At 67.5% G+C, this 57,671-nt stretch carries 51 protein-coding genes (1 of these 51 running past the window's edge); 26 read left to right on the plus strand and 25 right to left on the minus strand.

Annotated features, from left to right (window positions below; all coding sequences use genetic code 11):
• Positions 1–304: 304 nt before the first annotated feature.
• Positions 305–1,078, minus strand: a complete 774-nt coding sequence (locus ACWF4Z_RS29690; RefSeq protein WP_452246460.1) for a class I SAM-dependent methyltransferase — start codon at positions 1,076–1,078, stop codon at positions 305–307.
• Positions 1,075–2,208 carry an aminotransferase class V-fold PLP-dependent enzyme gene (locus tag ACWF4Z_RS29695; protein ID WP_452246461.1) on the minus strand — a complete coding sequence of 378 codons (1,134 nt, stop codon included), beginning with the start codon at positions 2,206–2,208 and terminating at the stop codon, positions 1,075–1,077. The genes ACWF4Z_RS29690 and ACWF4Z_RS29695 overlap by 4 nt, the downstream gene beginning before the upstream one ends.
• Positions 2,209–2,234: 26 nt before the next feature.
• Here ACWF4Z_RS29695 and ACWF4Z_RS29700 point away from each other — a divergent pair, with 26 nt between their 5' ends.
• Positions 2,235–2,987, plus strand: coding sequence for a glycerophosphodiester phosphodiesterase (locus ACWF4Z_RS29700; protein ID WP_452246462.1), 753 nt, complete (start codon positions 2,235–2,237; stop codon positions 2,985–2,987).
• A gap of 71 nt (positions 2,988–3,058) precedes the next feature.
• Complete coding sequence (locus ACWF4Z_RS29705) at positions 3,059–4,432, plus strand: MFS transporter (protein ID WP_452246463.1); 1,374 nt, start codon at positions 3,059–3,061, stop codon at positions 4,430–4,432.
• A gap of 50 nt (positions 4,433–4,482) precedes the next feature.
• Here the strand turns inward: ACWF4Z_RS29705 and ACWF4Z_RS29710 are convergent, their stop codons facing one another.
• Genes ACWF4Z_RS29710 through ACWF4Z_RS29725 form a run of 4 tightly spaced genes read right to left on the minus strand, consistent with a single transcriptional unit; the run spans position 4,483 to position 8,354 of the window.
• The gene (locus ACWF4Z_RS29710) at positions 4,483–5,040 is read right to left on the minus strand and encodes a hypothetical protein (protein ID WP_452246464.1); all 558 of its coding nucleotides are present in this window, start codon (positions 5,038–5,040) and stop codon (positions 4,483–4,485) included.
• 14 nt (positions 5,041–5,054) lie between these two features.
• Positions 5,055–6,284 carry an ABC transporter permease gene (locus ACWF4Z_RS29715; protein ID WP_452246465.1) on the minus strand — a complete coding sequence of 410 codons (1,230 nt, stop codon included), beginning with the start codon at positions 6,282–6,284 and terminating at the stop codon, positions 5,055–5,057.
• Positions 6,284–6,976 carry an ABC transporter ATP-binding protein gene (locus ACWF4Z_RS29720; RefSeq protein WP_452246466.1) on the minus strand — a complete coding sequence of 231 codons (693 nt, stop codon included), beginning with the start codon at positions 6,974–6,976 and terminating at the stop codon, positions 6,284–6,286. The genes ACWF4Z_RS29715 and ACWF4Z_RS29720 overlap by 1 nt, the downstream gene beginning before the upstream one ends.
• The gene (locus tag ACWF4Z_RS29725; protein WP_452246467.1) at positions 6,966–8,354 is read right to left on the minus strand and encodes an efflux RND transporter periplasmic adaptor subunit; all 1,389 of its coding nucleotides are present in this window, start codon (positions 8,352–8,354) and stop codon (positions 6,966–6,968) included. The genes ACWF4Z_RS29720 and ACWF4Z_RS29725 overlap by 11 nt, the downstream gene beginning before the upstream one ends.
• A 246-nt stretch (positions 8,355–8,600) precedes the next feature.
• Between ACWF4Z_RS29725 and ACWF4Z_RS29730 the strand changes: the two genes are divergently transcribed.
• From ACWF4Z_RS29730 to ACWF4Z_RS29740, 3 genes are all read left to right on the plus strand, one after another.
• Complete coding sequence (locus tag ACWF4Z_RS29730; RefSeq protein ID WP_130448290.1) at positions 8,601–8,972, plus strand: RNA polymerase-binding protein RbpA; 372 nt, start codon at positions 8,601–8,603, stop codon at positions 8,970–8,972.
• A 92-nt stretch (positions 8,973–9,064) separates the two neighbouring features.
• On the plus strand, positions 9,065–9,637 hold the full coding sequence (locus ACWF4Z_RS29735; RefSeq protein WP_452246468.1) for a TetR/AcrR family transcriptional regulator: 573 nt from the start codon (positions 9,065–9,067) through the stop codon (positions 9,635–9,637).
• Positions 9,634–10,797: a GDSL-type esterase/lipase family protein gene (locus ACWF4Z_RS29740; RefSeq protein WP_452246469.1), complete on the plus strand. Its 1,164-nt coding sequence runs from the start codon at positions 9,634–9,636 to the stop codon at positions 10,795–10,797. The genes ACWF4Z_RS29735 and ACWF4Z_RS29740 overlap by 4 nt, the downstream gene beginning before the upstream one ends.
• Here the strand turns inward: ACWF4Z_RS29740 and ACWF4Z_RS29745 are convergent.
• Both ACWF4Z_RS29745 and ACWF4Z_RS29750 read right to left on the minus strand, forming a co-directional pair.
• Positions 10,787–13,078 carry an FUSC family protein gene (locus ACWF4Z_RS29745; RefSeq protein WP_452246470.1) on the minus strand — a complete coding sequence of 764 codons (2,292 nt, stop codon included), beginning with the start codon at positions 13,076–13,078 and terminating at the stop codon, positions 10,787–10,789. The two genes, ACWF4Z_RS29740 and ACWF4Z_RS29745, sit on opposite strands and share 11 nt — an antisense overlap.
• Positions 13,079–13,124: 46 nt before the next feature.
• Positions 13,125–14,030, minus strand: a complete 906-nt coding sequence (locus tag ACWF4Z_RS29750) for a quinone oxidoreductase family protein (protein ID WP_452246471.1) — start codon at positions 14,028–14,030, stop codon at positions 13,125–13,127.
• A gap of 238 nt (positions 14,031–14,268) precedes the next feature.
• On the opposite strand from ACWF4Z_RS29750, the gene ACWF4Z_RS29755 reads away from it, so the two are divergent.
• From ACWF4Z_RS29755 to ACWF4Z_RS29765, 3 genes are all read left to right on the plus strand, one after another.
• The gene (locus tag ACWF4Z_RS29755) at positions 14,269–14,835 is read left to right on the plus strand and encodes a Uma2 family endonuclease (protein ID WP_452246472.1); all 567 of its coding nucleotides are present in this window, start codon (positions 14,269–14,271) and stop codon (positions 14,833–14,835) included.
• 153 nt (positions 14,836–14,988) lie between these two features.
• Positions 14,989–15,522, plus strand: a complete 534-nt coding sequence (locus tag ACWF4Z_RS29760) for an EF-hand domain-containing protein (RefSeq protein WP_452246473.1) — start codon at positions 14,989–14,991, stop codon at positions 15,520–15,522.
• Between the two features lie 93 nt (positions 15,523–15,615).
• The gene (locus ACWF4Z_RS29765; RefSeq protein ID WP_452246474.1) at positions 15,616–16,185 is read left to right on the plus strand and encodes a hypothetical protein; all 570 of its coding nucleotides are present in this window, start codon (positions 15,616–15,618) and stop codon (positions 16,183–16,185) included.
• 2 nt (positions 16,186–16,187) lie between these two features.
• On the opposite strand, the gene ACWF4Z_RS29770 is transcribed toward ACWF4Z_RS29765, so the two are convergent.
• Positions 16,188–17,537, minus strand: coding sequence for a ferredoxin reductase family protein (locus ACWF4Z_RS29770; protein WP_452246475.1), 1,350 nt, complete (start codon positions 17,535–17,537; stop codon positions 16,188–16,190).
• 278 nt (positions 17,538–17,815) lie between these two features.
• Between ACWF4Z_RS29770 and ACWF4Z_RS29775 the strand changes: the two genes are divergently transcribed.
• The gene (locus tag ACWF4Z_RS29775) at positions 17,816–18,655 is read left to right on the plus strand and encodes a CAP domain-containing protein (protein WP_452246476.1); all 840 of its coding nucleotides are present in this window, start codon (positions 17,816–17,818) and stop codon (positions 18,653–18,655) included.
• A gap of 429 nt (positions 18,656–19,084) precedes the next feature.
• Here ACWF4Z_RS29775 and ACWF4Z_RS29780 read toward each other — a convergent pair whose 3' ends face one another.
• The 9 genes from ACWF4Z_RS29780 to ACWF4Z_RS29820 form a co-directional block, all read right to left on the minus strand.
• Positions 19,085–20,056, minus strand: coding sequence for an MBL fold metallo-hydrolase (locus tag ACWF4Z_RS29780; protein ID WP_452246477.1), 972 nt, complete (start codon positions 20,054–20,056; stop codon positions 19,085–19,087).
• Positions 20,053–20,910, minus strand: a complete 858-nt coding sequence (locus tag ACWF4Z_RS29785) for an alpha/beta fold hydrolase (protein ID WP_452246478.1) — start codon at positions 20,908–20,910, stop codon at positions 20,053–20,055. The genes ACWF4Z_RS29780 and ACWF4Z_RS29785 overlap by 4 nt, the downstream gene beginning before the upstream one ends.
• 157 nt (positions 20,911–21,067) lie before the next feature.
• The gene (locus tag ACWF4Z_RS29790) at positions 21,068–21,742 is read right to left on the minus strand and encodes a hypothetical protein (protein ID WP_452246479.1); all 675 of its coding nucleotides are present in this window, start codon (positions 21,740–21,742) and stop codon (positions 21,068–21,070) included.
• Positions 21,735–22,247 carry a hypothetical protein gene (locus ACWF4Z_RS29795; protein ID WP_452246480.1) on the minus strand — a complete coding sequence of 171 codons (513 nt, stop codon included), beginning with the start codon at positions 22,245–22,247 and terminating at the stop codon, positions 21,735–21,737. Before ACWF4Z_RS29795 ends, ACWF4Z_RS29790 begins: the two co-directional genes overlap by 8 nt.
• A 54-nt stretch (positions 22,248–22,301) precedes the next feature.
• Positions 22,302–22,778 (minus strand): FxsA family protein, encoded by a 477-nt coding sequence (locus ACWF4Z_RS29800; RefSeq protein WP_452246481.1) that lies wholly within the window; start codon positions 22,776–22,778, stop codon positions 22,302–22,304.
• A 73-nt stretch (positions 22,779–22,851) separates the two neighbouring features.
• Complete coding sequence (gene lnt, locus ACWF4Z_RS29805; RefSeq protein WP_452246482.1) at positions 22,852–24,420, minus strand: apolipoprotein N-acyltransferase; 1,569 nt, start codon at positions 24,418–24,420, stop codon at positions 22,852–22,854.
• A 691-nt stretch (positions 24,421–25,111) separates the two neighbouring features.
• Positions 25,112–25,570 (minus strand): RloB family protein, encoded by a 459-nt coding sequence (locus ACWF4Z_RS29810; protein ID WP_452246483.1) that lies wholly within the window; start codon positions 25,568–25,570, stop codon positions 25,112–25,114.
• A complete protein-coding gene (locus tag ACWF4Z_RS29815) occupies positions 25,567–26,907 on the minus strand; it encodes an AAA family ATPase (protein WP_452246484.1) in 1,341 nt (446 codons plus the stop codon). Before ACWF4Z_RS29815 ends, ACWF4Z_RS29810 begins: the two co-directional genes overlap by 4 nt.
• 106 nt (positions 26,908–27,013) lie before the next feature.
• Positions 27,014–28,597, minus strand: coding sequence for an amidohydrolase (locus ACWF4Z_RS29820; RefSeq protein ID WP_452246485.1), 1,584 nt, complete (start codon positions 28,595–28,597; stop codon positions 27,014–27,016).
• Positions 28,598–28,850: 253 nt separating this feature from the next.
• Here ACWF4Z_RS29820 and ACWF4Z_RS29825 point away from each other — a divergent pair, with 253 nt between their 5' ends.
• The 5 genes from ACWF4Z_RS29825 to ACWF4Z_RS29845 all read left to right on the plus strand — a co-directional run bounded on the left by ACWF4Z_RS29825 (position 28,851) and on the right by ACWF4Z_RS29845 (position 34,940).
• A complete protein-coding gene (locus ACWF4Z_RS29825) occupies positions 28,851–30,323 on the plus strand; it encodes a KamA family radical SAM protein (RefSeq protein WP_452246486.1) in 1,473 nt (490 codons plus the stop codon).
• A 184-nt stretch (positions 30,324–30,507) separates the two neighbouring features.
• Complete coding sequence (locus ACWF4Z_RS29830) at positions 30,508–32,175, plus strand: hypothetical protein (RefSeq protein WP_452246487.1); 1,668 nt, start codon at positions 30,508–30,510, stop codon at positions 32,173–32,175.
• A 50-nt stretch (positions 32,176–32,225) separates the two neighbouring features.
• Complete coding sequence (locus ACWF4Z_RS29835) at positions 32,226–32,768, plus strand: MOSC domain-containing protein (protein WP_452246488.1); 543 nt, start codon at positions 32,226–32,228, stop codon at positions 32,766–32,768.
• Between the two features lie 85 nt (positions 32,769–32,853).
• The gene (locus tag ACWF4Z_RS29840) at positions 32,854–33,531 is read left to right on the plus strand and encodes a response regulator transcription factor (protein ID WP_452246489.1); all 678 of its coding nucleotides are present in this window, start codon (positions 32,854–32,856) and stop codon (positions 33,529–33,531) included.
• Positions 33,528–34,940: a HAMP domain-containing sensor histidine kinase gene (locus ACWF4Z_RS29845; protein ID WP_452246490.1), complete on the plus strand. Its 1,413-nt coding sequence runs from the start codon at positions 33,528–33,530 to the stop codon at positions 34,938–34,940. Before ACWF4Z_RS29840 ends, ACWF4Z_RS29845 begins: the two co-directional genes overlap by 4 nt.
• 1 nt (position 34,941) lies before the next feature.
• On the opposite strand, the gene ACWF4Z_RS29850 is transcribed toward ACWF4Z_RS29845, so the two are convergent.
• From ACWF4Z_RS29850 to ACWF4Z_RS29860, 3 genes are read right to left on the minus strand one after another with little or no spacing between them, the layout of a single operon-like run.
• Entirely contained in the window at positions 34,942–35,151 is a 210-nt protein-coding gene (locus ACWF4Z_RS29850) for a hypothetical protein (RefSeq protein WP_452246491.1), read from the minus strand.
• A 35-nt stretch (positions 35,152–35,186) separates the two neighbouring features.
• Positions 35,187–36,572, minus strand: coding sequence for a ferredoxin reductase family protein (locus ACWF4Z_RS29855; RefSeq protein WP_452246492.1), 1,386 nt, complete (start codon positions 36,570–36,572; stop codon positions 35,187–35,189).
• Between the two features lie 44 nt (positions 36,573–36,616).
• Positions 36,617–37,057 carry an Lrp/AsnC family transcriptional regulator gene (locus ACWF4Z_RS29860; protein WP_452246493.1) on the minus strand — a complete coding sequence of 147 codons (441 nt, stop codon included), beginning with the start codon at positions 37,055–37,057 and terminating at the stop codon, positions 36,617–36,619.
• 71 nt (positions 37,058–37,128) lie between these two features.
• On the opposite strand from ACWF4Z_RS29860, the gene ACWF4Z_RS29865 reads away from it, so the two are divergent.
• A complete protein-coding gene (locus ACWF4Z_RS29865) occupies positions 37,129–38,049 on the plus strand; it encodes a 5'-3' exonuclease (protein WP_452246587.1) in 921 nt (306 codons plus the stop codon).
• Positions 38,046–39,242 (plus strand): M20 metallopeptidase family protein, encoded by a 1,197-nt coding sequence (locus ACWF4Z_RS29870; RefSeq protein WP_452246494.1) that lies wholly within the window; start codon positions 38,046–38,048, stop codon positions 39,240–39,242. The genes ACWF4Z_RS29865 and ACWF4Z_RS29870 overlap by 4 nt, the downstream gene beginning before the upstream one ends.
• Positions 39,243–39,248: 6 nt before the next feature.
• Here the strand turns inward: ACWF4Z_RS29870 and ACWF4Z_RS29875 are convergent, their stop codons facing one another.
• The 4 genes from ACWF4Z_RS29875 to ACWF4Z_RS29890 form a co-directional block, all read right to left on the minus strand.
• On the minus strand, positions 39,249–40,112 hold the full coding sequence (locus ACWF4Z_RS29875; RefSeq protein WP_452246495.1) for a nucleoside hydrolase: 864 nt from the start codon (positions 40,110–40,112) through the stop codon (positions 39,249–39,251).
• 95 nt (positions 40,113–40,207) lie between these two features.
• Positions 40,208–42,262: an ABC transporter ATP-binding protein gene (locus tag ACWF4Z_RS29880; RefSeq protein ID WP_452246496.1), complete on the minus strand. Its 2,055-nt coding sequence runs from the start codon at positions 42,260–42,262 to the stop codon at positions 40,208–40,210.
• Positions 42,263–42,335: 73 nt separating this feature from the next.
• A complete protein-coding gene (locus tag ACWF4Z_RS29885; RefSeq protein ID WP_452246497.1) occupies positions 42,336–44,069 on the minus strand; it encodes an ABC transporter ATP-binding protein in 1,734 nt (577 codons plus the stop codon).
• Positions 44,063–44,767 (minus strand): TetR/AcrR family transcriptional regulator, encoded by a 705-nt coding sequence (locus ACWF4Z_RS29890; protein ID WP_452246498.1) that lies wholly within the window; start codon positions 44,765–44,767, stop codon positions 44,063–44,065. Before ACWF4Z_RS29890 ends, ACWF4Z_RS29885 begins: the two co-directional genes overlap by 7 nt.
• A 225-nt stretch (positions 44,768–44,992) precedes the next feature.
• On the opposite strand from ACWF4Z_RS29890, the gene ACWF4Z_RS29895 reads away from it, so the two are divergent.
• From ACWF4Z_RS29895 to ACWF4Z_RS29940, 10 genes are all read left to right on the plus strand, one after another.
• Positions 44,993–46,873, plus strand: a complete 1,881-nt coding sequence (locus ACWF4Z_RS29895) for an ABC transporter ATP-binding protein (protein WP_452246588.1) — start codon at positions 44,993–44,995, stop codon at positions 46,871–46,873.
• A 180-nt stretch (positions 46,874–47,053) separates the two neighbouring features.
• Positions 47,054–49,885 carry an SNF2-related protein gene (locus ACWF4Z_RS29900; protein ID WP_452246499.1) on the plus strand — a complete coding sequence of 944 codons (2,832 nt, stop codon included), beginning with the start codon at positions 47,054–47,056 and terminating at the stop codon, positions 49,883–49,885.
• Positions 49,882–51,069, plus strand: coding sequence for an SWIM zinc finger family protein (locus ACWF4Z_RS29905; RefSeq protein WP_452246500.1), 1,188 nt, complete (start codon positions 49,882–49,884; stop codon positions 51,067–51,069). The genes ACWF4Z_RS29900 and ACWF4Z_RS29905 overlap by 4 nt, the downstream gene beginning before the upstream one ends.
• Before the next feature lie 161 nt (positions 51,070–51,230).
• Positions 51,231–51,452 carry a hypothetical protein gene (locus ACWF4Z_RS29910; RefSeq protein ID WP_452246501.1) on the plus strand — a complete coding sequence of 74 codons (222 nt, stop codon included), beginning with the start codon at positions 51,231–51,233 and terminating at the stop codon, positions 51,450–51,452.
• A 178-nt stretch (positions 51,453–51,630) separates the two neighbouring features.
• Positions 51,631–53,322, plus strand: a complete 1,692-nt coding sequence (locus tag ACWF4Z_RS29915; protein WP_452246502.1) for an ABC transporter substrate-binding protein — start codon at positions 51,631–51,633, stop codon at positions 53,320–53,322.
• A gap of 172 nt (positions 53,323–53,494) precedes the next feature.
• Positions 53,495–54,448: an ABC transporter permease gene (locus tag ACWF4Z_RS29920; RefSeq protein ID WP_452246503.1), complete on the plus strand. Its 954-nt coding sequence runs from the start codon at positions 53,495–53,497 to the stop codon at positions 54,446–54,448.
• The gene (locus tag ACWF4Z_RS29925; protein ID WP_452246504.1) at positions 54,448–55,329 is read left to right on the plus strand and encodes an ABC transporter permease; all 882 of its coding nucleotides are present in this window, start codon (positions 54,448–54,450) and stop codon (positions 55,327–55,329) included. Before ACWF4Z_RS29920 ends, ACWF4Z_RS29925 begins: the two co-directional genes overlap by 1 nt.
• Entirely contained in the window at positions 55,326–56,303 is a 978-nt protein-coding gene (locus ACWF4Z_RS29930) for an ABC transporter ATP-binding protein (protein ID WP_452246505.1), read from the plus strand. Before ACWF4Z_RS29925 ends, ACWF4Z_RS29930 begins: the two co-directional genes overlap by 4 nt.
• Positions 56,303–57,283: an ABC transporter ATP-binding protein gene (locus ACWF4Z_RS29935; RefSeq protein WP_452246506.1), complete on the plus strand. Its 981-nt coding sequence runs from the start codon at positions 56,303–56,305 to the stop codon at positions 57,281–57,283. Before ACWF4Z_RS29930 ends, ACWF4Z_RS29935 begins: the two co-directional genes overlap by 1 nt.
• Positions 57,280–57,671 carry the 5' portion of a gamma-glutamyltransferase family protein gene (locus ACWF4Z_RS29940; protein WP_452246507.1) on the plus strand. The gene runs 1,363 nt beyond the window's last position, so 392 of the gene's 1,755 nt are visible here — the first part of the coding sequence; it begins with the start codon at positions 57,280–57,282; its stop codon lies off the right edge, out of view. The genes ACWF4Z_RS29935 and ACWF4Z_RS29940 overlap by 4 nt, the downstream gene beginning before the upstream one ends.

A 57,671-nucleotide genomic window follows, 5' to 3' on the forward strand; every position in this document is an offset into this window, starting at 1 on the left:
CGCGGCGGTGTGGGTCAAGGGTCGAAGATCGCGCAGCGACGCCGAAGGCGCCCTTGACGCACACCACCGCGACTGGCACGATCACGCAGCCCGGAGACCGCGACACCACATCCCCGTCGCAGGGCCCGGCCACACCACAGTCGTTCTGCGCACACCAGCTAAGCGGCGGATCCACCACCCGCGCCCCCGCCGAAGGCGGCAACAAGGCAGCCCCCGCGGAGCGGTCTCCGGTTGGGCACCGCGGAGCGGTGTGCTGTTGGGTACCGCGGAGCGGTGTGCGGTTGGGCCGACTTCCTCACTGGTGTTACTCGGGTTTGCGGAGGAGTAGGGCTGCTTGGGCGGGGTCTTTTTCTGCGGGGAAGGCGGTTCGGGTCAGGGCTGCTACTTCGGTGAAGCCGGTGGTGGTTAGGAGGGTGGTTATGTCGGCTAGCTCGAAGGAGTGGACTTCTAGGTTGAGGTCGTGGCCGTAGGCGTGGGTCAAGGGGCGGATGCCGCCGCCTACTTTGAAGCCGTGGAGTAGGTGGCCGCCTGGGCGGAGGACTCTGAAGAGTTCTGCGAAGGCGGCGGGGAGGTCTTCGCGGGGAGTGTGGACCAGGGAGTACCACGCCAGGGCGCCGGCTAGTTCGCCGTCCTTCAGGTTGAGGTTGAAGAGGGAGCCGACCTCGAAGCGCAACCCCGGATACTCGCGCCGTGCGATCTCGATCATTCCCGGGGTGAGATCGATGCCGAAGACATCCAGACCGCGCTCAGCCAGGTGGGCCGTGATCCGGCCGGTCCCACACCCCAGGTCACCGATCGGGCCGTCAACACCGCCATCACCACCACGACCGCCGTCACCACGACCGCCGTCACCACGACCATCACCACCACGACCATCACCACCACGACCGCCGTCAACAGGACCGCCGTCACCACGACCATCGTCACCACGACCATCACCACCACGACCGCTGGGTCGGACGAGGCGTGTGAAGTAGTCGAGGGCGCCTAGTTCGAAAGGGTCTGCCTGGTGGTAGTTCTTGAGGATTGCGTGGTAGTCGGCGGCCGCGGTGTTGTACGAGCCTTGGATGTCGTTCATGCGAGCACAGTAGGCAGCCGCTCCGACAGTTTTTCGTAGTCCTGCAGCGAGTTGTACGCGTGCGCCGACAACCGGATGAACCCACGCCCGTCGAAGCCGGTCAGCGTGATTTCGGCCTTCAGATCCCGGGACACGCGTTCCTTGAGCGCCTCGGCTGCGGTCAGGTCGACCGTCGACGGGAGCTCGACCAACCGCATGGTCGGCGCCGGGTTGGCGACTGCCACGACGCCGGTGCCGAGGGCCTTCGCCACCAGCGAAGCCCCTTCGTCCAGCATCGCGCCGAGCTGCGTCCGTCGTACCGGCCACTCCAGCTCGGCGAGCACGCGCAGGGACTCCGGCGCCGCGATCCACGGCGCGTAGTCGTAGGTGCCTTGCATGTCGAACCGCTCCGGCATCCGCTCGTCGTACTCCGACCACGACACGATCAGCGGGAGGGCCGCCGTACGCCACCGCTCCGCCACGACCAGACCGGCCGTCCCACGCGGCGACGCCGGCCACTTGTGGAAGTTGCCGGTCCAGAAGTCGACGCCGTCGTCAACCGGCGCATCGATCAACCCAGGCGTATGGGCACCGTCGACAACGAACGCGACGCCACGCGAGCGACACACCTCAGCCAACGCGGCGGTCGGGAACACCATCGTCGTTCCCGACGTAATCTGATCGACCACGAGCACGGAGGCACCGTCCAGCTGAGCCGTGAGCAGAGCGACCACGGTCGCGTCATCGGCCTCCAGCGGTACGTCGACCACCAGGACCTCGCCCCCACGCAAACGGGCGAACCGCTCAGCCGCATATCGCACAGCACCATAGGCGTGGTTGGTCAGCACGATCCGGCTGCCGGCCGGGATCGGCAGCGTCGCCAGCGCAACCGTCACCCCGGCACTCGCGTTCGGGACGAGCGCGAACCCGGCCGGGTCGGTCTGCAGGTACGACGCCAGCTCCAGCCGGCTCGTGGTCAGCCGGCCGACGACCGAGCGGAACCACGCCATCGGGTTCGCGTCGGTCTCGGCGCGCAGGGCCGCCAAGAGGTCTAGAGTCCGTCGCGGCACCGCGCCGTACGAACCGTGGTTGAGGTGCAGGACCGAGGGGTCGAGAGCCCACAGGTCGGGGCGGGGGGCGAGTGGAGTCACCAGCCAAACGGTACATACTTCGGTTCGTGTACCCCTACCTCGACCACGACGGGCCGATCGCGATGGCTCATCGGGGCGGCGCACTGAACCCGGACAACATCGGCTACGAGAACTCGATGCACGCGTTCCAGAACGCGGTGGATCTCGGCTACCGCTACCTGGAGACCGACCTGCACGCCACCAGCGATGGCGTCGTGATTGCCTTCCACGACGACAAGCTGGACCGTGTCACCGACCGGACCGGGGTGATCGCCGAGCTGCCGTGGTCCGAGGTCAGCAAGGCCAAGATCAACGGCCACGAACCGATCCCCCGCCTGGACGAGCTGCTCGAGCACTTCCCGACCATCAAGTTCAACCTCGACATCAAGGCGGACAACGGCCTCACGCCGGCCGCCGGCGTACTGCGGGCCGCGAACGCGATCGACCGGATCTGCGTCTCGTCGTTCTCCCAATCGCGCGTCCGCAAGATCCGCAAGGAGCTCGGCCCCCGACTGTGCACCGGGTACGGCGAGTGGGAGATCGCGCTGATCAGATTCCTCGCCATCGCGATCCCGTCGCCAGGCGGCTGCCTGCAGATCCCCGAGCGCTACGGAGCTCTGCGAGTCCTCACGCCGGGCCTGATCGAACGAGCCCACGCCCGCGGCAAGCAGGTCCACGTCTGGACGGTCGACGATCCGGATGCGATCCGACGGATGCTCGACTCGGGTGTCGACGGCCTGATCACCGACCGGACCGACATCCTCCGCGACGTACTGATCGAAAGAGGTCAGTGGAGTTGAAGCGTCTGCGCTGTTGAAGTGTTATGGGCCGATCCGCCGAAGAGTCCCCCTGACCTGACACACTTCCGCGCATGGGACTTCTCACCGCCCCGGCCGCGGTCGACAAGCGCGAGTTCTGGGGGTTCGGCTTCTACGACTGGGCCAACTCCGCCTACGGCACCACGGTCGGCACGGTGCTCTTCGCGCCGTACCTGACCTCGATCGCGGAGAAGGCGGCCTGCGGGTTCGTCGGTACGACGGACGACCCCTGCCGGACCAACCTGCACGTCCTCGGCCTCGGCATCTCCCCGGGCTCACTCGCCTTCTACGTCGTCACGGTCGCGACGCTCGTGTCCGCCCTGTTCCTGCCGGTGGTGGGTGCGATCGCGGACCGGATGGCACGGAAGAAGCTGCTGATGTGCGGCTTCGCGTGGGCCGGCTCGCTGGCCGCGTGCTGCATGGTGTTCGTCGCCGGGGACCGGTGGCAGCTCGGTGCGCTCCTGCTGTTTCTCGGCAACCTGTGCCTGGGGTCGTCGCTGGTCGTGTACGACTCGATCCTGATCGACATCGCCGGGCCGGACGAGCGCGACGACGTCTCGTCGCGGGCGTGGGCGCTGGGGTATCTCGGCGGTTTCGCGCTGCTCGCGGTGAACCTGGCGGTGGTGACCGCCCACGATGCGCTCGGGATGAGCCAGGGCACCGCGGTCCGGTTGAGTCTGCTGAGTGCGGGGATCTGGTGGGCCGGCTTCACCTTCGTCCCGTTCGTGCGGCTGCGCAACCGCACGCCGGTGAACGTCGTACCGGTGCGCAGCGGCAACCTGATCCGGCAGAGCTTCGGTCAGCTGGGGGCGACGCTGCGGCACCTGCGGACGTTCCCGATGACCTTGCTGTTCCTGGTCGCCTACCTGTTCTTCAACGACGGGATTCAGACCGTGATCTCGGTCTCGTCGACGTACGGCGACAAGCAACTCGGGTTCCAGACGCAGGTACTGATCGCGACGATCCTGATGGTCCAGCTGGTCGCGTTCTTCGGGGCGCTGGCGTTCGGGCGGGTGGCCAAGCGGTACGGGTCGAAGCGGACGATCATGGGTGGCCTGGTGGTGTGGGTGCTGATCGTGATCGCCGGATTCCTGCTCCCGGCCAAGCAGATCGCGCCGTTCCTGGCGATGGGTGTCGCGATCGGCCTCGTCCTCGGCGGGACCCAGGCGCTGTCGCGATCGGCGTTCAGCCAGCTGATCCCGAAGGGCCGCGAGGCCGAGTACTTCTCGCTCTACCAGGCCGGTGAACGCGGCACCTCGTGGCTCGGCACCCTGGTCTTCGGCCTGGTCCACCAGATCACCGGTTCGTACCGACCGGCGATCGTGGCCCTCGGCATCTTCTTCGTCATCGGCCTGGTCCTGCTGTCCCGCGTCGACATGCGCCGAGGCATCACCGAGGCCGGCAACACCCAACCCGTCATCGTGTAAACGTGCGCCCGGCCGGGGTGCGGACCGGGCGCACGGCTCAGGAGAGTGACTCAGCGGGTCGGCGTAGCGCCCGGACGGGCGGGGAATCCGGCGTTGCCCTGACGGACGGTGGTGGCGGTGATCGCGCCATCGGCGCTCTGGCCGGTGACGACGACCTGCTCACCCGCCTTCAGGTCGGCGGACGTGCCCTGCTTCGTGATGTCGTACGTCGTAGTCCCGGTCAGCTTGACCGTGACATTGCCGTCCTGGGTCTTCACGACCAGCTCCGAACCGCTCGACGACACGACGGTGCCGATCGTGGCCGCACCGCCCGCGCCACCGGTCCCCTGGCCTTGCCCCTGACCCTGACCTTGGTAGCCGCCGCGGAATCCGCCGTACCCACCGGCAGCGCCGGCTCCACGACCGGCCTGCTGCGGCGTCGTCGTACTGTCCGAGGCGAAGGCAGCGTGGATTCCGGCGCCGCCGGCCAGGCCGATGGCCAGTACGACGATGCCGGCCAGGATCGCCGTGGCCAGCGGCAGGGCGAGCGTCTTCTTCGGCTTGAGGGCCGCGTCGACCTCCTCGTCGCTCCCGATCTGGGCGAATTCATCGGGGTTCTGGTTACTCATCTAGGGATTGCCTCTCACTCGTGACGTAGTGCGTCGATGGGACGAAGACCGGCAGCCCGATGGGCCGGCATGCTGCCGAAGAACAGGCCGACCGCCGCGGACACGCCGAGCGCGAGTCCGATCGACGACGGCACCAGCACCGGCTCGACGCCGGCCAGCTGGAAGCGGGTGAGGATCAGAGCGGCCCCGACTCCGACCGCGCCACCGATCAGGCTGAGTAACGTCGCCTCGATCAGGAACTGCCCGAGGATCGTCCGCCGCCGAGCCCCCAGCGCCTTGCGGATACCGATCTCACGGGTCCGCTCGGTGACCGTGACCAGCATGATGTTGGTGACCCCGATCCCGCCGACGACCAGGCTGATCGCGGCGACCGTCGCCAGCAGTGCGGTGAAGGTCGCGGCGGTGTCCTGGCTCGTCTGCAGGATCTGCGCCGAGTTGGTGATCCGGAACGGCGAGGTCTGGTTCGCCGGCACCTGGTGACGCGCGGTCAGCAGTTCGGTCACCTCCGCCTGCGCGGTGTCGACCCGAGTCGAGTCGGCCGCCTGTACGACGATCTGACTCAGCGGGCCGTAGCCGGCCTGGGTCGCGCGCAGCGTGGTGATCGGCACGATCGCGGTCGCGTTCGGATCGTTGAACCCGGTGCTGTCCTTGCTCGCCAGCACCCCGCGAACGACGAAGTCGACGGCGCCGAGCTTGATCGTCTGGCCGACCGCGCTCGCGGGCCGGGTGAACAGTTCGGTCGCTGTCGTCTGGCCGAGCAGGATGACCCGCTGCGAGGTGTCGACGTCCTCCTGGGTGAAGGATTCGCCGGTTCCGACCGGTGTGTTGGTGGCCGGCATGTACTCGGGCGTCGTACCGATCACCTGGTTGACGGTGTAGCTGGTGTCGCCGCTGGTCGCCGTACCGGAGCTCGTCATGACCGGCGCGACCGCGGCCACGTCGGGTGCGAGGCGGTTGTCGGCCAGCGCGGTGGCATCGGCGAGCGTGAGGCTGTACTGCTGCGCCGCCGGGCCGGCCTGTCCGCGCTGGAACCCGCCGCCACCACCGGTCGTGGAGACCGTCAGCAGGTTGGTACCCATCGCCTCGAGCCGATCCTGCACCGCCTTGCCCGAGCCGTTGCCTACGGCAATCAGGACGATGACGGCACCGACGCCGATCGAGACACCGAGGACGGTCAACAGCGAGCGGAGCTTGTTGGCGCTGAGGCCGCGCAGGGCGGCTCCCATCAGGTCGCGAGGTGACATCAGCGCGTCACCTCGTCCGCGACGATCCGGCCGTCGGAGACCTGGATGAGCCGCCGGGCCCGGGCCGCGACGTCGTGCTCGTGGGTGATCACGACGACCGTCCTGCCTTCGTGGTTCAGCGCGTCGAACATGCCGAGCACCTCGTCGGTCGAGTGCGCGTCGAGGTTTCCGGTCGGCTCGTCCGCGAGCAGGATCCGGGGGCCGGTCGCCAGGGCGCGGGCGATCGCGACCCGTTGCTGCTGGCCACCGGACAACTGGTTCGGCCGGTGGTTGGCGCGGTCGGCCAGGCCGACGAGCTCGAGCGCACGACCGGCCCGTCGGCGGCGTTCGGCCCGTCGCAGGTGGGCGTAGGTGAGCGGGAGTTCGACGTTCGCGAGCGCGGACGTCCGCGGGATCAGGTTGAAGGACTGGAAGATGAAGCCGATCTTGCGGCCGCGGACCAGCGCCTGCTGATCCTCGCTCAGCTTGGCCACGTCGCTGCCGTCCAGCCAGTACTCACCGCGGCTCGGGACGTCCAGGCAGCCGAGGATGTTCATCAGCGTCGACTTGCCGGATCCCGACGAGCCCATCACCGCGACGTACTCACCGGCCTCGACGCGCAGCGATACGCCACGCAACGCGTGCACCGTGGTCTCGCCGCTGCCGTACGTCTTGGTGACACCCCGGATGTCGATCAGAGCGTCACCGGACACGGTTGCCCCCGCCGGTGGCGCCGCCACCCGTGCCGGCCGGGAACTGACCGCCGGGGAACTGCCCGCCGCCGGTCGGGAACTGACCCTGCCGACCCTGGCCGGCCCCGGCCCCGGTGCCGGTTGCGCCGATCGCGCCCTGGAGCAGGTCGATCCGCTCGCCCTCGGTCAGGCCGGAGGTGATCTGGGTGAAGCTGTCGCCGCGAACGCCGATCTTCACTTCCCGTGTCCCACTGCCGTCGGCCATCGTCACCGTGTACGTCGTACCGCTCGTCTGGATCGCGGTACTCGGGACGTACAGGGCGTTGGCCGCCTTGGCGGTCTGGACGGTGACGTTGGCGGTCTGGCCGATCCGGGCGTTGGCCGGGAGCTTGGTCAGCGAGAAGGTGGCCGAGTACGAGACCACGCCGTTGGTCGTGGTCGGGGTCGGCGAGACGGACGCCAGCGCGGCGGTGATCGTCGTACCGGGCTCGGCGTTGAGGCTGACGGTGGCCGACTGGCCGGCCTTGATCTTGATCGCATCCGCCTCGGCGAACGCGGCGACGACCTGGAGAGCCTTCAGATCCGAGATGTCGACGAAGCCGGTGCCGGTCGAGGTGGTCGTCGTACCGGAGCTGGTGGACCCTGAACCTTGACCTGAGGTCGAGCCTGAACCGGTGCCGGAGCTCGACCCTGATCCGGTACTCGAGCTGGACCCGCCGGTGACCGAACCGACCGACCCGTTGATCGCGGTGATCGTGCCGGCGATCGGTGCCTTCAGCGTGGTCGCGGCGACCGCGTCCTGGGCCGCCTCGACGTCCTGGTCGGACTGTTCCTTGTCGGCCTTGGCGCGGGCCAGGCTCGCCTCGGCGTTGCTCACGGCAACTTCCGGGCTCTGCCCCTGGTTCTGAGTCTGGGTTTGGGTCTGGGCCTGCTGGCCGGGTGTCGGGGTCGGGGTCGGCGAGGCGGCCGCCGCGTCCGCGGCGTCTTCGGCGTCCTGGGCGTCGCTGAGCGTCTCCTCGGCCGCGGTGACCGAGTTGGCTGACGCGATCTGGTTCTGGTCGGCGATCCGGAGTTGGCGCTGGGCCGCGGCCGGATCGACCTTCGCGATCGCCGCACCCTTGGCCACGACCTGGCCGACCTTCACCAGGATCTGGGTCACAGTGCCGGAGGTCTCGAACTGCGGCGACGCCGTCTGCGAACTCTGCAGCGTCCCGCTGGAACTGACGCTCGCGGTGACGTCGCCGCGGGCGACGGCCACCGACGGACGGGTCGCACTTGCGGCCGGATCGTCCTTGCGGAAGAACAGGAAGTACGCCGTCACGGCGACGGCCAGGACGATGGCCACCAAGGCCACATTGAGCACGCTGAGGCCACGGAGCTTGTGGCGGGGTAGCACCATGGAAGCAGACGCTAGGGCTCGTTGCTGAGGAACTGATCCTCGATTCCTGGCAACTCGCTGTGAACTGAACACCACTTCGGCGCGTCATAGCCCGGACGGCCCGCGACACACCGTGATGAGTGAACGCCCGATGACAGGGCGTCATGACGGTGCTGTCAGGTGCGTACATACGGCGCGGGCATGCCAAAATGGGAATGATCCGGGCCGGCCGACCGTTGGCACGGATGACGATCTCGGAGGTTTGACATGTCTAATCGCGTACTGCGTGGTTCGGGGCTGGGTGGGGTCAGCTTCGAGGATGACCGCGGCGTCGAGTTCGCGCCGCGCCAGATGATCACGTACGACTGCCCCCGCGGCCACGTGGTCGAGGTCACCATGGCGCACGACGCCGAGGTGCCCGCGGTCTGGGAGTGCCCGCACTGCGGCAGCGAGGCCGCCCGTTCGACCGGTGAGAAGCCGGAGCCGAAGCAGGAGAAGCCCGCGCGGACGCACTGGGACATGCTGCGCGAGCGCCGGAGCATCTCGGAGCTGGAGGAGCTGCTGGCCGAGCGGGTCGAGCTGCTCCGCAAGGGCGAGATCGGCCCCGCGCACCTGCACCGCACCAAGCGCACCGCCTGAACCACTGAAGTTGCCCTCACCGCAATGGCGCGGTGAGGGCATTTTCTTTTGGCCCATTTGCCTACAGACTTTAGGTTTGCACATAATGAGTTATGGCAAGGGCAGGACTGACGACGGAGCGGGTGGCGCTGGCCGGCGCCGAGCTGGCCGATGAGGTCGGCTTCGAGCAGGTGACCGTGTCCGCGCTGGCCCGGCACTTCGGCGTACAGGTCGCCAGCTTGTATTCGCACGTTCGGAGTTCGGCTGATCTGAAGGCCCGGATCGCGCTCGTTGCGCTGTCCGAGCTCGCCGAGCTCTGCTCGGACGCGGTGGCGGGACGGGCCGGCCGGGATGCGCTGGCGGCGTTCGCGAACGCTTATCGCGAGTACGCCCGCTCGCATCCCGGGCGGTATGCCGCGGCGCGCTTCGTCCCGGCGACGCCATCGGCGGAGTTGCTCGCGGCCGGGCAGCGGCACTCGGAGCTGACCCGGGCGATCCTGCGCGCTTACGACCTGCGTGAGCCTGCGCAGACGGATGCGATTCGGCTCCTGGGCAGCGTCTTCCACGGGTTCATCAGTCTGGAGCTCGGCGGCTCGTTCAGCCACAGCTCACCTGACAGCTCCGACAGCTGGCCGCGCATCCTCGACGGCCTCGACACCCTCCTCACCGACTGGAAATCCTCGTGATCACCACGCCCATCACCACACCCATCACCGCGGCACTCGTCCGCGGCGCCCTCGAGCTCGAGCCGACCTCCCGTGGCATCCTCCCCCACCGCCTGCCCGCGTGGACTCGCCGGCAGTACGACGCTCAGCTGGCCATGTCCGAGGCACAGCCCTCCGGCGTGCGGCTCGTGTTCCGGACGAGTGCCACCGTGGTCGAGCTCGACACAGTGCCGACCAAGCGGAACTACCTCGGCGCTCCCCCGCGCCCGGACGGCGTGTACGACGTACTCGTCGATGGACAGCTCGTGGCTCAGTCGACCGTCAGCGGCGGCGATGTCATCACGATTGACCTGGCGACCGGCAGCACCGAGACCCAGCTCGGCACCGTGCAGACTCTCCGTTTCGGTGGGCTTCCGGCAGCCGACAAGACCGTCGAGATCTGGCTCCCTCACGACGAGACCACCGAACTGGTTGCCCTGCGCACCGATGCCCCGGTCGCACCGGTTCCGGTGTCTCGCCGGATCTGGTTGCATCACGGCAGCTCGATCAGCCACGGCTCCAACGCGACCCACCCGACCGGGATCTGGCCGGCGCTGGCCGCCGCCGAAGCTGGGGTAGAGCTCGTCAACCTCGGGTACGGCGGCAGCGCCCGTCTGCAGCCGTACATCGCCCGGACGATGCGCGACACGCCGGCGGACCTGATCAGCGTCAAGCTCGGCATCAACATCGTCAACAGCGACGAGTTCCGGCTGGGTTCGTTCACCCCGGCGGTCCATGGCTTCCTCGACACGATCCGCGAGGGCCACCCGGAGACGCCGCTGCTGGTCGTCTCGCCGATCCTGTGCCCGATCCACGAGAACACGCCAGGTCCGGCCGGCTGGGATCTGGCCGCCCTGGCCGAAGGACGGCTCGGATTCGTTGCCACCGGCAACCCGGATGAGGTTCCGGCCGGGAAGCTCACGCTGTCCGTCATCCGCGCCGAGCTGGCCCGGATCGTCGCGCAGCGCGCGGCGGACGACCCGAATCTCCACTACCTGGACGGCCGGGTCCTGTACGACGAAGCCGACAACGCTGCCCAGCCGCTCCTGGACAACCTCCACCCGGGCCCGGAGACCCACGAAAGCATGGCGGCCCGCTTCACCGAACACGCCTTCGGCCCCAAGGGCCCGTTCAGCTCGTAGCGGTGACCGCGGGAACTGGTTCGCGGGCTGGAGCTGGAGCGGTGGTTCGGCCGGCTGCGCTGGCCAGGCCCGGCTGAAGACGGCGGACGACGGCCAGGTGGTCGCTCGTCCAGAGGATGCGGATGGCTGTGGGCGATGCCTGGCCGTCGGCGTCGTACAGGTCTCGGCGGACCGCTTCGATCAGGCGCTTCTTGATCTCGGGGTTGTACGCCAGGACCTCGGGGACTGCCCCCTGACCTTCCAGGGCGGTGGCCAGCGCGGTGTACCACTTGAGTTGCCGGTCGGCCAACGCCACGAGTTCGGCCTGAGCCGCGTCCCGGTCGTCGGATGGGGGCCGGCCATCGCCGTACCGCTCCCAGAGTTCGACGATGGCATCCGCGGCCAGTCGGACTCCGACGACGCCGGTGACGAGAGCGGTCATTTCGCTCAGCGGGACCGGCTTGGGTCCGTGCTCGGCAAGATACGTGCGGAAGGCGTCGTCGAGCCGGCGGGCCGCGGCCGCTGCCCGTCGGCTGTCCTGCGGAGTGGCCGGCCGGGACCCCGGTACGCAGCACGAGACGGCGTACGCGACGACGCTGACGAGATACTGGGCGCTGTCGACGTACGCCTCGGCCAGCGCCTTGCCCACTGCTGCGGACGCGCCGCGCGGCCAGAACAGCACTCCGACCACAACGCTCACTGCGCAGCCGATGGCGATGTCCTCGATCCGGAACAGGATCAGTGACCAGCCTTCCGGCTGGGCGATGTTGAACAGAATCACCAGCGTGATCGTGAAGGCCGCCTGCCCGGTCAGGAACGAGACCGCGGCCGGCACGATGCCGGCGCAGAGCACCGCGATCGGCAGCAGGATCCACAGGACGAGCTTGTTCTCGCCGATCAGAGCGAGCAGGCCGGCTCCCACGATCGAGCCGAGGACCGTGCCGCCGATCGCGCGGTAGGCGTTCTGCCCGGTGTTGAGCGCGTTGGAGCGAAGCACCGACAACGCTCCGAGGATGACCCAGAAGGCATGGTGTACGCCGGTCACGTTCGCGATCGCGACCGCGACCGCCAGCCCGACGGCACCGCGGATGCTGTTGTGCAACCACACCGAGTGCGGCTCGAGGTGGGCGGTCGCCCGTTCCACCGCGCTGGCCAAGGGACTCGTGAGCGAGGTCGGATCCCGGCCGAGCAGGCGATCGCCCCAGCTCCGCTGGTCGGCGACTCGCGCGGCTTCGAGGTTCTGGGCGACCTGCAGGACGCCGAACGCGATCTCCTGGGCCCGGAAGGACACCGCGAGGCTGCCGACGAACTCCATCACCCCGGGCTGGGAGCCGTTCGCCGCTGGCAACCTGGTGACCGCGCCTGCCTCGAGCGCGGTGACGGCCTCGCGCAACTCCGCTGCCGCGGCGGCCAGGCGATCCGGAGCGAGCTTCGGATCCTCGAGCAGCTCCGCGCTGAGATCCAGTACGTTCGCGGCCGCCAGGTGCACCGCCGACGCGTCCGGGTCGTCGGCAGCCGCGTGCGCGCTGGTCGGTCCGGCCTCGCCGAGGATCGTGCTCAACCACGTGAGTTCATCAACCAGGCGGATGAGTGCTCTGGAGCCCGTCGACAACCCGGTCGGCCGATACGGTGTTGCGGTGAAGGTACGACGAAGCTCGGCGATCAGGGTCTCCGTCTCCTCGGTCCGCCGTTCGCAGACCTCGACGGTTTCCCTCGCCTCAGCCCGGAGCTGCACCGCAGTGGCTCGGCAGACCCGTGCCGCCGGCGCACCCAGTGGGTCGACCACGGCGCGCGGCCAGAGCAACCAGACTGCAAGGATCGCGGCCGCGCCGGCGATCGCGACGCCGGCCAACCGCTCCGGCAGCTGCGACAACGGCGCCGGGGTGGCCACCGAGAGAATGAATGCGAGCAGCAACGAGGTGCCCGCCCCCGCCAGCACCGAGCTGACGACACCGGCGAACAGTACGGCGAACGCCACGATCAGTGTGCCTGCGACGGCCGACCACACGGACTGACCGGCGAGCGTGCCGAGCGAGACGAGCACCAGCCACGCGACCAGAAGCTGGACCTGAGCACGGATGCGCTGCACCGTCGTACCCGAGAAATCGACCAGCAACAGCATCGCGAACGCGCCGAAAGCAGCGAAGGTCGCGACCGTCGGCGACCGCAGCACCCCGGCACAGAACGCGAACAGCGTCGGCATCACCAACGCGGTCCGCCCAGCTCGCCGAGTAGCGGCCAGCCCGGTATCCCGCCGACGCAACCACCCACCGACCCGCCTACCGAGCACCACTAGGCCCATGGCCAGAGAATAAGCGCCGGGACGGCAGCCGCCAACAAACCTCGGCCTAGATTTTGAGGACGAGTTTGCCGGTGCTGCGGCGGGCCAGGAGGTCCTCGTGGGCCCGGCGGGCGTCGTCGAGCGCATACTCCGCGCCGACGAGTGGGTGGAGTTTCCCGGACGCCGTGAGGTCGAGCAGCTCGGTCAAGGGTTCGAGGTAGCCGCCCGGCTGGTTCATCGCCGGCCGCAACCAGAAGCCGGCGATCGCCAGATTCCGATCACCCAGAGCGTTGGCATCGATGAGCGGACGACCTTCGCGGCCCGCATTCCCGTAGTTCACCAGGCGGCCGAAGCCGGCCAAGCAGTCCAACGCGGCCAGCATCGCCGGCCCGCCGGTCGAATCCAACGCGACGTCGACTCCCCGGCCGTCCGTGGCCGCGCGCACCCGATCGGCGTACCCGTCCGGATCGTTGTCGACGGCAACATCAGCTCCTAGCGACAACGCCAGTTCGCGCTTGGCCGCCGTCGATGCCGCCGCGACAACTCGGGTGGCACCGAAGTATTTGGCGAGCTGAATCGCGAGCGAACCAACCCCGCCCGCGGCCGCGTTGACCAGCACCGTCTCCCCCGGACCCAACCGAGCGCTGTTCCGCAGCACGTGCCACGCAGTCAGCCCCTGAATCAGCAACGCCAGCGCCTGCCCGTCACTCACAGCATCCGGTACGTCGACCATCCACTCGGGCGACGCAACGGCGTACTGCGCATAACCCCCACCGGTCTCGAAGACCGGCGCCAGCACCCGACGCCCGTCCCCGGTCCGCCCCACAATCTCAACCCCTGGCACGAACGGCAGTGTCACCCCACCCCGGTACGACCCATCCGTCCGATGCGTATCCGCGTAATTCACCCCGGCCGCCGACACCTCCACCAACACCTGCCCAACCCCAGCCACCGGCACAGGCGCCTCCCCCACCACCAAAACCTCAGGCCCCCCAAACTCCCGCACCACAACCGCCCGCATCAACCCACTCCAATCCCCAGAAGACCCCATCCTCACCCACCACACCCCACCCCCAAGACCACGCCCACCATCCGAACGACCACCCCACGGCATCGCCTGTCCTCTCCTGCCTGGATTCTGAGGGTCACCGTCCACCGGTACGCTCAGCTCCGGCGAACTGCGCCCGTTGCGGGCTCAAGGGAGGCAGGCGATGACCACTGACGCAGCCGTCCCAGCCTGGATGCATACGCAGATCACCGCCGAGCAATACGACTCGTGGTCTTCTGAACAATGCGCTGGCATCGAGATCGTGGACGGGATGGTCGTCGCGACCCCGAGCCCTTCCAAGCGTCACAACAGACTCGCGCGCATCCTCGCGAACGCGCTGGACCTGGCGGCAGGTCCGGAGTGGAATGCCGACACAGATTTCGACGTACGGTTGCAAGACCTGCCCTTGACGAATCGCCGCCCAGACGTTGTGGTGTACCGGGCCGACACGATCGACGTCTCCCCGACCCGACCCGAGCACGTGCTGCTCATCGTCGAGGTCGTGTCCCCGGGCTCGGAGACAACCGACAGGGTGGTCAAGGTCGACCAGTACGCGAAGTCAGGAATCGCGTTCTACTGGCGCGTCGAGCAGGCCGCCACCGGGATCCCGCTGGTGTACACGTACGTTCTCGACCCGGCGACCCGGACCTACCGCGACGGAGAGATCTTCACCGGCGCAGTCAATGCCTCGGTGCCGTTCCCGGTGGCGGTCGATCTCGGGGCGGTTTGACCCCGAAAGAAAACGCCACGGCTCCGAGTTAAATGGGGTTTGACCCCGTTACATTTCGTGGTTGCCTGCGACACGCAGAGTTATGGCGCGGCCGGGGGTGACTCTGCGTATTGTCCGAAAGGACCAGTGGGTGCGGGGAAAGGGGTTGGGGAAATGGCTAGTGAGTTTCAGCGGCGGAAGGTTGCTGGGGTGTTTCGGGCGATGGATGCCGACGGGAACGGCTATCTCGAGGAGGCGGACTTCGAGGCGTTGACCGAGCGGTGGGTGGGGCTGCGGGAATGGGCGGCGGGGACCGAGGAATATCAGCGGATGCGGGCGATCATGATGGGGTGGTGGTCGGCGCTCGCGACGTTGTCCGGCGCCGAGCACGCGGGCAAGGTGTCGCTCGACGAGTTGATGAACGTCGTCGACCAACTGCCGGCGATGGACGAGGCGATCTACGCGACCGCGGACGCGATGTTCGACGCGATCGACGAGAACGGCGACGATCGGATCGCGCTCGAGGAGCACAAACAGGTCGTCTACGCCTGGAAGGGCTCCGACGACGGTATCGAGGAGCACTTCCCGACCCTCGACCTCAACGGTGACGGTCATCTCTCGCGGGCAGAGTTCCGGACGCTCTGGGCCGACTTCTGGCGCGGCGACGACCAGAGCTCGCCGTCCCAATGGGTCTTCGGCACCTACTGACGCCGTACGACGACTTTCCTACCGCGCAGATCTGGACGAGACCGCTTCGCGCGCGCACACTTCCTCCAGGCACCACTGGGGGAGATTCGAGATATGGAAACGGTCGCGGTCTACGCAAACCGCAAGCTGCAACTGCTGTACGTGGTCGTGTGCATCCTCGTCGCGCTGATCGGCGTCGTCATGTTCTTCGACGATCATCCCGTGACGGGAACCTTTGGCTTCGTCTTTTTCGTCCTCCTGGCCGTCCTGCAGGGCAATCAGCTGATCAGGCCGCAACCGTTGTTCGAGCTCACCCCCGCCGGGTTGAAGCCAACCATTGGTGGCATGGCCCCGTGGCAAGACATCGAGGACGTGGCTACCGGGGTTCTCACGCAGCGCGCGCAGGTGGTCGGCATCCGGCTCTCCACCTACGCCAACTATCTCCAGTCGCTCCCCGCCAACCCGCCGACGAAGAACGCCCAGATCCTTTCGCTCACGACGAGATTCGTCGCCCAGCCGGCCCGGCACGACCCGACGCTCAACCGGCTCCAGAAGGAACGCGTCGCGCTGCTGACCTGGAGCCGCAACAGGTGCGGTTTGGACATCTACTGGCCGAAACGACTGCTCCCCGAAACCACCATCGAGCAGATCCGCGACTACCAGGCCAACGCGCTGAAACGCTGAGCTCAGGCGGCACCGAAGCGTTCAGTGTGGATTTTGCGGAGCGGGATGCCGCGGGCGGCGAGGGCGTGGCTGACGGTGTGAACCATCGGGGTCGGGCCGCAGATGAAGTAGTTCAGGCGCGACGGGTTGCGTGGTAAATAACGGGACAGCAGCCTGCCGCTGATCCGGCCCGTCTCGCCGATCCACTCCGGGCCGGGTTTACTCAGCACCTCGACAACCTTGAGATTCAGGCGCTGGCGGACCTCTTCGATCTCCGGCCGCAGCATCAACTCCTCCACGGTCCGGGACGCGATGATCAGCCAGTGCCGCCGACGGTCGCGGCGATCGGCCAGGGTGCGCAGCATGCTGATCAACGGCGTGATGCCGACTCCGGCCGCGATCATCATGAACCCGGCCGACCCATCGAGTCCCTCGATCGTGAATCCGCCGTACGGGCCGTCCAGGAACACCCGACGTCCCGGCCGCAGCGCACTGAGCAACTCGGTGAAGTCGCCGAGTGCCTTGATCGTGAACTGCTTGACGCCAGGGCGGTCGGCAGTGGACGAGATGCTGAACGGATGCTCCTCGAACACGAACGCCGTCGCACCGATCTTGAGCCACGCGAATTGGCCGGCATTGAACGGAACACCGGCGTGGCGGTCCGCTCGAATGGTCAGCGTGACCCCGTCTCCCGGCTCAAGCCGCACATCCTCGAGCAGGTACGCGCGTCGCCGGGCGCGCAGCGGCAACCACAACCAGCGGCGTAAGAAGAGGGCGACCACCAGCAGGCCGGTCCCGAAGAACCAGATCGCCAGCAGTGGCTTCGTCATCAGGTGCCGCAGCCACCAGACATGCAGCCAGGCAGTCACCAGTACGAACCCGGCCAGGAGGTTGTGGACCATCCGCCACCCCTCGTACCGCGGCAGACGGCGGGCCCGTGTCATCGCCAGGACGACCAAGAGGATCAGCGCCACCGTCGAAGCGGTCGCCGCGCGCGCGGCCCAGGTCGTGTGCAGCAGGTTGAAGATCCTCAGGCCGCGCGGGTCCTCGATCAGTACGGCGACCACGTGCAGCAGCACCAGGATCACCGCGGCCTTCGCGATACCACGATGGATCTTGAGGATCGTCTCGATCCCGAACGCCGCGATCAGCGGTGAGACCCGGGCCGGCAGGATCACGGCCACCACGAGCGCCGAGAAGGCGACCAGCCCGAGGCCGAGCGCGAGCTGTTCGCCGAGCTTCATGGTGCGGACGCCGTACGACATGCAGGTGAGAACGAGCGGCACCAGGAGTGCCTCCAGATACAGTGCGAACCAGCCGATCCGCGCCGCCGTTCCGTGGACATGCGTAGTGACGGGTGACCGCTGGATCATCTCACTCCCCCATAGCACGCTGCGGTGTGTGATGGGGAAGTTACGCGCGGCAACCGTTCTCCCGAAACGGGGGCTCAGGACATTTGCATAACTTCTTACATTCTATTTGCTTCCAGCAACTACTTTAGGCTCGGGACCTCTCCGTTCGGAGACTCTCCGAATGGAGAGTCTCCATTTGGAGAGGAGTTGTCAATAATTTCCCGGAATCACCTTCAGCAATCGTTAAGATTGTGAATGGGCTCGTAACACCCGCGAGCGTATCCCTTAGTTTCCATAGCGTGACGGACCTGAACGACGGGCCTCGGGGGCCTGAGGACGACGAGCCCAGTGGTCCTGGGCGTCGCAAGCGTGTTGCCGTAGCTCCGCTGATCGGAGCCCTGACCGTGCTCGGTCTGGTCGTGCTGGGAGGTTGGTACGTTGCCCGCGGCAAGAATGACCCGGCCGCGATTCGTCACCACCTTCCGCTGACCAGCAAGGTGACGGCTCACCTGATCGTGGTGAAGGCAACGCCTACTCCGACCGTAATGCCCAGCAGGCCGGCCATTTCGACGCCACCGCCGACCCGGACGACGACTGCGGCATCTACGCCGTCGACGCAGGCACACCCCACGGCCACTCCCCTGCCGAAACCGACCACGCAGCCGACAACCCACCCCACGACGACCGCACCGAAGCCGCCGGCTCCTAGGCCATCCACACCGCCGCCACCACCGCCGCCAGTTGGTTCGCCGCAGGCCCAGGAAGTATTGCGGCTGACGAACAACGAGCGGACGAACGCCGGCTGCGCGCCACTACAGCTGAGCAGCGCGCTCGACAATGCGGCCCAGGAACACGCGGACGACATGGTCGACAATCACTACTTCGCCCACAACAGTGAAGACGGCCGCACGCCGCTCGACCGCATGCGAGCAGCCGGATACACCGGCAGTTCGACCGCCGAGAACGTCGCCACCGGCTCCCGCGACGCAACAGCCGTAGTGAACGCCTGGATGAACAGCGACACCGACCGCGCCAACATCCTGAACTGCTCATACACAGTCATGGGCGTCGGCTACAACAGCGGCCGAATCAAAGACAAATGGAACCGAGGAACCTGGGTCCAAGACCTCGGCACCTGACCCCAAGACCGATCCGCAACCACCGAAGAGCCAGGAAAAGAAAGAACAGCGAAAGAAAAGATTAGAGCTGCTGGGCGTGTGGCGGGCTCGGTGCGTAGGTGCGGGCGGCCTGTGGTTGGCGTGTCGGGAATGCGATGACCGCGGTGCGTGAGGGATCGGGGCTGTCGAGGACCAGACGCTGAGTGAGCGGTCATGCAGCCCCGGGTGCGGATGCCTTGCGTGCCCGCTGGGTGGTTCGAGTCGTGGATTATGGCGCGGTGGGGTGTGTCTGGCCGACCACGATCCACGACTCGATGCCTGCACATACTCTGACCCGCCGAGCACCGCCGGCCCGCCCAGCCCAGCCAGGCCCTCAGCACCCTCTTCAGAGCTTCTGAATAACCCTCCAGCCAGCCACTCCGTATCTTTCTTTCCTGTCGTTTCTTTTGTTCAGTGTTCGGTGGGGGTCCATTCGCGGGGTGGGGGGACGTTGATGGAGTCGGGGGTTACTGGGGTGTGGGGGGCGGTGGCGTGGAGGGTGCTGTTGTGTTCGGTGATGGCGCCGGTGCGGATCATGTCTGTGACTAGTTCGGTGGCGAAGGCTTGGGTGTTTCGGTTGAGGAAGCGGGCGGCGTCTGCGACCCAGGGGCGGGTGATGAGGTAGGGCTCGACTGCGTCGTACCGGAGGCCTCCGCGGATCATCAGGGCGTAGGCGAACACCCTTCGCGCGCCGTACCAGATCGCGCCCTGCGGATCGTCCACGAGTCGCTGGGCGCGACGCGTTGCGTTGGCGAAGGCCGCGTCGGTGTCGACCGGGATCGGGCCATGCGACGGGAGGACGATCCGCGGCCTCAGGTCGGCCAGTCGCTGCAGGGAGTTCATCGCGGTGATGGTCGCCTCGACGCCGTCGACCGCGATGTTCACCCAGCCGACGTCATAGTCGGACAAGGCGTCGCCCACGACCAGCAGCCGCTCATCGGGCTGCCAGAGCGCGAGGTGACCGGCGGTGTGTCCGGGAGTGCCCACCACCTCCCAGTCAGTGTCGCCGAGGCGCAATACCTGACGGTCCTCGAGGGCCACATCGACCGAGTACTGCGGGACCGGCTGGTCGAGGTACTCCGACATGCAGCAGCCCGGATCCCGCCGTTCGACCGCGTCGGCGTCCGGTGCGCTCGCCGCAATCCCGGCGCCCAACTCCTGCAGCAGCGCGTTCCCGCCGACGTGATCACAATGCCAGTGCGTGTTCACGACCAACTGCAGGTTTTGAGTACGCGCGTGAACCCACTCGACCGTCTCCGGTGCATGGCCGACGAATCCGCTGTCGACCATCGCCGGCTCGCGGCCATCCACCAGAAGCAGATTCGCGTCCGGGAACGGCCGCTGCTGCCAGGTCAGCCACGACGGCAGGTCGGCCACACTCACCGCGCGAAGTTCACAATCAGTTGGGCCAACTCGGACGGCTGATCCTCCGGAATGAACGTCCACGAATCGGCCACCGTGACCAGCGTGGCATTCGGCAGTGCCGCCGCCAGCCGCTCGAACAGCTCAGGCGCGAAGATGCGGTCCTCGTCGGCGCGAACGATCAGCACCGGCTTGTCGAATCCGGCCAGCCGCTCTGCCGCAGCGAGCGTGTCCCTGCGATGGACCCCCGAGATGAACCGCTTCGCGTCCCGGCGAATCTCGCCGCTGTCACGGATCGGCTGCACGTACGAGTCGAGGATCGCGTCCGGTACGCCGCGCTTGGCCAAGATGCCGAACGTGTTCGGCAACCGTCGTACGGCGGAACTCTGGAACAGACGGCCCGCGAGCCACAGCGCACCCGGGATGCGGACGAGCCGGGGCATCTGGTCGAACGGCTTCGGGAAGAACTCCTCGAACGCGTCGCACGGAGTCAGCACCACCCGCCCGATCCGCTCGGGATGGTTCGCCATCAGGATCTGGGCCAGTGCCCCGCCCGTGTCGTTGGCGACGATGATCGCGCCGACCAGTTCGAGCTCCGCCAGGAACTGCGCGATCAGATCCGCGACGCCGACCGGGGTCAGGTCGGTCTCGGCCGGAAACGGCAGCCGGTGACCGCCGAGCGGCCAATCCGCGGCGATGCACCGAAAGCCGGCCTCAGCGACCTCCGGCACCACCTTCCGCCAGAGGTTGGCGTTGGCCAGCAGCCCGTGGATAAAGACGACCGGTACGCCGGAACCACGTTCCGCGTAGGCCACCTGACCGCCCGGCAGATTGGCGGTCTTCCACTCCCCCAGGGCCGCGTCGCGATCGTTCACACCCATACCTCCATGCACTCGGACAAGACCTACAAGCCAACCCGCCGACCGGACGAACCTGGATCGTAGCCGCGTGCATGGTCAACACCCGCTCCCCTTCGACCCAGCCAGCAACTCCCCGCGGTACAGCCCAGGCGAAGTCCGAGACATTCGACGTCTACTGGCTTCGGTTCGGGTCGAGCCTAGGAGCGGTCTGCTTGCTCGGCTGTTTGCCGGCGCCGCCTGATGCGGTCCTGCCTCCGAAGGCGGTCTCGCTCAGCGGTCGCGTTCCGGACAACGGTTTCTGGCCGTCGAAAGCGTGCGCGATAGCGCGGTTCGCGTCCAGGACAGGTTGGCGCTGGTGCGCTTTGCCACCGCTGCCGACCTGCGCCTCACCGAACCGGTCCAGCTGCGGGAGCCTGTCGTCGGCCGACCTGTCGAGGCGCATCGCCGTCGTCTGGTAGACGTTGTTGTCGCCGTGACGGGCTCCGATCGCGATCACGTCGCGCGCGTCGGTCCCACCCGCGTTCCGGCCGGGGACCTCACGGAACGTCAGGCGATTGTTGGGCTTCCCGGTGCCGTCGCCGATCTTGCAGACGACGACGTCCCGGCCATCGCCGAGACCCCGGTGCGCACCGAGCACATGGTGACCGTTCGATGCGCCGGTCTCGAGGTCCTGCAGTTCCCGCAGGGTGTTCTTGTAGAGCGTGCGTTTCGCGTTGTGGGCAGGCGACTTGTCGGCGGGGTACTGAGCGGCCTCCGCGGCGGCGGCATCTCGCATCTGGCCGAGGTCCTGCACGGCGCCCTCGCCGAGCAGGACCTGGAACGGTGGTTCTGGCTGGTTTTCAGCCATCGGTTGTGTCGCGTTCCTGCCGGATTTCTTCGAGCATCTGTTGGGTGAAGGGGTCGTCCTTGGCCCACTCGTCCAGGCTGAAGGGTTTGCTGCCCGGGGTTGGGGTCGAATCGTAGGTGCGGGTGGTCGGGTCGTCGATCACGCCGGGCGGTGGCTCGTCGTCGCCGCGGAGGGCGCGGTACTGCTGGGTCGACATCAGCACCAGAACGGGTTCAGCCTCGGTGCCGACGAGGACCGGCGCGCCGAAGGTTCCGCGGCGGATGGCTTCGACCATCTCCGGTAGTTGCCGGGCAAGGACCTCGGGAGCGACCACGGTTGCGTACCGGCCGAGAGACTCCTGGCCACCGAGATCGTCGTACTGGTCGTAGCTCGCGACGACCGCCTCAGGCACACCGTGGTCACCGAAGGCGAACGCGTGGGTCTCACCGTGGGTGAACCGGCGGACCAGACCGGCGATGTCACCGGCAACGTCAGCTACGGACGGCACATCAGACGAAACGGACATGCCTTTCATGCTACGGGTCGGCCGGAGCGCGCTCTGGAGTGCTTGGAGTAGGGGTTATTTCTTGTCTGGGTCTATTACTTCGCCTTGGATGACGTCGCCGGAGGGTGGCTTGGGGGTTTGGGGTGCGCCGGGGATGAAGTCGGTGAGGTTGGTGGCGCCTAGTTGGGTGGTGAGGCGGCGGCCGAAGAAGGCTGTCATGGCGCGGCGGGCGAGAGGGCGGGTGAACGGGAGGACGAAGAAGAAGCCGAAGATGTCGGTGACGAAGCCTGGGGTGAGGAGGAGGGTGCCTCCGATCAGGACCAGGGCGCCGTCGGCCAGTTCACGGCCGGGCATCTTGCCGGTGTCCAGGGCGGTGCGGAGTGCGTTCCAGGCGCGGCGGCCTTCACGCTTGATCAGCCAGGCGCCGAGGGCACTCTCCACGATCAGGAGCGCGACCGTCGGCCAGCCGCCGATCACCTGGCCGATCTGGATGATCACGAAGATCTCCACGATCGGCACCACCAGCAGCGCGAGCGCCACGAACCGCGGCATGTCCAGCCCCTTCCTGCCTAAAGCACCAGCGTACGGAACGAGCGGGCATGCCCAACCCTGAAAGAACCCTGACTCAGACCGGGACCTTCTCGCGGGCCGGGGTCGCCGCCGGCGGGTTCTCCGGGCCGGCTTCGGTACGACGACGCCGCCGCGCCACCAGCGCGAGCACGATGCTCAACAGCCCCAAGCCGGTCAGGATCCACTGCGGCCACCCACCGAGCACGCTGGCCAGCGTCTTCCCGTCCCGAATCGGAACCGTCGCGACGTACACGTCCGACACGAACTGCCCCGACTTGTGCTCGACCGACCCGTCGGGCCGGATCACGCCGGAGATGCCGCTCGTCGAGGCGATCAGCACGGTCCGTCCGGTCTCGATCGCGCGCATCCGGGTGATCGCGAACTGCTGCTCGGGCTGCCCGGTCCCGCCGTACGTCGCGTTGTTCGTCTGTACGACGAGGACCTGCGCGCCACCGTTGATCACGTCGTTGATCACGTTGTCGTAGACGAGCTCGAAACAGATGATGTCGCCGTACGTGACCCCGCGGATCGGCATCACGCCCGGGACCTTGCCGGGCGCGGTCTGCCGGCCGATCATCTCGAGCCGCTTGATGTACGGCAGCAGCTGGTCGCGGAACGGGATGTACTCACCGAACGGCACCGGGTGCCGCTTCGCGTACCGCTGACCCGGGCCGGTGGTCGGGTCCCAGACGATGCCCGTGGTCTGCCGCTCGTTCGGCCCGGGACCGTCGGTGACGGCACCGACCAGGATCGGTACGTCGACAGCGCGCACGGCCTCCTCGATATCGGCGCGCGTCTCGGCGTCCTCGTACGGGTCGATGTCGGTCGAGTTCTCCGGCCAGATCACGACGTCCGGCTTCATCTCGGTACCGGCCTCGACCCGCTTCTCCAGGTCGAGGGTCGCCTTCAGATGGTTCTGGGTGACGGTCCGCGCGCGGCCGAGGAACTCCAGCCCCTTGCCCGGGACGTTGCCCTGGACCATCGCGGCCTTCACGCTCTTCCCGTCACCCGCGGTCGAGAGGGTGATCAGCGAGCTGCCGAAGAAGATCGCCAACCCGGCCACGAGCGCCACTCCCCTGAGCCGGAACGAGCTCTTCGGCTTCAGTACGGCGTACACCAGGACACCGAGGAACGCGATCACGAAGCTGAGTCCCGCGATACCGACGTACGCCGCCAACCGGCCCAGCGGCGAATCCGAGAACGCCCACGCGAGCTTGCCCCACGGGAAGCCGCCGAACGGGACCGATGCCGTCGCGAACTCGGTCGCCACCCACAGGCACGGGATCCACAGCATCCACAGCTTCAGCTTGAGCACCTGGGTCGCGAACAGCCCGAAGACCGCGTAGAAGAGCCCCTCGAGGATCGCCAGCGCGACCGCGGCGTCGCCGCCGATCACCGTGATCCACGGGATCAGGACACCCCAGTAGGCGATGCCGAAGCCCGCACCGATCAGGAACCCGCCCTTGGCCGAGGCGCCGTTCAGCGCGGCCAGGAACAGGGGTACGGCGATGATCGCGAGCCAGGAGTGGTTGTGCGGTGCGAACGCCAGTCCGAGCAGCGCGCCGGCGACCGCGGCCACCGCAACCCTCGGCAGGACCCTCCCCAGAGCCTTCAAACGTCCCACGCGGAAACCCCTTGTCCTCACTCCCCGGCGGGCGCCGGTCGCACGACCGTACAACGTCCCGGACACGCAAATGTATCCGGTCAGTAGCCAATGGACGGCGAACGCGGAAAGTGAAGGGGTGTCTACAGAACGCGAGGAACTGAGAAAGCCTCGCCAACCCGGATCTACAGGTCACTGTCCGTAAATAGAAGGCTGTGTATTCGGTGGGCTCCGCCCACAAGGAAAGAGGCTCGGCGCTCCTTCGGACCAACCGCCGATCCGCTGGCTGCGAACCGCCCGGCTGTTGTCTACTGGGCGCCGAACCTCTTCCACCTCTGCCCCGCGGGGGGCTTACCACCGGCGATCTCAGCCCCCGTCGACTCAAGCCTGGCACTGGCCTGGTCAGCGTCGCGGGATCATCCGGTGGCCGAACTTCGTGTGACCGTTGATCAAACGGGATATGACGACTCCCAAAACGATGCTCGCTGACGGCGACGGTGTCAACCTCTGCGTCGGGTCCTTGAGACCGTTGTAACACTATCGCCTGCCCTACAAGGAAAAACGAGGAACCCTCAGCCAGGTCACGTTACAGAGCCGTCTCGGCACTCCACGTGATCGTTACCCAGGGCAACTAACTGTCACCCAACCGGTACGCCGGGCCTCGCCACCCGATCCCCAAGACCTCAGCCGGCCGGCGTCCGCTGGACAGGATCTACGGCCGGCGTCGGCCCAATAGTTGCCTTAGACACCTAAGCAGGGGCCAGCAGCAACTAACCCTCGGCTCAAGGGATCTCGTCATGACTGATCGCGTCGCCAGCCGCCACATACCGGTGGACGGATTTCCGGACTCTCCGAGCTTCTCGGCACGAACTGTCGCCGCTGTTACTCCCCCTGCATAGTCGGCAAAGGCCAGCTTCGTCTTGTCATAGCCGCCGACGTGCTTCTGCAAGCTTCGTACGACGTCCTTGTAGCCGTTCTGAAAGGCCCGGCAATCCTCGTGGTGGAGGAGCAGCCAGAGCTCGAAGCATGGGTCGGACACAGCTAGTTCCAGGCCGGCCCGACGTGCTTCCCGTGTCGCCGGCTCGATGTCGAAGTCGTCGACATCGAAGACGCACCACACCTCGTCGAACTCATCGGCCGAGCGGACTGCGATGGCGGACGGCGTTCTCACGACGCGGCATGGCTCTGCTCTCGAGCCCTGACAAGTTCGCTGACCAGCGTGTCCGAGAAGACCGAGGGAACGGCGCCGTAGCTACCGCCCAGATAGCGGCGCTCGGTGTTCTCGCCCTTGCGTGGCTTGAAGTCGGACAACGGGAACACCGAGGTTGCTCCGTCCGGCGCCTTCTCCACGAACCAGATCTCGTCCCGCCGCAGAGTCTCCACCCCGAGGCTGGTTCCGAGCAGCGTGGCGTCGTGGGTTGTGAAGAAGAGCTGGCCGCCGCCGGTGTTCGTTTCCGGATGGCGAAAGAGCTCGATCACCCGCGCGACCAGGCGCGGGTGCAGACTCGTGTCGATCTCGTCGATGACCAGCGTGTGTCCGAACGACAGCGCGTCCAGAATCAGCGGCAGGAGCGCGAGCCACGACCTCGTTCCGGCGGACTCGTCGCTCGATTCGAACAACACAGCCCCATCACCATGAGCGAGCCGCAGCCGGCTCTGTGCGGCAGATGCCCGCGCCGAGTCGACATCAGCCTCTGCGCGACCCAGTTCGATAACGGCCGCGACGTTATCTCCTGCACCGTCCAGCGATCGATCGACTCTGGCCCTCGCTTCAGCGAGTTGAGCAGTCGCGGCGATCAGGCGGTCATCGGACGGGGCACTCACCTGCAGGTCCGTCACTCCGAGATCCGCTGCCGCGATCAGCGCCTGAACCTCAGCCTGCCGGCCGGGGTTGGCCAGCAAGAAGTCGGCGAGCGCGGAGGTCGGAGGATTCTGTCCGGCGGTGACCAGATGCAGACTGTGATCGAGCCAGGAGAACATCGGTAGCACCTCGTCCAGGCCGAGCTGGGCCGCGAGACTCAGCAAGAGCGCGTTGTCCCGGATCAGGTCTGTCAGGACACGAGCGCGATCTCGTCTGTTGCCGACCGTGGTCCCGAATCGAATTCCGTCGCGGTCGCGCTCGAAGACCATCCGGCGTCGTTGCTGTGGATACGTGAACAGCCACTCCGCAAGAACCCTCTGGTCGTCCAGCTCGAAGCCGTACGTCCACCGAACGCCGTCGATGAGAACCTCGACGACGTACCAGGACGATTCCATCCGTTTCCGGTCGTCGAGCCGGAACGGTTGGCGGCCGATTCCACCAATCGGTGACCAGCGCTGATAGGAGTCCCGGACGGCGCGCTGGACGAACCCGAGTGCGTCGAGCACGGTCGATTTTCCGGCGGCGTTCGCTCCGAAGATCGCGCCGACGACGAGAGCAGGCTCCCGCCCGCCATGGTGGGGCAGGAGCACGAGTTCCTGCTCGTCGCGGAGTGACCGGTGGTTCGCCACCCTGAAGCTACGAAGCATCTACGAGGCACCTCAAATGACAACTAGAGACTGATATCTGCAAGTAAACCGCATCAGAAGCTCTCTAACTATCACTTTCGGTCGGCCAGGCGCTGCCTTTTCTGTGTTACCGCGTCCAGCCGTCGGCTTCGTGGACGACTCGGCCGGCGACTGTGGTTCGTAGGCAGGTGGGGAGTTCTGCGGTGAGGTCCGGGAGGACCGGGACGCCGGCTCGGGGGTCGGTCGACCAAGCGGCGACTCGTTGGTCCGGTGTCTGTACGACGAGGTCGGCGTCGGTCGCCCAGATCGCGTACGTCGCAGCCGTGGACGGCGCCAGTACACCTGCGTCGTCGATGCCCACCGCGCGCCAGCCACCCCGGGTATGCGCCTGGAATGCAGCCCGGACGGTGATCCGCTCGGTCGGCTCGTGGTGGAACGCGGCCGCTCGGACCGCCTCCCACCCGCCCAGCGAAGTGACAGGCGAGTCCGATCCGAAGGCCAGGACGACGCCGGCCCGGGCGAGCGACCCGAACGGGTTCATCCCCTGCCAACGGTCGCCGACGCGCTCGGCGTACATCCCGTCCGCGCCACCCCACAGCGCATCGAAGACCGGCTGAACGCTCGCGACCACACCACAGCGGGCGAGGGTCGCAATCGTTGCCTCGTCGACCATTTCGACGTGCTCGAGGCGGTGCCGCGCCGCGACCAGAGCCTGCACGCCGACCTTCTCGGCAGCGAGCTCGAATCCGCGCGCAATGTTGTCGAGAGCCTGATCGCCGATGCAGTGGAACCCGGCCTGCACGTTCCGCTCGGTGCACCCGATCACATGGTCCGCAATCTGCTCAGGTGTCAGGTAGGCGTGACCACGATGGTCCGCACGGTCGGCGTACGCCTCACGCAGCGCCGCGGTCCGAGAACCCAGCGCGCCATCGGCATTGAGGTCACCCGCGAGCCCGGCCAACCCGTAGGTCCCGATGTGCTCGAAGACGCCGGGCTCACCCCAGTACAGCGTCGCCGACAGGCCGAGCTCGTCCGCGACCGCGCGCACGATCGGCAGTTCCCAGAGCGGCCCGATGTGCGGTGCGGCCATCTCGTGGAACGCCCCGATGCCCTTCGCCGCCATCGCCTTCACAGCGGCGACGACGTCCGTACGACGCTGCTCCGGACCGATCAGCTCACTCAGAGCATCGCGGACCGCGTGGTGCGCATCCCGCTCCACCCGACCGTTCGGGTCCAAGCCGTCGCCGTGGGCCACCGGGATCAACCCAGAGGAGATCACTCCGGAGTGACCGTCCACGCGGGACAGATAGATGCGGCGGCCGCCACCGGCGCGGTCCAGTTCCTCGGCCATCGGCGGCCGACCCTCCGGCCATGCGGTCTCATCCCAACCCGCCCCGTCGATCACCGCGTCACTGGGAAGCGTTGTCGCGAAGGTGGCCAGCCGATCCAGGGCTGAGGTCAGCGACGTCGTACCGGCCAGATCGAGACCGTTCAGGAGAGCGCCGGTCTGTGCGGTGTGGACGTGGGCATCGACGAAGGCCGGCGTGACCAGCTTGCCGTCGAGGTCGATCACCTCGTCGGCACCGTCGGCGTACGAGCTCGCGCCGGTGTCGTCACCGAGCCACGTCACGACCCCGTCGTCGAACGCGATCGCGGTGGCGTGAGGGTCGGCGGGTGAGTAGACGGAACCGTTCGTCAGCAGTGTGCGCACGCACCAATCCTGCGCCAACCCGCTCGCGCAGCGACCACGGGCATCCCTGCGGCGCCAATTACTGACACGGCAGGCTTGTGCCTTTGTCGACATTTGAGCCGGGCGGGACGAGGTCCGGCGGCGTGCGACCGGGCAAAATACTCCTCAAGTCGAGGTCTGACGACAATTCTTGCGGTCTCCTAGTGGATTCGAAGGAAGTTCTATCGCTATCCTCACAGGAGACCGCTGTATCCCTGACGCCTTCGGAGGACTCGTGACCGACCTGATCAGCCCAGAACTGGGTGTCCCGGAGGACTCGCTCAACCCCGCCGACCAGCCGTACCTGTACCGCCGGGCCGAGCTGGTGGAGCCTGACTGGACTCGCCTCCCGGGGTGGAAGGACGTCACGGCCGAGCAGTGGCGATCGGCGCAGTGGCAGCGGTCGCACTGCGTGAAGAACGTCAAGCAACTGCGTGACGTGATGGGCGACCTGCTCGAGGACCGGTTGTACGACGACCTGACCCGGGACCAGGCCGAGCGGGCGACGATGTCGATGCTGCTGCCGCCGCAGATGCTCAACACGATCGTCCCGAACGGCGCCGCCGACTACACCGAGGCCTTCTACGCAGACCCGGTGCGTCGCTATATGCTGCCCGTGTTCAGCGACCGGCGCGGCGACTGGCCGTCCCACCCGCACGCCACCCGGGACTCGCTGCACGAGCACGAGATGTGGGCCACGGAGGGGTTGACCCACCGATACCCGACCAAGGTCCTCGCGGAGATCCTGCCGACGTGCCCGCAGTACTGCGGTCACTGCACCCGCATGGACCTGGTCGGGAACTCGACCCCGGTGATCGACAAGCTCAAGTTCGTCGCGAAGCCGCAGACGCGTCTCGACGACATGCTCGACTACCTCCGTCGTACGCCGGGAGTCCGCGACGTCGTCGTCTCCGGCGGCGACGTGGCGAACATGCCGTGGCCGCGGCTCGAGGCGTTCCTCACCAGCCTGCTCGAGATCGAGAACATCCGCGACATCCGGCTCGCCACCAAGGCGCTGATGGGCATGCCGCAGCACTGGCTGTCCGACGACGTCCGGGCCGGCGTCGAGCGGGTGGCCTCGATCGCCCGCCGGCGCGGAGTGATGATCGCGATGCACACCCACGTGAACGCGGCGCAGTCCGTCACGCCGCTGGTCGCCGAGGCGACGAAGGCGATGTTCGAGGCGGGTCTGCGCGACGTTCGCAACCAGGGCGTGTTGATGCGCGGCGTCAACGACTCCGTGCCGCAGCTGCTCGACCTGTGCTTCGCACTCCTCGATGGCGCGACGATCACGCCGTACTACTTCTACATGTGCGACATGATCCCGTTCTCCGAGCACTGGCGGGTCTCGGTCAAGGACGCGCAGCACCTGCAGCACGGCATCCTCGGTTACCTCCCGGGCTTCGCGACGCCGCGCATCGTCTGCGACGTCCCGTACGTCGGCAAGCGGTGGGTGCACCAGCTGTCCGAGTACGACGAGGTGCGCGGCATCTCGTACTGGAAGAAGAACTACCGCACCGGTATCGAGCAGCAGGACCCGGACGCGCTCAACCGCACCTACGAGTACTACGACCCGATCGACACGCTGCCGGCCGAGGGCCGGCAGTGGTGGCGGCAGCACGCCGGCACGTCTCTGGCCGAGGCCGAGACCCGCGCCGCGGCCTCCCGCAACGCTGCCGAGGCGCAGAAGCTCCTCGACATCGGTTAACCGCCCCAATCCGCCTTCGGTGCCACCAATGCAGGGGGTGGCACCGGAGGTGTTCCAGCTCTAGACCATTCGCAGCCCTGGCAATCACGCACCGGGCCGGACCAGGTGGACCTGTCGACCGCTAGCATCTCGCCTCGTCTATCGTTCGGCATGTCTGAGACATGCCGCCGTCCCGGGAGTGCATGTGCGGGTCCTCCGCTCTGTCTTTGGTGTCTTACTCGCCCTGATTGGTCTAGTCGTCGCTGTCATCGGCGGCGCCGCCGCGTTCTGGCTGATCGGACCGGACGACACTGTCCATTCCGGTGATCAGCACCTGAGCAGCAAGGGCCTGGCGATCGCCAGTACGCCCGACCTGCTCAACCGCCACGGTCCGGTGCTGCACGTCGAGGCTCACTCCGTGAAGGGCCAGCCGGTCTTCGTCGGGGTGGCGCGCGACTTCGATGTGGCGAGCTACCTGAAGCAGTCCGCGTACACCTCGCTGGTCCAGGTCCAGTTTCCGGTCACGCTGACGACCCAGGAGAAGAAGGGCAACGCCACTCCCCTGGCCGCACCGAACACCTTGGACTGGTGGGTCGCGAAGGCGAACGGCGCCGGAACGCAGTCGATCGCCTGGCCGATCGAGGACGGCCCATACGACGTCGTCGTGATGAACGCCGACGGCAAGACGCCACCGGATCTGCAGGTGAACCTGGGGATCGAGATCCCGAATGCCTTCGTGACCGCACTGGCCGTCTTCGTGGCCGGGCTGATCTTGGTTGCCCTCGGCCTCCTTCTGATCCTCGTACGGCGGCGCCGGCCGAAGGAACCGCAGCCCGTCTACCCGGCTCCCGGCGTACCGGTATCTGCCGGGCAGGGTCCTCCTCCGCCTGGCACGTATCGCCGGGTGGCGACGGCGGGGCTCGTCATCGCGTTCGCGACCGGATGCTCGGCGATCCCGCAGACCGACACGGTCGCCGCCCTGACCCGGCCTGCCGTCAGCACCGAGGCCGGGGTCGCGGTCGTCAAGCACTACAACGAGGTCAACAACGAGGCCAACCGCCGCCGTGACGACAAGATGATCGCGACCGTCGAGGGCGGCAACCTCGTCCGCGAGAGCCAGGCCGGGTACACGATCAGCCGCGCGCTCGACAAGTCCGGCAAGAACCTGATCAAGCCGTTCACGTACACCACGCCGACGATCCTGGCTCCGTCGTACGGCGCCTATCCGATGCAGTTCGTCGTGTCCGCGGGCATCTCGGACACCAAGGACTACCGCTACCTCGGTCTGTGGGAGCGTGCGTCGGCGGGCAGCCCCTGGATGCTCGTCTTCGCGGCAGCGCCGAAAACGACGGTCAAGTTCCCGGAACTCAAGGGGCTGCGACCGGTCAACAAGACCAACGCCGCCGGCCTGACCGCCACTCCTGCCGTCGCGGCAACGGCGTTCGCCGAGTACCTGACCGGGGGCGTGAAGTCGCCGCGGGCGGCGTCGTTCGGTCCGAACGCGGACGTCGCGAAGAAGCTCTCGGATGTTGCCGCGGACCTGAAGCTGAAGGTCACCCAGCCGAAGGTCTACGCCGGCGTGGACGTCAAGTTCAGCGTCGACACACCGCCGGCCGGGTTCGTCACGACGTCTGGTGACGCGCTCGTCTTCGCAACCGTCACCGAGGAGTTCAAGGCCGAGCCCGGCGCGAACTACGCCTTCAACTGGACCGACGGCGACCAGATCGCGTTCAGCCCCGCCACGGTCAAGTACAACAACGCAATCACCAAGACCGTCCTCCACGACGTCGTCCTCACCGTCCCACCCAAAGGCAAGGGCAAAATCACCATCGCCAGCTTCGAATCCCAACTCACCGCCGCCGGCGGCTACTGAACACCGCACCGACCTGGGCAAACTCGTCCTGGTCCCCTGACACTAGTTCTATGGACGGACGTGTCGTTGGAGTCAGCCGGAACGCGGAGCATCGCTTCAGCAAGCCGGCCGTGGATTCGATTCGACTGATCGAGGGCATCGGGATCGAAGGTGACGCCCATGCGGGCGCGACGATCCAACATCTTCACCCGATGCGCCTCGACCCGACCCGGCCGAATCTGCGGCAGGTACATCTCATCCAGTTCGAGTTGTACGACGAACTCCGCACCCTCGGGTACGACGTGAACCCAGGCCAACTGGGCGAGAACGTCACCACCCACGGCGTCGACCTCCTCGGACTCCCCGAGGGCACCCGCCTGCGGATCGGACCTGACGCGGTCGTCCAGGTCACCGGCCTGCGGAGTCCATGCCACCAGATCAACAACTTCCGCCCCGGCCTCCTCAAGGAGGTCATCCACACCGACGACGAGGGCAACGTCGTACGCAAGACCGGCGTGATGTCCATCGTGGTGAGCGGCGGAATCATCCGCCCCGACGACCCGATCACCGTCGACCTCCCGGCCGCCCCGCACAGGCCGCTGGAAGTCGTCTGAGTCGGATTCTTAATCTGTTTTGTGGGTTGGTTGACACACTGGCGGGCGGAGGGTGGTTGCTCGGGTAGGAGGTGTCGGTATCGCTGTGCGGAGTCCTGTGGTGTTGGTTGTCGACGATGATGAAGGCGTGCGGCGGGCGTTGCAGTTCGGGCTGACGGCTGAGGGTTTTGCGGTGCGCGAGGCGGCTACGGGCGAGGTCGCGCTGGCGGCAATCGGTAGTCAGCTGCCGGCCGTCGTACTGCTGGACGTGGTGATGCCCGGTCTGAACGGCGTCGAGGTCGTACGGCGTCTCCGGGCCGACGGCCGGACGCTTCCGATCTGCATGCTGTCCGCACGCGACGAGGTAGACGATCGGGTCGCCGGCCTGGCCGCCGGCGCCGACGACTACGTGGTCAAGCCGTTCTCCATCGGTGAGCTGGCTGCCCGGTTGCATGCACTCGTCCGGCTGCACGAGACCAGCCAGGAACGGCCGCTCGTCCTCGGTGAGCTCACCATCGAGCCGGCCCGGCGGATTGCAGGCCGAGCCGGCCGGGATCTCGGCCTGACGACGCGGGAGTTCGATCTGCTGCTGACCTTCGCCCATCACCCGGGTCAGGTGCTCAGCCGCAACCAGCTGCTCGAGCGTGTGTGGGGCTATACCTGGGACGTCGACACCAACGTGGTCGACGTATTCATCGGCTACCTGCGGCGCAAGCTCGAAGCGGGCGGCGAGACCCGATTGCTGCACACCATCCGCGGCGTCGGATTCGTGCTGCGGCCATGAGGCCCGGCCTGGTTCCGCGCCGCCTGGTTCCGCGCCGCCTGGTTCCGCGCGACCTGGTTCCCCGCAGCCTGCGCGCGCAGATCACCGCCAGCGTCGCGCTGCTGGTCATGGTCGTGGTCGCGCTCGCCGGCGTGCTGATCGTCGTACGGATCGACCATCGCGACCGGGCAGACGTCGACCAGCAGCTGAGTTCCCGCGCCGACAAGGTTCGTCAGGACGCCGACAAACTCCTGTCCTCGGGCGACCACGCGCAGCAGCAGAACGACGACTACGGCGGCCTGCTGGTCGGGAGCCAGTCGCTCGTCCGGCTGATCGCCGACGGGCAGATCATCGCCGAACGTGGTGATCAACCGACCGTCGCCGTACCGGTCCCAGAAACCAACGGCTACAGCACGATCCGGGTCGGCAACCAGACCTGGCGTTCGCTGACTCAACCGCTGGCCGACGGCTCGTCGGAACGGCTGCAAGTGCTGCAGGATCTCGCGCCGATCGAGGACCGACGGGCCGACAACGCGCGACTCGTCACGATCACGGCCATCGCGGCGACCCTGGTGACCGGCTCGGGCGTGTGGTTGATCACCCGGTTGATCCTGCAGCCGCTGCAGCGACTCCGAGCGGGCGCGGCCCGGATCCGCACCGCCGACGGCGATCAGCGGCTCCCCGACGAGACCCGTCCGCAGGAGGTCGCCGACCTCTCAGCCGCGCTCAACGGCATGCTGGCCGAGTTGCAGACCAGCACCCAGTCGACCAGGCGTTTCACCGCGGACGCCGGCCATGAGCTGCGTACGCCGTTGACCAGCCTCGGCATCGACCTGGAAACACTCCAGCGCAACCCACACCTGCCGCCCGAACATCGCGAGCGAATCCTGGCCGCGGCCCTGGTCGAACATCACCGCATCACCGGACTGCTCGAGGGCCTGCAGACACTCGCCCGCGGAGATACCGGCGCACTCCCGGCCCGCGCCGGCGTCGACCTGGGCGAGCTGCTCGACGATGCAGTCCGGCACGCGCAGCGGCGTCACCCGCACACTACCTACCGGCTCACGATCGATCACGGCCGACCGTCGTTCCTGGACGGATGGCCGACCGGTCTGCGGATCGCCGTCGACAACCTCCTCGACAACGCCGCCCTGCACGGCCGCGCGGACGGACGGGTCGACGTGATGCTCCACCGCGACGACCACCAGGCCTTCGTGACGATCAGCGATGACGGTCCGGGCATCCCCGCCGACCAGCGGGAGGCGATGAAGGAGCGGTTCGCGCGCGGGGCGAATCCACGCAGCCAGGGCTCCGGGCTCGGGTTGGCATTGGCCCAGCAACAGGCCGAACTCCACCGCGGCACCCTCACCCTGACCGATGCACCCGGCGCCGGCCTGCGCGCGATCCTCTCCCTTCCCATCAGCTCCTGACCTACTTCGTTTCGCCGGGCTTGCCGGTGTGGTCCTCGGTGAACCCGTCCCGCTGCCCGTCGTCCGGCTTGGTGGTCGACCCCGGCGAGGTCTGCGTCGCGGCGGACGGCTGCTTGTTCTCGTCGTGGCCATTGGTGGCGAAGGCCTGGACGCCGACGGCAGCGCCGACCAGAGCGATGGTGCCGATGCCGAAGGCAATGATCTTCTTCATGACTTTCTCCTTGAGGTGAACGGTGTTGGGTGGACTCACCACGCGTAGTCCTCGTCGTGGAAGTCGCGGGATTTCACGCCGGCCTTGCGGGCGGCACGACGTACGGCCTTCAGCCACGGGACCGGCCCGCACGCGAAGACGTCACGGTCGGCGATGTCGGGGATGAACCGTTGCAAGGCCTCTGCGTCGGAGCCCTCGACGTCGGCCGGCAGCCACGAGCCGTCGTCTCGGCGTCGCCCGGGCAAGAGGATCAGCTCGATGCCTCGTCGTACGGCGAGATCGGTCAGCTCGGCCAGGAAGATGGCGTGCTCGTCGTTCGTGTACCGGTAGATCAGCGCGGCCTCACGCGGACCGTAGCCGGGGTCCTCCAACAGAGCGCGGAACGGCGTGACCCCGACGCCGGCCGCGATCATCACCAGCTTGGCGTGCGTACGCCGTTCGGCCGTCATCGTCCCGTACGGCCCCTCGATCAGGACCCGGGTCCCCGGCCTGAGGGTGCGGGCGCGCTCGGCGCCGTCGCCGCCGGCCTCCAGAGTGATCCGCAGCGAGTCGTTCGTGGGCGCAGCGGAGATCGAGTACGGATTGCCGCGCGTCCAGCCCGGGCCGCCGAGGAAGCGGAAGATGAAGAACTGACCCGACCTCGTCCGGAGCCTGGTGAGCCGCCGACCGCGCAGCACGATCGAGAACGCGCTGGGCGTCTCCGCGACCACAGCGTCGACGACGAGCTTGTGCCGCCACGACAGCCATAGCGGCATCGCGACCCGCCAGATCAGGACGGCCGCGAGGGAGGCGACGTACAGGGTCCACCAGAACACCTGCGTCCAGGTCTCGTGGAAGTGCGTGCCGTCAGCGAGCTGATGCGGGAGCACGAGAGCCATGCCGAGGTACGAGTACAGGTGAAGCAGGTGCCAGTTCTCGTACCTGAGCCGACGGCGGGCGAGCTGGATCGAGGTGATCACCACCGCGATGATCAGCAACGTCCCGATTGTTGCCCACAGCATCCACGAGTCCCGGACGAACAGCTGCCACAGGGCCGCCGGCCACTCCGACGGCCGGCGTTGCACCCGTTCGAGCGCGAACAGGACGGTGTGGGCGATCGCCAGCCAGAACGACGCGTATCCCAGCCACTTGTGCCGGCGCGCGAGTACGTCGTGACCCCAGGACTGCTCGACCCACGGGATGCGCGCCATGAACAAGACCATCAGCACCATCAAGACCTGCGACAGCAGGCCGGTGTACAGGGCCTGCGACTCCAGCAGGTACTGCGGATACACGAAGGTCTGCAGCAGCCCGCCGTCCCGCGCCCAGATCCACGTCGTCAGCACAACCGCGGCAACAGCCAGCCCGCCCATCAGGTCCGCGACCAGTCGCGGTTTCCACGAGCGCGCCGCGGCGGTCCGTCGTTCCAGGGTGTCTGTCATGACACCGAGAATTCCGCCCCAGTTTGTGACCGGGGTAAGAGTTCTTAGAGGGCCGGGGGCCGGCGTTCGTACGGAGTGCTGAGGACGATGGTGGTCGTGGTAGACACGTTGGCGCGGGCGCGGATGACGGCCAGGAGGTTCTCGAGGGCGCCCGGGGAAGCGACCCGGACGACGAGGACATAGCTGGAGTCGCCCGCGACCGAGTAGCAGGACTCGATCTCGGAGACCTCGCGGAGGCGCTCGGGCGAGTCGTCCGGCTGGGACGGGTCGATCGGGCGAATCGAGATCAGCGCGGTCAGTGGGAGGTCGAGCGCGGTGTGGTCGATCGTTGCCGAGTACCCCAGGATGATCCCGCGCTGCTCCAGCCGCTTGACCCGCTGGTGGACCGCCGACGTGGACAGGCCGGTCGCCTTGCCGAGGTCGGTGAAGCTCATCCTGCCGTCGGACGCGAGCAGCGCGACGATCTTGCGGTCCAGATCCTCCATCCTGGTGACCCTACTGCCGCGACCACCCGGCATGAAAGCATCACCCCATGGTTGAGACACCGCAGCGGCTGATGCTGCTCGACACCGCGTCGCTCTACTTCCGTGCGTTCTTCGGGGTTCCGGACACGATGAAGGCCGCGGACGGGACGCCCACCAACGCGATCCGCGGCCTGCTCGACTTCATCGCCCGGCTGGCCGAGAACCACCGGCCGACCCATCTCGTCGCCTGCTGGGACGACAACTGGCGTCCGTCCTGGCGGGTCGCGCTGATTCCGTCGTACAAGGCACAGCGGGTCGAGTTCGTGACGCAGAAGGGCGAGCAGGTCGAGGACGTGCCGGACCGGCTCGAGGTGCAGGTGCCCTACATCCGCGCCTGCCTGGACGCGCTCGGCATCGCGGTCGTCGGCGCGCCCGACCACGAGGCCGACGACGTGATCGGGACGCTGTCACATCAGGCGACGATGCCGGTTGATGTGGTGACCGGCGACCGCGACCTGTTCCAGCTGATCGACGACAGCCGCGGGATCCGGATCATCTACACCGCGGCGCGCGGCGTCGGCCGGGCGGATGTGTACGACGAGAAGGCGCTGCTGGCCAAGTACGAGATCCCAGCGAACCGGTACGCCGACTTCGCCACCCTCCGCGGCGACGCCTCCGACGGACTGCCCGGGGTGAAGGGCATCGGCGAGAAGACAGCCGCTTCGCTGGTCACGTCGTACGGCGATCTCGCTACGATCCGGGCCGCGGCCGCGAACCCGAGTACGCCGATGTCCGCCTCGGTGAAGCGGAAGATCCTGGAGGCGCACGACTACCTCGAGGTCGCGCCCACGGTGGTCGCGGTCGCGAAGGACGCGCCGGTCGGGACGTACGACGCTCAGATCCCGCGCGAGGTGAAGGACCCTGAGCGGTGGCTGGACCTGGTCGAGTTGCTCGAGCTGGGCGGCAGCGCGCAACGGGTCATGTCGGCGTTGAAGTTGGGACCTGCGGCATGAGCTCTACGGTCCGGCTGGCTGAGCAGTTCGGCGACGAGATCATCGCGCTGCGGCGGGCGTTGCATCAGGTGCCGGAGTTCGATCTTCAGCTGCCGAAGACGCAGGCCTTGATCCTCGACGCCTTGGCGGGCCTGCCGCTGGAGATCACTGTCGGCAAGGAGCTGTCGTCGGTGACCGCGGTCCTGCGCGGCGGTCGCGGGCCGGGTCCCGTCGTACTGCTTCGCGGTGACATGGACGCGTTGCCGGTGAGCGAGCGGGTCGACGTACCGTACGTATCCCGGCATGCCGGGATGATGCATGCCTGCGGTCACGACCTGCACGTCGCGGGGTTGGTCGGTGCGGCCAAGATCCTGTCGGCGCTGCAGGCTGAGCTCGCCGGTGATGTGGTGTTCATGTTCCAGCCCGGTGAGGAGACGACCGGTGGCGCGCCGGTCATGATCCGCGAGGGGGTGCTCGAGGCCGCGGGACGTCGGGCCGATGCGGCGTACGGGCTGCATGTCGGTTCGGCCGGCCAGCCGTTGGGGATGTGGAGCAGTAAGCCGGGCTCGTTCATGGCCGCGGCCGACCAGTTGCACGTGCGCGTTATCGGCGAGGGGACGCACGGGTCGACGCCGTACCGAGGCAAGGACCCGATCCCGGTGCTCTGCGAGATCGTCGGTGCGTTGCAGACGATGGTCACGCGGCAGTTCGACGTGTTCGATCCGGTCGTGCTCACGGTCGGGCAGATCGCGGGCGGCACGAAGGAAAACATCATCCCGGACGACGCGTTCTTCGAGGCGACGGTACGAACGTTCTCCGAGCCGGCCCGGGCCAAGATGCAGCAGGCGTCCGTGCAACTCTCCGAGTCCTTGGCGACGGCGCACGGACTCACCGCCGAGGTGGACTATCGGGTCGGCTACCCGGTGACGGTCAACAATGCCGACGAGTACGCCTTCGCCCGCGACACCATCGTCGACCTCTTCGGCCCCGACCGCTTCCGCGAACGAGCCAACCCGCGCTGCGGCGCCGAGGACTTCTCCTACATCCTCAACGAGGTCCCCGGCGTCTACCTCAACCTCAGCGCCTGCGCATCAGCCGATCCCGACGCCGCCCACGACAACCACTCCCCCTTGGCCACCTTCAACGACTCGATCCTCCCCGACGGCGCAGCCCTCCTCGCCGAACTCGCCGTCCGCCGCCTCACCCGCGAGTAGCCGGGCTTATGCGCGGTGGCGGCTCAGGCGCGCCTCGAGCCAGGACATGAAGGCGGGGTAGTCCGCGCTGATCGACATCCTTACTTCGGTGCCGTCTGGGTCGAGGGTCATGCGGGCGATGTCGTCGAGTACGACGCGCTCCCGGACGAACCGGATGCCCGGCCAGAGCAGTGCTGCCGCGAGGGTGAGGCCGTCGTGCTGCATCGAGCCCGGATACCACGCGAGCCAGCGATCCGTGTGGGCCTTGAGAACCCGGCTCCAGGGTGGCGCATCGGGCGCGGTCCAGCTCTGGTAGATCGGCGTCTCCGGCGTGATCTCGAGCGCCGGGTTGAAGGTCACGTCGTTCACGACCAAGGTCGGCAGCCACGGCTCGAGCACCGGCAACATCCGGATGGCCGCGTCCTGATCCACCCGGAAGTTGTGCTCGGCCCGGGCCGGATCCCGGTATTTCAGCGCGCCACCCATCTGCGTCACGACCAGCTTCGCGACCAGCTCAGGCCGCGCCTCTTGCACCGCCGCGAGATTCGACAGCGGCCCCATCCCGACCCACCTCACCGGACCAGGCGTCGTACCACAAACCTCCGCGACCGCCTCCACCACATCTCCACCCTGCTTCGGCACATCGGCGGGGACCAGCCCGTCCACGAACCACAACCGCGTGTTCCCCAGATCGGACCCAGCCACCACCTTCACATCCGCCCGCCCCACCAGATCCAGCAAATACCGAACAAACCGAGCCCGCTCCCCACCCACCTCGTCACTAGTCACCACCAACGCCAACTCCGGCACCCCCAACCCCGCCACCACCACAGCCACCGTGTCATCCGGATCCCCACCAGCATCGGTGTCAATGATCATCGGTTCGCTCATGCGCCAAGTACCTCATATCCGGCAGCAGGACCGCGGGAGTTATCCACAGACGAAGGGAGGGGGACGCCTGGTCGGCGTCCCCCTCCCTGGTGAGGTCAGCGGCGGGGGCCTGGGGCTCCTACTGGGGTGGGGGCTTCTTCGTCGATGCCTGCTACGGCGCCGCTGAACTGGGCGTTGTAGAGGCGGGCGTAGGCGCCGTCGGCGGCCAGGAGCTCGCGGTGGGTGCCTTGTTCGACGATGGCTCCGCTTTCCATCACGAGGATGAGGTCTGCGTCGCGGATGGTGGAGAGGCGGTGGGCGATGACGAAGCTGGTCCGGTCGGAGCGCAAGGCGGCCATGGCGCGTTGGACCAGGACCTCCGTGCGGGTGTCGACCGAACTGGTGGCCTCGTCCAGGATCAGCAGCTGCGGATCCGCCAGGAACGCTCGCGCGATGGTGAGCAACTGCTTCTCACCGGCGCTGACGTTGCTGCCTTCTTCGTCGATCACCGTGTCGTACCCGTCGGGCAGGCTGTGCACGAAGCGGTCGACGTACGTCGCCTTCGCCGCGGCGAGCATCTCCTCCTCGGTGGCGTCGAGGTTGCCGTACATCAGGTTGTCCCGGATCGTGCCGCCGAACAGCCAGGTGTCCTGCAGCACCATGCCGATCCGCGAGCGCAGGTCGTGCCGGGTCAGCTCGGTGATGTCCACACCGTCGAGCGTGATCCGCCCGCCGTTCAGCTCGTAGAACCGCATGATCAGGTTGACCAGCGTGGTCTTGCCGGCTCCGGTCGGGCCGACGATCGCGACCGTCTGACCAGGCTCGGCGACCAGGCTGAGGTCGGTGATGAGCGGCTTGTCCGGGTCGTACGAGAACGACACGTGCTCGAACTCGACCCGGCCACGAGCATCCGTGACCTTCTCCGGCGTCGCGTCCTCCGGCACCTGCTCCTCGGCGTCCAGTACCTCGAACACGCGCTCGGCCGAAGCGACCCCGGACTGCAGCAGGTTCGCCATCGAGGCGACCTGGGTCAGTGGCTGGGTGAACTGCCGCGAGTACTGGATGAACGCCTGCACGTCACCCAGCGACATCGTGCCTGAGGCAACCCGCAGACCACCGACGACCGCGATGACCACGTAGTTCAGGTTCCCGATGAACATCATCACGGGCATGATCAGACCGGAGATGAACTGCGCTCCGAACGCGGCCTGGTACAGCTCCTCGTTCTTCTTCGCGAAGCTCTCCTCGATCTCCTTCTGCCGCCCGAAGACCTTCACCAGCTCGTGTCCGGTGAACGCCTCCTCGATCTGGCCGTTCAGCGCACCGGTGTGACGCCACTGCGCGACGAACCGGGTCTGCGACCGTTTGGCGATCACCGCGGTCAGGACCATCGAGATCGGGATCGTGACGAGCGCGATCAAGGCCAGCAGCGGCGAGACGACGAACATCATCGCGATCACGCCGACCACCGTCAGCAGCGAGGTGAGCAGCTGGCTCAGCGTCTGCTGCAGGCTGGTCGAGATGTTGTCGATGTCGTTCGTCACCCGGCTGAGCAGTTCACCGCGGGGTGCACCGTCGAAGTAGCTCAGTGGTAGCCGGTTCAGCTTGTCCTCGACGTCGGAACGCAGGCTGAGCACAGTCCGCTGGACCACGCCGTTCAGGATGTAGCCCTGCATCCAGGACAGGAAGAACGCACCGACGTACAGCGCGAGCACCATCAGCAAGACGTTGCGCAGGGCATCGAAATCGATGCCGACGCCGGGGATCAGGTCGATGCCGTTGAGCAGGTCCGCGAGCCGGCCGTTGCCGGCGGCACGCGTCTGCTCGATCACCTGCTCCTTGCTCAGACCGCTCGGGAACCTCTTGCCGATCGCGCCGGCGAAGATGATGTCGGTCGCGCGGCCGAGGATCTTCGGCCCCATCACCGACAGCGTCACGCTGCAGATCGCCAGCAGTACGACGCCGCCCACCTGCAGCCGGTGCGGCCGCAACCGGCCGAGCAACCGCTTCGCCGAGGGCAGGAAGTTCATCGACTTGTCCCCCGGGATACCGCCCGGAGGCCCGAACGCGCGACCGGTCGTCGGCCGCTCGGTCGCCTTCACCGTCGTCGCCGCGCCCTCCTCGGTCGGAGCCTGTCCGTTCGTGGATGGCGGTGTCTTCGACTCACTCATGCGCGTCCTCGCTTCGCTCCGGGCGCGCATGAGCGGGCACTGCTCTGCTGATTGGTGAACTCGCTTCGCTCGCTCACGCTGCCTCCTCCGCGGACCGCTGGGACTCGACGATCTCGACGTACGTCGGGCACTCGTCGAGCAACTCCTGGTGGGTACCCTTGCCGACGATCGCGCCGTCCTCGACCACGATGATCTGGTCGGCGTCGATGATCGTGGAGACCCGTTGCGCGACGATCACCATGCAGGCGCTCGCCGTGATCGGCCGCAGCGCCGCCCGCAGCCGGGCGTCCGTGGCCAGGTCGAGCGCCGAGAACGAGTCGTCGAACAGGTAGATCTCCGGTTTGCGCACCAGCGCCCGGGCGATCGCGAGCCGCTGCCGCTGGCCGCCGGACACGTTCGTACCGCCCTGGGCGATCGGCGAGTTCAGCCCTTCCGGCATCGCCGCGACGAAGTCCTTGCCCTGGGCAATCTCCAGCGCGGCCCAGAGCTCGTCGTCGGTGGCATCCGGGTTCCCGTACCGCAGGTTGGTGGCAACCGTCCCGGAGAAGAGGTACGGACGCTGCGGCACCAGGCCGATCCGCTCCCACAACGCCTCCGGAGCAAGATCGCGTACGTCGATTCCGTCCACGAGCACCCGCCCGCCGGTGGCATCGAACAACCGTGGCACCAGCGACAGCAGCGTGGTCTTACCCGCGCCGGTACTCCCGATGATCGCGGTCGTCTGACCCGGTGACGCGACGAAGCTGATGTCACGCAACACCGGCTCGGCCGCACCCGGGTACTGGAACGAGGCGTTCTCGAAGACCAGCTGACCGCGACCGGTGAAGGTCGTGATCGGGGTGACCGGCGGCCGCACCGACGACTCGGTGTCCATCACCTCGGCGATGCGGTCCGCGCAGACCGCGGCGCGCGGCACCATGATCATCACGAACACGCCCATCATCACCGAGAACAGGATCTGGATCAGGTAGCTGAGGAAGGCCGTCAACTCGCCGACCTCCATCGACCCGTCCTCGACCCGCGAGGCACCGAACCACAGCACCGCGATGCTCGACACGTTCAGGATCAGCATGACCGTCGGGAAGACCAGCGCCATCAGCCGACCGGCCCGGATGGCCGTGTCGGTCAGGTTCTGGTTGGCCTCGCCGAAACGCTCGACCTCGTGCGGCTCGCGGACGAACGCCCGGACCACCCGGATGCCGGTGATCTGCTCGCGCAGCACCCGGTTCACCCCGTCGACGTTCTTCTGCATCTTGCGGAACTGCGGGACCATCCGGCTCGCGATGAAGCCGACACACAGCGCCAGCAGCGGTACGGCGACAGCCACCAGCCAGGACAGGCCCGCATCCTCGCGGACCGCCATGAAGATGCCGCCGATCATCGTGATCGGTGCGGCAACCAGCATCGTGCAGGTGGTGACGACCAGGATCTGGATCTGGGTGACGTCGTTCGTGCTCCGAGAGATCAGGGTCGGCGCACCGAACTGGTTGACCTCCCGGGCCGAGAACTCCCCGACCCGGTGGAACACGGCAGCGCGTACGTCGCGACCGAACAGGGCAGCCGTCTTCGCACCGAAGTACACCGCGGCGACCGTGCAGAGGATCTGGATCAGACTGACGCCGAGCATCCAGCCGCCGGTGCCCATGATGTAGCCGGTGTCACCCTTGGCCACGCCGTTGTCGATGATGTCGGCGTTCAGACTGGGCAGGTAGAGAGAGGCGATCGTCCCGACCAGCTGCAGGACCACCACCAAGGACAGGTTTCCCGCGTACGGACGCAAGTACGTCCGCAAGACGCGAACTAACATCGATCATCCCCAGAGTCGTGATGGAGAGCACCGTCGAGCGCGAACTCGGCGATGTCATCGGTGGCCGGCGGCTCAGTTGAACTGGGACAGCTCATCGCGTCCGGGCCTCTGTCGTGTTTGCGGACACCGTCGAAGGCGAAGTCGACGATCTCCTCGGCGGTCAGCACCAGGCCGCCGGAAATCATGGGGTGGGTGGCCGAGAAGGTCAGCAGCCCGATCAGCCGGACCACCTCCTCCGGCGTGGTCTTCAGTTGGTCCGCGTCCGGCCGGAGCAGGTCGGCGAACGCGGCGTTGGCCAGATCGGACTGCCGCTTGCGGCGGGCCTCGTCCATGGGCGAGGACTTCAGGTCGGGTGGGCGGCGCAGGCGCAACGTGAACATCAGCTTGAAGACGTCTTGCAGCCGCTTCTGGCCGATCTCGACCGCGGCGATCGTCCGCTCCCGCAGCGGCAGCGAACGGTCGACCTGTGCGAGCGCCTTGACCATGTCGCTGACATCCAGCGCGGCCGCGAGCGTCGCGTCGATGAGTGCGTCTTTACGGCCGAACGCGCGGAAGATCGTCCCCTCGGCGATTCCGGCGGCCTCGGCGATCTGCTTGGTACTGACTTCGGTGCCGAACTCCTCGATCAACGGCAGGGCGGCCCGGACGATGGCGGCGCGCCGTTCGTCGGGAGGCAGTGGAGTCGCTCGGGGTGACACGGGATCGAGAGTAACTGAGTGAGTACTCACTCACAAGTCTATTTCCGGAGCCGGCGCAGACCAGTTCTCCGCTACACTCTCCGGGCGTCCCGTACACCGTACGGAACGCTCGGCGATTGACCTCAAGCATTGTCGAGGTTCTAGCGTCAGGTTTTGTCGGTGGTGTCCGGAATCATCGACCTTCCGATCGACCGATTCAGGCGGAGCGCAACCGTGAGCATGGAAATGACCGCGTGGAACTCGCTGTACCACGCGATGCACGCCCAAGACGACAAGCGACCGTTCTCCCGGGCGACTTTGGCCCGCATCCTGGCGTTCGCGCGGCCACACCGGCGGCAACTGCTCTGGTTCCTGGTGCTGAGCGTCGGCGCCGCCGTGCTCGCGGTCGCCACGCCGGTGCTGGCCGGACGCGTCGTCGACGCGATCGTCGGCGGCAAGGCGGTCAGCGTCGTCGTGATGCTCGCCGTGGCGATCGCGGTGATCGCGGTCGCCGAGTCCGGGCTCAGCATGCTGACCCGCTGGCTGTCCGCGCAGATCGGTGAGGGCCTGATCCTCGACCTGCGGACGACGGTCTTCGACCACATCCAGCGGATGCCGATCGCGTTCTTCACCCGGACGCGCACCGGCGCGCTCGTCTCCCGGCTGAACAACGACGTCATCGGCGCGCAGCGGGCGTTCAGCGACACGCTGTCCGGCGTGGTCAGCAATGTGGTCATGCTCGTGCTGACACTGGTCGTGATGGTCGGAGTCTCGTGGCAGATCACCCTGCTCGCGCTGATCCTCCTGCCGATCTTCGTGATCCCGGCGCGGCGGGTCGGGCGCAGGCTCGCGTCGCTGGAGCGGGAGGCGGCCAACTACAACGCGACGATGAGCACGCAGATGACCGAGCGGTTCTCGGCGCCGGGTGCGACGTTGGTGAAGCTGTTCGGCCGGCCGAAGCGGGAGTCGCTGGAGTTCGCGATCCGGGCACGGCGGGTGCGGGACATCGGCGTACGGACCGCGATGGTGCAGTGGATCTTCGTCACGGCGTTGACGCTGGTCTCCGCGCTGGCTCTGGCGGTGGTCTACGGGCTGGGTGGTTTCTACGCGTTGCGCGACCAGCTCGACGCGGGTGCGGTCGTCTCGATGGCGTTGCTGCTGACCCGGCTGTATGCGCCGCTGACCGCGCTCGCGAGTGCGCGGCTCGAGGTCATGACCGCGCTGGTGAGCTTCGAGCGGGTCTTCGAGGTGCTGGATCTGGAGCCGCTGATCAAGGACAAGCCGGATGCGGGTCGCGTGCCTGACGGGCCGGTGTCGGTCGAGTTCTCGTCGGTCCGGTTCGGGTATCCGTCGGCGGACAAGGTGTCGCTGGCTTCGCTCGAGGAGGTCGCGAAGCTCGATACGCGCGGTGGCGTCGAGGTGCTGCACGACATGTCGTTCCGGGCCGAGCCCGGGCAGATGGTCGCGCTGGTCGGGTCGTCCGGAGCCGGCAAGTCGACGATCGCACAGCTCATCCCCCGGTTGTACGACGTCGATTCGGGGGCTGTGAAGCTCGCGGGCGTCGACGTTCGGGACGTGTCGGCCGAGTCGTTGCGGGAGACGCTCGGGATGGTGACGCAGGACGGGCATCTCTTCCACGACAGCATCCGGGAGAACCTGCTGCTCGCGCGGCCCGAGGCGACCGAGGACGACCTGTGGGATTCGCTCACGCGGGCGCGGCTGGGTGAGTTGATCCGATCACTCCCCGATGGGCTGGACACGGTGGTCGGCGAGCGCGGGTATCGGTTGTCCGGCGGTGAGCGGCAGCGGCTGACGATCGCTCGGCTGCTGCTCGCGCAACCACGAGTGGTCATCCTCGACGAGGCGACCGCGGCGCTGGACTCGACCAACGAGGCCGCCGTCCAGGCCGCCCTCACCGAGGCGCTCGCCGGACGTACGGCGATCGTGATCGCGCACCGCCTGTCCACCATCCGCGCCGCCGACCAGATCCTCGTGATCGAAGCCGGCCGCATCGTCGAGCGAGGCACCCACGCCGACCTCCTAGCAGTAGGCGGCCGCTACGAAGAGCTCTACCGAACTCAATTCGACCAACCCAAACCCCAAGAAGCCGAGGCAATCAGAGTGTGAACTACAGGTCGTCGTTGGCGAGGGCGGCGGTTGATCGGGAGGGTGGTCGGGGCGGTGGAGTGTGAACGACAGGTCGTGGTCGGTGACGGCGGTAGTTGATCGGGAGGGTGGTCGGGCCGCTCAAGTGTGAACGACAGGTCGTGTTGGTGATGGTGGTGGGTGTTTGGGAGGGTGGTTGGGGTGTTGGGTTCGGGGCAGGCGTTGGCTGGGTTTGCGGTGGTGTTCAGGCCGGCGGATCCGCCGCGGGAGGGGCGGGTCGCGTTCTGGGATCCCGAGGGTGGGGAACTGCCGCTCGGGGTCGGTGAGCAGATCGAGCTCGATCTGATCGTCGACGCGGCACCACGCTCGGTCCGTGCGATCGAGCTCCCGATCGTCGAAGCGGTCCCGATCCTCGGTCGCGCCCGGCAGGCACCCACGGCTCACCCGTCCGCCGCGTTCTGGGGCGCCGCGTCCCTGGCCGCCCTCCAACTGGTTGCCCGAGGCAAGCTCCTCCCCGGCCTCTCCCCCGCCGGCCACGACGCCTGGCGAGTAGGTCCACTGGACCCCGCCGACATCACCCGCATCCTCGACCTGGCCGAGGCCATGCCCCCCTCCGCCCGCGCCCTCCCACTCCCCACCTCGCCAACCACCGAGGCGTCAGCTCCGGCGGACAGGTCCGGCGCGGCGGGTGTGCGGTTGCCGGTGGCTGAGGAGTTGGTTCGGGGGTTTCTGGATGCGGTGGCGGATGGGATGCCTCGATCGCCGGCTGCGGCTAAGGCGCATCAGACGACCTTGTTTGCGGGACGAGCACTGCAGCGGGCTGAGCGGTTGCGGTCGTGGGCGGACGAGGTGTCCGTCGGGCTCGACACCGGCGTACGGATCTCGTTGCGGATCGAGCTGGCCGACTCGCTCGCCTTCAGCGCGGCCGTCCAGCTGCACAGCCTCAAGGACCCGACGTTGGTGCGCGACGCGTACGACGTCTGGGCCGAAGACGTCCCCGGGTTCGGTCCACGGGCCCGCATCGACGCCACCCTCGCCATCCGGCGGGCGGCTCGCGTCTGGCCACCACTCGGCCGACTGCTCGACTCCGCCGTACCGGATCGGATGGACTTGGCGGACGAGGATGTCGCCGAGCTACTAGCTGGGTCGGCGCAGCGGCTGACGGCTGCCGGCGTCGACGTACATTGGCCGCGCAGCCTAGGACGCGCGCTCACCGCGCGCGCGGCCATCACCTCACCCGACGGCCCGCCGAGCAGCATGCCCGGCTTCTTCGGCGGCGGCGCGACCCTCGACTTCAGCTGGCAGGTTGCTCTCGGCAACGATCCCGACAGCGAGCCACTGACCGAAGCCGAGCTGGACCAGCTCGCCGAAGCGACCCGGCCGGTCGTCCGCCTGCGTGACCAGTGGATGCTGATCGATCCCGAGCTGGCCCGGAAGGCGCGCGAGCGGATCCTCAAACCCGTCACCGCCATCGACGCCCTCGGCGCCGCGCTCACCGGCACGACCGAGATCGACGGCCGTCAGGTCGCCGTCACCCCGACCGCCTGGCTCGACGACGTCCGCGCGCGCATCGCCGACCCAGATCGCGCTGACGAACCGATCGGTGCACCCGCCGGACTGCAGGCAACACTGCGCGACTACCAACTCCGCGGCCTGCGCTGGCTCGCCCGGATGACCTCGCTCGGCCTCGGCGGCTGCCTGGCCGACGACATGGGCCTCGGCAAGACGATCATGCTCATCTCACTCCACCTGCATCGCCAGGAGTCGCCCGACACCATCGGCCCGACACTCGTGGTCTGCCCGGCCTCCCTCCTGGGGAACTGGGAGCGCGAGGTCAACCGATTCGCCCCAGGCACGCCGGTACGAAGATTCCACGGTTCGTCGCGATCCCTCGACGATGCCCGGGAAGGCTTCGTGCTGACGACGTACGGGACGCTGCGGCGCGACGCAGCCCGACTCGCCGAGCACCACTGGGGGCTCGTCGTCGCCGATGAGGCGCAGCACGTGAAGAATCCGTCGTCCGGTACGGCGAAAGCCCTGCGGACTGTCCCGTCACAAGCTCGGGTTGCCTTGACGGGTACTCCGGTCGAGAACAACCTGTCCGAGCTATGGGCGATTCTCGACTGGACGACACCCGGATTGCTCGGCCGGCTCACGACATTCCGGAACCAGTGGGCCGCACCGATCGAGGCGGACAAGGACGAGGAGGTCGCGGCGCGGCTGGCGAAGCTGGTCCGCCCGTTCCTGCTGCGGCGGCGCAAGTCCGATCCCGGCATCGCGCCGGAGCTGCCGCCGAAGACCGAGACGGATCAGGCGGTCTCGCTGAGCCGTGAGCAGGTCGTCCTCTACGAAGCGACGGTTCGCGAGTTGATGTCGGAGGTGCAGGCGAGCGACCGGATGGCGCGGCGCGGGCTGATCGTGAAGCTGCTGACCGGGTTGAAGCAGATCTGCAACCATCCGGCGCAGTACCTGAAGGAGGGCGAGGACGCCCGGCTGACTGGTCGGTCCGGCAAGCTCGAGCTCCTCGACGAGCTGCTCGAGACCATCGTCGCCGAGGACGGCGCTGTGCTCGTCTTCACTCAGTACGTCGCGATGGCGCGACTGCTCGAGCGACACTTGGCCGAGCGTGGGATCGGCACTCAACTCCTGCACGGCGGTACGCCGGTGCCGAAACGGGAGGAGATGGTCGATCGGTTCCAGGCGGGTGAGGTGCCGGTGTTCCTGCTCTCGTTGAAGGCGGCGGGCACGGGACTGAATCTGACCCGGGCCGATCACGTCGTGCATTACGACCGCTGGTGGAATCCGGCCGTCGAGGATCAGGCGACCGACCGCGCGTACCGGATCGGCCAGACGCGGCCGGTGCAGGTGCACCGATTGATTGCCGAAGGCACCATTGAGGACCGGATCGCCGCGATGCTCGCCAGCAAACGCGAGCTCGCCGAGGCAGTCCTGTCCGGTGGCGAGGCGGCCCTGACCGAGCTCTCCGATACCGAGCTGGCCGACCTGGTCGAGCTGCGCGGAGGGGCTCGATGAGCGCGGCGCGGGGATTTGTGGCGTTCGAGGCTCAGCGGCGGAGTACCCGCGGCCGGTCCTGGTGGGCTCGGACCTGGGTACAGGCGCTCGAGGACACTTCGCTGGATGCGGATCAGCTGCGGAAGGGGCGCCGGTACGCCAACTCCGGTCAGGTCGGTGCGATCACGATCAGCGCGGGTCGGATCGCGGCGATGGTCTATTCACCCGACGACACGTACGAGTCCGTCGTACGGGTGGATGAGCTGACCGAGGATGCGTGGAGCCGGTTCCTCGACCAGGTTGCCGCGCGTGCCGGTCACATCGCGGCGCTGCTTGACGGCGAGATGCCGCACGACTTGGTGGATGCGGCCGCGGATGCCGGCGTACCGCTGCTGCCGGGGATCGGCGAGCTCGACTCGAGCTGCACGTGCGACGGGTGGGAGCTGCCGTGCCAGCATGCCGCCGCGCTCTGCTATCAGGTGGCCTGGCTGCTCGACGATGATCCGTTCATCCTGCTGCTGCTCCGCGGTCGCGATCGTGACGATCTCCTCGACCAGCTGCAAGCCCGAAGCCAGGCGCCTGCCGTCAGGCCGGTCGAGGCAGGCGTCCACCTCGACGACGTGCTGGAAACTCCCGTCCGCGACCTGCCGGCACTCCCCGAGCTTCCGCCGAGGGTCGGCCTCGACGACCTCGCCGTGAGCGGGATCGAACCGCCACCCGGCTTCGCGCCCGCGTCACTGCCGTTGCTCGTACTCGACGCGGCCCGACGAGCGCGCGCACTCCTCAGCGCGCTCCTGCACAACACCCCCGAGCCGGCCGCGCTCGACGAGTGGGCCGACGCCGTTCGCCTGGCTGCGGACTTCCCCGAGCTCACCGCTCCCCTGGCCGAGGCGACCGGCCGATCCGAGGAGCTTGCCCTCGGCATCCAAGCGTGGCGGTACGGCGGCGCACCCGGCCTCGACGTACTCGAGCACACCTGGACCCCTGACCCGACCGACCTCGCCCGCGCCCGCACCGAGCTCGAAGCGGCCGACGACAACCTCCCCATCACCACAGCCGGTAACCGCCTCTCCCTTGGCACCGACCTCCAACTCCGCCTCGACCACCAAGGCCGCTGGCACCCCTACCGCCGCATCAACCACACCTGGACCCCTACCGCCCCCGCCACCCCAGACCCGCTCACCGCTCTGACCACCGATTGGTAACGGCGAACCGGTGAGCTGCCATCCTGTCCGGAAGCGACGAGCCATCACGATCCCCCCAGGACACCAGGCTGCCTTGGTACCCGGCGGCGAAGGACGCCCAGCTCGTCGGCTGCGTCGACCATGAGATCGAGAATGACGAGAGCCAGGAGTGCACCGACGCGGTGTCGAAGAAGGTGCTGATCGACCGCTACACCTCGATCGCCTACGCGCTCACCGTGTACGAGCTGCGCACCGGTCACCGCCTTGGGAGTGCCACGGTCGCGGCCACGCCTGCCGAGTGTCCGCACTACGACGGGTTCGTCTTTCTCGAGCAGCCGCAGGGATACCTGTTTCCCGGTGAGACGCAGTATCAGCAGGCGATCGGCCAGTACGTGCTGAACTGACCGGGCCGTCGGAGGCCGCGCACCAGCCTCCGGCGGCCAGGGTGGCAGTCGGCGTTGAACGTTCTACTCGGGGTACGGCGGGGACCGGGAAAAGGTTCAGTCAAACTCGCCGAATCACTTGCGCACCGGCCTTGTATACATGAAACAGTCGGTGGCACCGCCTACCGAGGAGTGCGCGATGACTCGTCGACTTCTGTTCGCACTGAACCGCTTCAGCTGGTCCAGCCGCCGCCGTACCGCGGCCGGAGCCGTCGCGGGGGTGATCGCCCTGGCCGTGATCGGCACCGCCTGCTCCCCGGTGGAGCCGGCCGGCAACGACACCAGTGGCGGGAGCAGTCCGGCCTCGGGTCAGGACGTGTTCGGCGAGCCGGCCGACGCATCGCAGGTGAAGCAGGGCGGCACGCTGACGGTCGCGCTCTCGGCCGACCCGGACAAGCTCGACCCGACGCTGTCACGCAGCCTGTACTCGCGGTACGTGTTCCACACGATGTGCGAGAAGTTGTACGACCTCAGCTCGGACGCCAAGATCGTGCCGCAGCTCGCGACCGCGTTGCCGACGATCTCCGCCGACGGCCTCAGCCTGAGCATCCCACTCAAGCAGGGCGTGAAGTTCGCCGACGGCACCCCGCTCGACTCGAACGCGGTGAAGGTCACGATCAACCGCGGGCTGACGCTGGCCGGCTCCGGCCGCAAGAGCGAACTCGGCCCGATCACGTCGATCGAGACCCCGGACGCGAACACCGTGGTGATCAAGCTGTCCAAGCCGTTCGCGCCGCTGACCGCAGCGCTGGCCGACCGGGCCGGGATGGTCCTCAGCCCGGCCGCGGTCGCCAAGCTCGGCGCGAACTTCTCCACCGCACCGGTCTGCGTCGGGCCGTTCAAGTTCGCCAGCCGGGTCGCGCAGAACTCGATCAAGGTCGTCAAGGATCCGCTGTACTACGACGCCGCCAAGGTGCACCTGGACGCGATCGAGTACCGGATCATCACCGACTCGAGCATCCGGTCGGCCAACCTGAAGTCCGGTGACGCGCAGGTCGCGGACTCGCTGTCGAGCCAGGACGCGCCGTCGCTGCAGAAGGACAGCACGATGACCGTGCTGCAGTCGCAGTCACTCGGGTACCAGGGCCTGACGATCAACATCGCGAATGCGAACGGTATCGGGAATCCGCTCAAGCAGCTCGACACCCCGATCGCGAAGGATCCCCGCGTCCGGCAGGCCCTTGACCTGTCGATCGACCGCGCTGCCCTGGTGAAGTCGATCTTCAACGGCCTGAACACTGTCGCCTGTTCGCCGGTCTCGCCCAAGAGCGAGTTCACCTCCGACGCCGCGCAGGTCTGCCCGGCGCATGACCCCGCGAAGGCCAAGCAGCTGCTGCAGGACGCGGGGGTGAGTACGCCGTACAAGGTCACGATGATCACCTCGAACAACCCCGACAGCCTGCGGCTCGCGCAGGCGCTGCAGGCGATGGTGAAGGAGGGTGGGTTCGACCTGGTGATCAAGCCGGTCGAGTACGCCTCGCTGCTCGACCAGCAGGACCGTGGCGACTTCGAGCTCCTGCAACTCGGGTGGTCCGGACGGGTCGACCCGGACGCGAACATCTTCAACTTCGTCGGCACCACCGGCAGTCAGAACGTCGCCGGCTACAGCAGCCCTGAGGTCGACAAGCTGCTCACGGACGCTCGGCAGTCGACCGACCAGGCCCAGCGGGTCAAGTTGTACGGCGATGTCGTCACCAAGCTGCAGCAGGACGACCCGCTCATCTACATGTACCGCCAGCGCAACCTCACCGGCGTCTCCAAGAAACTCCTCGGCATCCAGGTCTACCCCGACGGCGTCATCAGAACAGCCTTCGCCGGCTTCGCCAAATGACAGACCAAATGAAGGAAGGAAAGAGGAGAGGGAGGTCGGTCGGGCTCGGATCTCCAGACCATCACAGTCGCCGTCCGGCACTAGAGTCACGCCTGATCTCCACCGCAACCATCGATTGTGATGGCCTGCAGAACCACTCCCCCAGCAGTCCTTGTCAGGTGGAGGTCAGCTTTTGAGGCGGTATCTGTTGCATCGGTTGTGGCAGTCGGGGCTGACCTTGGTTTTGGCGACGATTGTGGTGTTTGTCGGGGTCAGGGCGTTGCCTGGGGATCCGGCGCTTGCTTTGGCCGGGGAGGATCGGGATCCGGAGTCGTTGCGGGCGATTCGGGAGCAGTACGGGCTGGATCAGTCGTGGCTCGTGCAGTTCTGGCAGTTCGTCAGTCACGCGGCCCGCGGTGATCTCGGGCAGTCGATCCGGACCGGTGAGCCGGTCCGGACGATGATCGTCAGCGCGTTGCCCGTGACCATCGAGCTGTCCGTACTGGCGCTGCTGGTAGCGAGCGTGATCGGAGTCGGTGCCGGCGTGGTCGCCGCCGTACGACGAGGTCGTCCGGCCGAATGGGCGGCCAACGCGCTCGCCCTGCTCGGTCTGTCCGTACCGAACTTCTGGCTCGGCCTGATGGCGATCCTCTACCTGTCCGTTGCCCTGGGCCTGTTTCCCGCCTCCGGCTTCGTACCGTTCTTCAGCAACCCGATCGCCAACCTGCATCACCTGGTCCTGCCAGCTCTCATCCTCGGCACCGGGCTCGCCGCCGTGATCATGCGCCAAACCAGATCGTCCATGCTCGACGCGCTGAGCGCGGACTACATCCGTACGGCGGAAGCCAAGGGCCTCCCACCGAGCGCGGTCATCGGCCGGCACGCCCTGCGCAACAGCCTGATCGTCGTGGTCACGATCGTCGGCCTCCAACTCGGCGCACTGATCTCCGGCGCGGTGGTGACCGAGCGCATCTTCGCCCTTCCCGGCTTCGGCAAGCTCACCGTCGACGCCGTCTTCCAACGCGACTATCCCGTCATCCAGGCCGTCGTCCTCGTGACCGCGACCGCCTACATCGTCATCAATCTCCTGGTCGACCTGCTGTACTCCGTGATCGATCCGAGGATCCGCGTCCGGGGTGAGGCCTGATGGCTGTCGCCGAAGCAGTCACCGCCGGGACTCCGCTGCGTACCAACCGGAGCAAGGTGGTACGACGGATGCTCCGCAACCCGCTCGCGATCACCGGTCTCGTCGTACTGTGCATCGCCGTCATCCTGGCCGTGTTCGCGCCCTGGCTCGCACCGCACGATCCCACCCAGACACACCTCGATCGCGCCTTCGCACCGCCGGGAACCGCCGGCTACCTGCTCGGTACGGACGACCTCGGCCGCGATGTGTTGACCCGGATCATGTTCGGGCTGCGGGCATCGCTCCACGTCGGACTGCTCGCGGTCGCGACCTCGCTCGTCATCGGCGTACCGCTCGGTCTGATGGCCGGCTACTTCCGGGCGATCGACGCGCTGATCTCGCGGCTCACCGATCTGGTGCTCGCGTTCCCGTTCCTGATCCTCGCGGTCGGGCTGGCGGCGATCCGCGGCGCGAGTCTCGGCAACGCGGCGATCGCGATCGGCATCGCCCAGATCCCCGGTGTGATCCGGATCGTCCGGTCGGAGACGCTCCGGCTGAAGTCGCTCGACTTCGTCGCGGCCGCGATCGTCGAAGGCGCCGGTGACGCGTGGGTGCTGGGGCGGCACATCCTGCCGAACGCCGCCTCGGTGATCATCGTGCAGGCCACAGTCGCGATCCCGGCCGCGATCCTCGGCGAGGCGGTGCTGTCGTTCCTCGGGCTCGGCATCCAGCCGCCGGCGCCGAGCCTGGGCACGATGCTGTCCGACGCCCAGCAGTTCGCGGCGCGGGCGCCGTGGGCGGCGGTCATGCCGGGCGTCGCGATCATGTTGCTGACGCTCGCGTTCAACATCGTCGGCGACAGCCTCCGGGACGCGCTCGATCCGAAAGCGAGCCGCCGATGACACCGGTTCTGCAGGTCAAAGATCTTTCCGTCACCTTCCGGACCGAGGGCGGTCGCCTGTCGGCCGTCGACCAGGTCAGTTTCGAGGTGGCCGACGGTGAGGTCCTCGCGATCGTCGGCGAATCGGGGTGCGGGAAGAGCGTCACGGCGATGAGCCTGGCCGGTCTGCTCCCCCGGACCGCGACCGTCGACGGGTCGGTCACGCTCGACGGGGTCGAGCTCATCGGCGCCGGCAAGCGCACGCTCCGGTCGATCCGCGGCCGCGAGATCGCGTACATCTTCCAGGAGCCGATGACCTCGCTGAACCCGGTCTTCACCGTCGGCTACCAGATCAGCGAAGTCCTCCGCACCCACGTCGGCCTCAGCCGTCACGCCGCCCGCGACCGCTCGATCGAGCTGCTCAAGCTCGTCGGCATCCCCTCGGCCGAACGACGCTTCAGCGACTACCCGCACCAACTCTCGGGTGGGATGCGGCAGCGCGTGATGATCGCGATGGCCGTCGCGTGCGATCCCAAGGTGCTGATCGCCGACGAGCCGACCACAGCCCTCGACGTCACGATCCAGGCCGGGATCCTCGACGTACTGCGTGAACTGCGCGAACGACTCGGCACCAGCATCGTCTTGATCACCCACGACCTCGGCGTCGTCGCGGACCTCGCCGATCGAGTAGCCGTCATGTACGCCGGACGCGTCGTCGAGACCGCCGAGGTCCACGACCTGTTCGCGCATCCACAGCACCCGTACACCACCGGTCTCCTTGGTGCATCGCCCGCGGCGGGCCGCCACGCTGGGACCCATCGCCTCAACGAGATCCCCGGCCTGGTGCCTGTACTCACGGAACAGCCCGACGCCTGCACGTTCGCCGACCGCTGCCCAAGAGCCCTCGACACCTGTACGACGTCCCAGCCCGAGCTGACCCCTGGTCCGCACCGAGTGGCGTGCTGGAACCCGGTTCGAGAACCAGTGGAGGTCTGATGGACGCTCTGGCTCTAGAGGTCGAAGACCTGGTCATGCACTTCGGACCGGTCCGCGCGGTCGACGGCGTGACGCTGCGGATCCGTCAAGGGTCCGTAGTCGCGCTGGTAGGCGAAAGCGGCTCCGGAAAGTCCACAGTCGGCAGGTGCATCGTCAGACTGCTCGAGCCGAGCGATGGCACTATCAGACTCGCGGACGCCGACATCACTCACCTCAACCGCCGTCAACTCAGGCCGCACCGGCGAGACGTCTCCATCGTGTTCCAGGACCCGGCGGGGTCGCTGGACCCACGGCTGTCGGTCGGAGACATCGTCGGCGAACCACTCCGGCTTATGCGCCGCAAGGACATCCCGGCCAAGGTGGCTGAGGCACTCCGCCGGGTTGGCCTACGCCCCGAGGTCGCACAGCGCTCACCGCACGAGTTGTCCGGCGGGCAGCGTCAACGGGTCAGCATTGCCCGCGCCCTGATTTCAGAGCCACGTCTACTCGTGGCAGACGAGCCGACGAGCGCGCTCGATGTGTCGGTCCAGGCAGCAGTGCTCAACCTGCTCGCGGACCTGCAACGCGACCTGGGGTTCGCCTGCCTGTTCATCACCCACGACCTGTCCGCGGTCGAGTACCTCGCCGACGAGGTCGCGGTGATGTACCTGGGCCAGTTGGTCGAGCAGGGTCCGCGGGCGCGAATCTTCGGCGTACCGGCCCATCCATATACCCAGGCCCTGTTGTCGGCTGCGCCCGTACCGGATCCGACCGAGCAGCGCGCACGGAAGCCGGTTCTGCTCGGTGACGACCTCCCGTCGGCCATCGACCCTCCGGCCGGCTGCCGCTTCCACACGCGATGCCCGGTCGCCGTGGACAAATGCCGGACAGTCGTACCGGAGTCGCGAGTGATCGGCGAAGGTGGACACCAGGTGGCCTGCCATCTGGTGAACGACGACGGCACCGGCCCAGACGTACGCAACGAAGGAGTGAGCGCATGACCTTCACCACCCGGCCCACGCTGCGCGGGACGTTCGGGATGGTCTCGTCGACGCATTGGCTGGCGTCGCAGTCGGCGATGCGGATCCTGGAGCTGGGCGGGAACGCGTTCGACGCGGCCGCCGCCGCGGGGTTCGTGCTGCACGTGGTGGAGCCACATCTCAACGGACCGGGCGGTGAGGTGCCGGGCATCATCGCTACGGCCGATGACCCCACTCCGAGGGTGCTGTGCGGTCAGGGCGTTGCTCCGGCCGGTGCGACCATCGAGCACTACAGGTCGCTCGGGCTGACGCTCGTACCCGGTTCTGGACCGCTGGCCGCCACAGTGCCGGGTGCCGTCGACGCATGGCTGCTCCTGCTGCGTGATCACGGGACGCTGCCGCTGCGCGT

The sequence above is a fragment of the Kribbella sp. NPDC055071 genome (assembly GCF_053608045.1).

Coding starts and splice junctions, on each gene's coding strand:
- ACWF4Z_RS29880 (WP_452246496.1), bottom strand. CDS start 42,262: ATGAGTGAGTCGAAGACACCGCCATCCACGAACGGACAGGCTCCGACC.
- ACWF4Z_RS29865 (WP_452246587.1), top strand. CDS start 37,129: ATGCTGCTCGACACCGCGTCGCTCTACTTCCGTGCGTTCTTCGGGGTT.
- ACWF4Z_RS29760 (WP_452246473.1), top strand. CDS start 14,989: ATGGCTAGTGAGTTTCAGCGGCGGAAGGTTGCTGGGGTGTTTCGGGCG.
- ACWF4Z_RS29725 (WP_452246467.1), bottom strand. CDS start 8,354: ATGGTGCTACCCCGCCACAAGCTCCGTGGCCTCAGCGTGCTCAATGTG.
- ACWF4Z_RS29795 (WP_452246480.1), bottom strand. CDS start 22,247: ATGTCCGTTTCGTCTGATGTGCCGTCCGTAGCTGACGTTGCCGGTGAC.
- ACWF4Z_RS29770 (WP_452246475.1), bottom strand. CDS start 17,537: ATGATCCAGCGGTCACCCGTCACTACGCATGTCCACGGAACGGCGGCG.
- ACWF4Z_RS29745 (WP_452246470.1), bottom strand. CDS start 13,078: ATGGGCCTAGTGGTGCTCGGTAGGCGGGTCGGTGGGTGGTTGCGTCGG.
- ACWF4Z_RS29800 (WP_452246481.1), bottom strand. CDS start 22,778: ATGCCGCGGTTCGTGGCGCTCGCGCTGCTGGTGGTGCCGATCGTGGAG.
- ACWF4Z_RS29815 (WP_452246484.1), bottom strand. CDS start 26,907: ATGCTTCGTAGCTTCAGGGTGGCGAACCACCGGTCACTCCGCGACGAG.
- ACWF4Z_RS29885 (WP_452246497.1), bottom strand. CDS start 44,069: ATGTTAGTTCGCGTCTTGCGGACGTACTTGCGTCCGTACGCGGGAAAC.
- ACWF4Z_RS29730 (WP_130448290.1), top strand. CDS start 8,601: ATGTCTAATCGCGTACTGCGTGGTTCGGGGCTGGGTGGGGTCAGCTTC.
- ACWF4Z_RS29915 (WP_452246502.1), top strand. CDS start 51,631: ATGACTCGTCGACTTCTGTTCGCACTGAACCGCTTCAGCTGGTCCAGC.
- ACWF4Z_RS29690 (WP_452246460.1), bottom strand. CDS start 1,078: ATGAACGACATCCAAGGCTCGTACAACACCGCGGCCGCCGACTACCAC.
- ACWF4Z_RS29850 (WP_452246491.1), bottom strand. CDS start 35,151: ATGAAGAAGATCATTGCCTTCGGCATCGGCACCATCGCTCTGGTCGGC.
- ACWF4Z_RS29895 (WP_452246588.1), top strand. CDS start 44,993: ATGACCGCGTGGAACTCGCTGTACCACGCGATGCACGCCCAAGACGAC.
- ACWF4Z_RS29930 (WP_452246505.1), top strand. CDS start 55,326: ATGACACCGGTTCTGCAGGTCAAAGATCTTTCCGTCACCTTCCGGACC.
- ACWF4Z_RS29935 (WP_452246506.1), top strand. CDS start 56,303: ATGGACGCTCTGGCTCTAGAGGTCGAAGACCTGGTCATGCACTTCGGA.
- ACWF4Z_RS29715 (WP_452246465.1), bottom strand. CDS start 6,284: ATGTCACCTCGCGACCTGATGGGAGCCGCCCTGCGCGGCCTCAGCGCC.
- ACWF4Z_RS29855 (WP_452246492.1), bottom strand. CDS start 36,572: ATGACAGACACCCTGGAACGACGGACCGCCGCGGCGCGCTCGTGGAAA.
- ACWF4Z_RS29735 (WP_452246468.1), top strand. CDS start 9,065: ATGGCAAGGGCAGGACTGACGACGGAGCGGGTGGCGCTGGCCGGCGCC.
- ACWF4Z_RS29845 (WP_452246490.1), top strand. CDS start 33,528: ATGAGGCCCGGCCTGGTTCCGCGCCGCCTGGTTCCGCGCCGCCTGGTT.
- ACWF4Z_RS29705 (WP_452246463.1), top strand. CDS start 3,059: ATGGGACTTCTCACCGCCCCGGCCGCGGTCGACAAGCGCGAGTTCTGG.
- ACWF4Z_RS29925 (WP_452246504.1), top strand. CDS start 54,448: ATGGCTGTCGCCGAAGCAGTCACCGCCGGGACTCCGCTGCGTACCAAC.
- ACWF4Z_RS29765 (WP_452246474.1), top strand. CDS start 15,616: ATGGAAACGGTCGCGGTCTACGCAAACCGCAAGCTGCAACTGCTGTAC.
- ACWF4Z_RS29860 (WP_452246493.1), bottom strand. CDS start 37,057: ATGGAGGATCTGGACCGCAAGATCGTCGCGCTGCTCGCGTCCGACGGC.
- ACWF4Z_RS29835 (WP_452246488.1), top strand. CDS start 32,226: ATGGACGGACGTGTCGTTGGAGTCAGCCGGAACGCGGAGCATCGCTTC.
- ACWF4Z_RS29755 (WP_452246472.1), top strand. CDS start 14,269: ATGACCACTGACGCAGCCGTCCCAGCCTGGATGCATACGCAGATCACC.
- ACWF4Z_RS29710 (WP_452246464.1), bottom strand. CDS start 5,040: ATGAGTAACCAGAACCCCGATGAATTCGCCCAGATCGGGAGCGACGAG.
- ACWF4Z_RS29905 (WP_452246500.1), top strand. CDS start 49,882: ATGAGCGCGGCGCGGGGATTTGTGGCGTTCGAGGCTCAGCGGCGGAGT.
- ACWF4Z_RS29790 (WP_452246479.1), bottom strand. CDS start 21,742: ATGGCTGAAAACCAGCCAGAACCACCGTTCCAGGTCCTGCTCGGCGAG.
- ACWF4Z_RS29870 (WP_452246494.1), top strand. CDS start 38,046: ATGAGCTCTACGGTCCGGCTGGCTGAGCAGTTCGGCGACGAGATCATC.
- ACWF4Z_RS29875 (WP_452246495.1), bottom strand. CDS start 40,112: ATGAGCGAACCGATGATCATTGACACCGATGCTGGTGGGGATCCGGAT.